The 57,671-nt window shown below is 46.4% G+C and carries 60 protein-coding genes and 2 riboswitches (2 of these 62 cut by a window edge); of the genes, 25 read left to right on the top strand and 35 right to left on the bottom strand.

Annotated features, from left to right (window positions below):
• The 3 genes from parE to AF331_RS04940 all read left to right on the top strand — a co-directional run.
• On the top strand, positions 1-1,577 hold the 3' portion of the coding sequence (gene parE / locus AF331_RS04950) for a DNA topoisomerase IV subunit B (protein WP_053427033.1). The gene continues 397 nt to the left of window position 1, outside the view; only the last 1,577 of its 1,974 coding nucleotides appear in the window; the start codon falls outside the window, past its left edge; the stop codon is at positions 1,575-1,577.
• Positions 1,577-4,009, top strand: coding sequence for a DNA topoisomerase IV subunit A (gene parC, locus AF331_RS04945; RefSeq protein WP_053427032.1), 2,433 nt, complete (start codon positions 1,577-1,579; stop codon positions 4,007-4,009). The genes parE and parC overlap by 1 nt, the downstream gene beginning before the upstream one ends.
• Before the next feature lie 266 nt (positions 4,010-4,275).
• A complete protein-coding gene (locus tag AF331_RS04940; protein WP_053427031.1) occupies positions 4,276-5,703 on the top strand; it encodes an alanine/glycine:cation symporter family protein in 1,428 nt (475 codons plus the stop codon).
• A 68-nt stretch (positions 5,704-5,771) separates the two neighbouring features.
• Here the strand turns inward: AF331_RS04940 and AF331_RS04935 are convergent, their stop codons facing one another.
• On the bottom strand, positions 5,772-7,148 hold the full coding sequence (locus AF331_RS04935) for an aminotransferase-like domain-containing protein (RefSeq protein ID WP_053427030.1): 1,377 nt from the start codon (positions 7,146-7,148) through the stop codon (positions 5,772-5,774).
• Positions 7,149-7,279: 131 nt separating this feature from the next.
• Between AF331_RS04935 and AF331_RS04930 the strand changes: the two genes are divergently transcribed.
• The 3 genes from AF331_RS04930 to AF331_RS04920 all read left to right on the top strand — a co-directional run bounded on the left by AF331_RS04930 (position 7,280) and on the right by AF331_RS04920 (position 9,582).
• Entirely contained in the window at positions 7,280-8,170 is an 891-nt protein-coding gene (locus AF331_RS04930; RefSeq protein WP_053427029.1) for a DMT family transporter, read from the top strand.
• A gap of 106 nt (positions 8,171-8,276) precedes the next feature.
• On the top strand, positions 8,277-9,035 hold the full coding sequence (locus AF331_RS04925; protein WP_152915538.1) for a hypothetical protein: 759 nt from the start codon (positions 8,277-8,279) through the stop codon (positions 9,033-9,035).
• Positions 9,036-9,111: 76 nt separating this feature from the next.
• Complete coding sequence (locus AF331_RS04920) at positions 9,112-9,582, top strand: staygreen family protein (RefSeq protein WP_268786499.1); 471 nt, start codon at positions 9,112-9,114, stop codon at positions 9,580-9,582.
• Positions 9,583-10,628: 1,046 nt separating this feature from the next.
• On the opposite strand, the gene AF331_RS04910 is transcribed toward AF331_RS04920, so the two are convergent.
• The 3 genes from AF331_RS04910 to AF331_RS04900 form a co-directional block, all read right to left on the bottom strand.
• Positions 10,629-11,903: a hemolysin family protein gene (locus AF331_RS04910; RefSeq protein WP_053427025.1), complete on the bottom strand. Its 1,275-nt coding sequence runs from the start codon at positions 11,901-11,903 to the stop codon at positions 10,629-10,631.
• Between the two features lie 117 nt (positions 11,904-12,020).
• Positions 12,021-12,593 (bottom strand): DUF4256 domain-containing protein, encoded by a 573-nt coding sequence (locus tag AF331_RS04905; RefSeq protein ID WP_053427790.1) that lies wholly within the window; start codon positions 12,591-12,593, stop codon positions 12,021-12,023.
• A gap of 3 nt (positions 12,594-12,596) precedes the next feature.
• The gene (locus tag AF331_RS04900) at positions 12,597-13,073 is read right to left on the bottom strand and encodes an NUDIX hydrolase (RefSeq protein ID WP_053427024.1); all 477 of its coding nucleotides are present in this window, start codon (positions 13,071-13,073) and stop codon (positions 12,597-12,599) included.
• A 110-nt stretch (positions 13,074-13,183) separates the two neighbouring features.
• Between AF331_RS04900 and AF331_RS04895 the strand changes: the two genes are divergently transcribed.
• The 4 genes from AF331_RS04895 (at position 13,184) to AF331_RS04890 (ending at position 14,624) form a co-directional block, all read left to right on the top strand.
• On the top strand, positions 13,184-13,567 hold the full coding sequence (locus AF331_RS04895) for a VOC family protein (RefSeq protein WP_053427023.1): 384 nt from the start codon (positions 13,184-13,186) through the stop codon (positions 13,565-13,567).
• Between the two features lie 222 nt (positions 13,568-13,789).
• Entirely contained in the window at positions 13,790-13,936 is a 147-nt protein-coding gene (locus AF331_RS22325; RefSeq protein WP_160316488.1) for a hypothetical protein, read from the top strand.
• Between the two features lie 120 nt (positions 13,937-14,056).
• Complete coding sequence (locus AF331_RS22320) at positions 14,057-14,254, top strand: hypothetical protein (RefSeq protein WP_160316487.1); 198 nt, start codon at positions 14,057-14,059, stop codon at positions 14,252-14,254.
• A 199-nt stretch (positions 14,255-14,453) separates the two neighbouring features.
• Entirely contained in the window at positions 14,454-14,624 is a 171-nt protein-coding gene (locus AF331_RS04890) for a CsbD family protein (protein ID WP_053427022.1), read from the top strand.
• Between the two features lie 136 nt (positions 14,625-14,760).
• On the opposite strand, the gene AF331_RS04885 is transcribed toward AF331_RS04890, so the two are convergent.
• Positions 14,761-16,299, bottom strand: coding sequence for a DHA2 family efflux MFS transporter permease subunit (locus tag AF331_RS04885; RefSeq protein ID WP_053427021.1), 1,539 nt, complete (start codon positions 16,297-16,299; stop codon positions 14,761-14,763).
• 208 nt (positions 16,300-16,507) lie between these two features.
• Between AF331_RS04885 and AF331_RS04880 the strand changes: the two genes are divergently transcribed.
• A complete protein-coding gene (locus AF331_RS04880; RefSeq protein ID WP_235576352.1) occupies positions 16,508-17,353 on the top strand; it encodes a TetR/AcrR family transcriptional regulator in 846 nt (281 codons plus the stop codon).
• Positions 17,354-17,393: 40 nt separating this feature from the next.
• On the opposite strand, the gene AF331_RS04875 is transcribed toward AF331_RS04880, so the two are convergent.
• The 4 genes from AF331_RS04875 to AF331_RS04860 form a co-directional block, all read right to left on the bottom strand.
• Positions 17,394-17,624 (bottom strand): hypothetical protein, encoded by a 231-nt coding sequence (locus tag AF331_RS04875; protein WP_053427019.1) that lies wholly within the window; start codon positions 17,622-17,624, stop codon positions 17,394-17,396.
• Between the two features lie 107 nt (positions 17,625-17,731).
• On the bottom strand, positions 17,732-18,145 hold the full coding sequence (locus AF331_RS04870; RefSeq protein ID WP_053427018.1) for a hypothetical protein: 414 nt from the start codon (positions 18,143-18,145) through the stop codon (positions 17,732-17,734).
• Positions 18,146-18,304: 159 nt separating this feature from the next.
• Positions 18,305-20,434: a peptidoglycan D,D-transpeptidase FtsI family protein gene (locus AF331_RS04865; protein WP_235576314.1), complete on the bottom strand. Its 2,130-nt coding sequence runs from the start codon at positions 20,432-20,434 to the stop codon at positions 18,305-18,307.
• Between the two features lie 216 nt (positions 20,435-20,650).
• A complete protein-coding gene (locus AF331_RS04860; RefSeq protein ID WP_053427016.1) occupies positions 20,651-21,583 on the bottom strand; it encodes an aldo/keto reductase in 933 nt (310 codons plus the stop codon).
• A 164-nt stretch (positions 21,584-21,747) separates the two neighbouring features.
• On the opposite strand from AF331_RS04860, the gene AF331_RS04855 reads away from it, so the two are divergent.
• Together AF331_RS04855 and AF331_RS04850 are read left to right on the top strand one after the other, a co-directional pair.
• Positions 21,748-22,344: a TetR/AcrR family transcriptional regulator gene (locus tag AF331_RS04855; protein WP_053427015.1), complete on the top strand. Its 597-nt coding sequence runs from the start codon at positions 21,748-21,750 to the stop codon at positions 22,342-22,344.
• Positions 22,341-23,801: a DHA2 family efflux MFS transporter permease subunit gene (locus AF331_RS04850; RefSeq protein ID WP_053427014.1), complete on the top strand. Its 1,461-nt coding sequence runs from the start codon at positions 22,341-22,343 to the stop codon at positions 23,799-23,801. Before AF331_RS04855 ends, AF331_RS04850 begins: the two co-directional genes overlap by 4 nt.
• 201 nt (positions 23,802-24,002) lie before the next feature.
• Here AF331_RS04850 and AF331_RS22315 read toward each other — a convergent pair whose 3' ends face one another.
• Complete coding sequence (locus tag AF331_RS22315) at positions 24,003-24,158, bottom strand: hypothetical protein (RefSeq protein WP_160316486.1); 156 nt, start codon at positions 24,156-24,158, stop codon at positions 24,003-24,005.
• Positions 24,159-24,254: 96 nt separating this feature from the next.
• Here AF331_RS22315 and AF331_RS04845 point away from each other — a divergent pair, with 96 nt between their 5' ends.
• Positions 24,255-24,740 (top strand): hypothetical protein, encoded by a 486-nt coding sequence (locus AF331_RS04845; protein WP_053427013.1) that lies wholly within the window; start codon positions 24,255-24,257, stop codon positions 24,738-24,740.
• On the opposite strand, the gene AF331_RS04840 is transcribed toward AF331_RS04845, so the two are convergent.
• Genes AF331_RS04840 through AF331_RS22705 form a run of 3 tightly spaced genes read right to left on the bottom strand, consistent with a single transcriptional unit; the run spans position 24,737 to position 26,733 of the window.
• Positions 24,737-25,795, bottom strand: coding sequence for a DmpA family aminopeptidase (locus AF331_RS04840; protein WP_053427012.1), 1,059 nt, complete (start codon positions 25,793-25,795; stop codon positions 24,737-24,739). The genes AF331_RS04845 and AF331_RS04840 overlap by 4 nt on opposite strands.
• Positions 25,796-25,816: 21 nt before the next feature.
• The gene (locus AF331_RS04835) at positions 25,817-26,572 is read right to left on the bottom strand and encodes a YdcF family protein (RefSeq protein ID WP_053427011.1); all 756 of its coding nucleotides are present in this window, start codon (positions 26,570-26,572) and stop codon (positions 25,817-25,819) included.
• A gap of 2 nt (positions 26,573-26,574) precedes the next feature.
• A complete protein-coding gene (locus AF331_RS22705) occupies positions 26,575-26,733 on the bottom strand; it encodes a hypothetical protein (protein WP_162838947.1) in 159 nt (52 codons plus the stop codon).
• Positions 26,734-27,009: 276 nt separating this feature from the next.
• Between AF331_RS22705 and AF331_RS04830 the strand changes: the two genes are divergently transcribed.
• Together AF331_RS04830 and AF331_RS04825 are read left to right on the top strand one after the other, a co-directional pair.
• On the top strand, positions 27,010-28,134 hold the full coding sequence (locus tag AF331_RS04830) for a YibE/F family protein (RefSeq protein ID WP_053427010.1): 1,125 nt from the start codon (positions 27,010-27,012) through the stop codon (positions 28,132-28,134).
• Positions 28,131-28,907, top strand: coding sequence for a YibE/F family protein (locus AF331_RS04825; RefSeq protein ID WP_053427009.1), 777 nt, complete (start codon positions 28,131-28,133; stop codon positions 28,905-28,907). Before AF331_RS04830 ends, AF331_RS04825 begins: the two co-directional genes overlap by 4 nt.
• Positions 28,908-29,050: 143 nt before the next feature.
• Here AF331_RS04825 and AF331_RS04820 read toward each other — a convergent pair whose 3' ends face one another.
• Positions 29,051-29,821: a PAS domain S-box protein gene (locus AF331_RS04820; protein WP_053427008.1), complete on the bottom strand. Its 771-nt coding sequence runs from the start codon at positions 29,819-29,821 to the stop codon at positions 29,051-29,053.
• Positions 29,822-30,112: 291 nt separating this feature from the next.
• On the opposite strand from AF331_RS04820, the gene AF331_RS04815 reads away from it, so the two are divergent.
• Positions 30,113-30,328: an IDEAL domain-containing protein gene (locus AF331_RS04815; protein WP_053427007.1), complete on the top strand. Its 216-nt coding sequence runs from the start codon at positions 30,113-30,115 to the stop codon at positions 30,326-30,328.
• Positions 30,329-30,490: 162 nt separating this feature from the next.
• On the opposite strand, the gene AF331_RS04810 is transcribed toward AF331_RS04815, so the two are convergent.
• Genes AF331_RS04810 through AF331_RS04800 form a run of 3 tightly spaced genes read right to left on the bottom strand, consistent with a single transcriptional unit; the run spans position 30,491 to position 32,777 of the window.
• Positions 30,491-31,276 carry an SDR family oxidoreductase gene (locus tag AF331_RS04810; protein ID WP_053427006.1) on the bottom strand — a complete coding sequence of 262 codons (786 nt, stop codon included), beginning with the start codon at positions 31,274-31,276 and terminating at the stop codon, positions 30,491-30,493.
• Positions 31,277-31,313: 37 nt separating this feature from the next.
• Positions 31,314-32,132, bottom strand: coding sequence for an SDR family oxidoreductase (locus AF331_RS04805; protein WP_053427005.1), 819 nt, complete (start codon positions 32,130-32,132; stop codon positions 31,314-31,316).
• Positions 32,133-32,150: 18 nt separating this feature from the next.
• On the bottom strand, positions 32,151-32,777 hold the full coding sequence (locus AF331_RS04800) for a nitroreductase family protein (RefSeq protein WP_053427004.1): 627 nt from the start codon (positions 32,775-32,777) through the stop codon (positions 32,151-32,153).
• Positions 32,778-33,118: 341 nt separating this feature from the next.
• Here AF331_RS04800 and AF331_RS04795 point away from each other — a divergent pair, with 341 nt between their 5' ends.
• The 5 genes from AF331_RS04795 (at position 33,119) to AF331_RS04775 (ending at position 39,085) form a co-directional block, all read left to right on the top strand.
• Positions 33,119-34,033: a WD40/YVTN/BNR-like repeat-containing protein gene (locus AF331_RS04795; protein WP_053427003.1), complete on the top strand. Its 915-nt coding sequence runs from the start codon at positions 33,119-33,121 to the stop codon at positions 34,031-34,033.
• Positions 34,026-34,874, top strand: coding sequence for a hypothetical protein (locus AF331_RS04790; RefSeq protein ID WP_053427002.1), 849 nt, complete (start codon positions 34,026-34,028; stop codon positions 34,872-34,874). Before AF331_RS04795 ends, AF331_RS04790 begins: the two co-directional genes overlap by 8 nt.
• A 267-nt stretch (positions 34,875-35,141) precedes the next feature.
• On the top strand, positions 35,142-37,355 hold the full coding sequence (katG, locus tag AF331_RS04785; RefSeq protein ID WP_053427001.1) for a catalase/peroxidase HPI: 2,214 nt from the start codon (positions 35,142-35,144) through the stop codon (positions 37,353-37,355).
• 109 nt (positions 37,356-37,464) lie between these two features.
• Entirely contained in the window at positions 37,465-38,265 is an 801-nt protein-coding gene (locus AF331_RS04780) for an alpha/beta fold hydrolase (protein WP_053427000.1), read from the top strand.
• A gap of 91 nt (positions 38,266-38,356) precedes the next feature.
• Positions 38,357-39,085, top strand: coding sequence for a polysaccharide deacetylase family protein (locus AF331_RS04775; RefSeq protein WP_053427789.1), 729 nt, complete (start codon positions 38,357-38,359; stop codon positions 39,083-39,085).
• Positions 39,086-39,314: 229 nt separating this feature from the next.
• Here the strand turns inward: AF331_RS04775 and AF331_RS04770 are convergent, their stop codons facing one another.
• The 4 genes from AF331_RS04770 to AF331_RS04755 all read right to left on the bottom strand — a co-directional run bounded on the left by AF331_RS04770 (position 39,315) and on the right by AF331_RS04755 (position 42,671).
• Entirely contained in the window at positions 39,315-39,944 is a 630-nt protein-coding gene (locus tag AF331_RS04770; protein WP_053426999.1) for a type 1 glutamine amidotransferase family protein, read from the bottom strand.
• A gap of 75 nt (positions 39,945-40,019) precedes the next feature.
• Positions 40,020-40,982, bottom strand: coding sequence for a helix-turn-helix transcriptional regulator (locus AF331_RS04765; RefSeq protein ID WP_053426998.1), 963 nt, complete (start codon positions 40,980-40,982; stop codon positions 40,020-40,022).
• A gap of 115 nt (positions 40,983-41,097) precedes the next feature.
• Positions 41,098-42,048: a Gfo/Idh/MocA family protein gene (locus AF331_RS04760; protein ID WP_053426997.1), complete on the bottom strand. Its 951-nt coding sequence runs from the start codon at positions 42,046-42,048 to the stop codon at positions 41,098-41,100.
• Complete coding sequence (locus AF331_RS04755) at positions 42,036-42,671, bottom strand: nucleoside/nucleotide kinase family protein (protein WP_053426996.1); 636 nt, start codon at positions 42,669-42,671, stop codon at positions 42,036-42,038. The genes AF331_RS04760 and AF331_RS04755 overlap by 13 nt, the downstream gene beginning before the upstream one ends.
• 195 nt (positions 42,672-42,866) lie before the next feature.
• Here AF331_RS04755 and AF331_RS04750 point away from each other — a divergent pair, with 195 nt between their 5' ends.
• The gene (locus AF331_RS04750) at positions 42,867-43,736 is read left to right on the top strand and encodes a Cof-type HAD-IIB family hydrolase (protein WP_053426995.1); all 870 of its coding nucleotides are present in this window, start codon (positions 42,867-42,869) and stop codon (positions 43,734-43,736) included.
• Between the two features lie 36 nt (positions 43,737-43,772).
• Here the strand turns inward: AF331_RS04750 and AF331_RS04745 are convergent, their stop codons facing one another.
• The 5 genes from AF331_RS04745 to AF331_RS04725 all read right to left on the bottom strand — a co-directional run bounded on the left by AF331_RS04745 (position 43,773) and on the right by AF331_RS04725 (position 47,911).
• Complete coding sequence (locus tag AF331_RS04745) at positions 43,773-44,306, bottom strand: hypothetical protein (protein ID WP_053426994.1); 534 nt, start codon at positions 44,304-44,306, stop codon at positions 43,773-43,775.
• 119 nt (positions 44,307-44,425) lie between these two features.
• Entirely contained in the window at positions 44,426-44,986 is a 561-nt protein-coding gene (locus AF331_RS04740; RefSeq protein WP_053426993.1) for an AAA family ATPase, read from the bottom strand.
• A 67-nt stretch (positions 44,987-45,053) separates the two neighbouring features.
• Positions 45,054-45,590: an AAA family ATPase gene (locus AF331_RS04735; protein ID WP_053426992.1), complete on the bottom strand. Its 537-nt coding sequence runs from the start codon at positions 45,588-45,590 to the stop codon at positions 45,054-45,056.
• The gene (locus tag AF331_RS04730; RefSeq protein WP_053426991.1) at positions 45,587-46,630 is read right to left on the bottom strand and encodes a nitronate monooxygenase; all 1,044 of its coding nucleotides are present in this window, start codon (positions 46,628-46,630) and stop codon (positions 45,587-45,589) included. Before AF331_RS04730 ends, AF331_RS04735 begins: the two co-directional genes overlap by 4 nt.
• Before the next feature lie 108 nt (positions 46,631-46,738).
• The gene (locus AF331_RS04725) at positions 46,739-47,911 is read right to left on the bottom strand and encodes an MFS transporter (RefSeq protein ID WP_053426990.1); all 1,173 of its coding nucleotides are present in this window, start codon (positions 47,909-47,911) and stop codon (positions 46,739-46,741) included.
• 70 nt (positions 47,912-47,981) lie between these two features.
• Positions 47,982-48,081, bottom strand: a riboswitch (purine riboswitch).
• A gap of 124 nt (positions 48,082-48,205) precedes the next feature.
• Here AF331_RS04725 and AF331_RS04720 point away from each other — a divergent pair.
• Positions 48,206-48,691, top strand: coding sequence for a YusW family protein (locus AF331_RS04720; RefSeq protein WP_053426989.1), 486 nt, complete (start codon positions 48,206-48,208; stop codon positions 48,689-48,691).
• Positions 48,692-48,802: 111 nt separating this feature from the next.
• Positions 48,803-49,345, top strand: coding sequence for a CBO0543 family protein (locus tag AF331_RS04715; protein ID WP_053426988.1), 543 nt, complete (start codon positions 48,803-48,805; stop codon positions 49,343-49,345).
• A gap of 34 nt (positions 49,346-49,379) precedes the next feature.
• Here the strand turns inward: AF331_RS04715 and AF331_RS04710 are convergent, their stop codons facing one another.
• The 9 genes from AF331_RS04710 to AF331_RS04670 form a co-directional block, all read right to left on the bottom strand.
• Positions 49,380-50,267, bottom strand: a complete 888-nt coding sequence (locus AF331_RS04710) for an ABC transporter substrate-binding protein (protein WP_235576313.1) — start codon at positions 50,265-50,267, stop codon at positions 49,380-49,382.
• A gap of 41 nt (positions 50,268-50,308) precedes the next feature.
• On the bottom strand, positions 50,309-51,046 hold the full coding sequence (locus tag AF331_RS04705) for an ABC transporter permease (protein WP_053426987.1): 738 nt from the start codon (positions 51,044-51,046) through the stop codon (positions 50,309-50,311).
• Positions 51,047-51,050: 4 nt separating this feature from the next.
• Positions 51,051-52,043: an ABC transporter ATP-binding protein gene (locus AF331_RS04700; protein ID WP_053426986.1), complete on the bottom strand. Its 993-nt coding sequence runs from the start codon at positions 52,041-52,043 to the stop codon at positions 51,051-51,053.
• 16 nt (positions 52,044-52,059) lie between these two features.
• Positions 52,060-52,713, bottom strand: coding sequence for an ABC transporter permease (locus AF331_RS04695; RefSeq protein ID WP_053426985.1), 654 nt, complete (start codon positions 52,711-52,713; stop codon positions 52,060-52,062).
• A 277-nt stretch (positions 52,714-52,990) separates the two neighbouring features.
• Complete coding sequence (locus tag AF331_RS04690) at positions 52,991-53,380, bottom strand: VOC family protein (RefSeq protein WP_053426984.1); 390 nt, start codon at positions 53,378-53,380, stop codon at positions 52,991-52,993.
• A gap of 97 nt (positions 53,381-53,477) precedes the next feature.
• The gene (locus AF331_RS04685) at positions 53,478-55,034 is read right to left on the bottom strand and encodes a long-chain-fatty-acid--CoA ligase (protein WP_053426983.1); all 1,557 of its coding nucleotides are present in this window, start codon (positions 55,032-55,034) and stop codon (positions 53,478-53,480) included.
• Positions 55,035-55,212: 178 nt separating this feature from the next.
• Positions 55,213-56,520: a nucleobase:cation symporter-2 family protein gene (locus tag AF331_RS04680; protein ID WP_053426982.1), complete on the bottom strand. Its 1,308-nt coding sequence runs from the start codon at positions 56,518-56,520 to the stop codon at positions 55,213-55,215.
• Positions 56,517-57,104: a xanthine phosphoribosyltransferase gene (locus AF331_RS04675; protein WP_053426981.1), complete on the bottom strand. Its 588-nt coding sequence runs from the start codon at positions 57,102-57,104 to the stop codon at positions 56,517-56,519. Before AF331_RS04675 ends, AF331_RS04680 begins: the two co-directional genes overlap by 4 nt.
• Before the next feature lie 93 nt (positions 57,105-57,197).
• Positions 57,198-57,299, bottom strand: a riboswitch (purine riboswitch).
• A gap of 163 nt (positions 57,300-57,462) precedes the next feature.
• A protein-coding gene (locus AF331_RS04670; RefSeq protein WP_053426980.1) for an alpha/beta fold hydrolase crosses the window boundary here: on the bottom strand, positions 57,463-57,671 show its 3' portion. 646 nt of this gene lie beyond the right edge of the window; 209 of the gene's 855 nt are visible here — the last part of the coding sequence; its start codon lies beyond the right edge, outside the window; the stop codon is at positions 57,463-57,465.

Genomic DNA, 57,671 nt, shown 5'->3' with positions numbered 1-57,671 from the left:
TGACCGTCACGATTGAAAGAGATGGAACGAAATATCAACAGACGTTCATCAACGGCGGGAAGCCTGAGACAACGCTCGAGAAGATCGGGACGACCAAAAAGACGGGTACTAAGATCCACTTCAAGCCCGATCCGACCATCTTCAGCACAACATCCTATAATTACGACACCCTTTGTGAGCGTCTTAGGGAATCAGCTTTCCTTCTTAAAGGATTTAAAATCGAGATTATTGATGAGCGACATGATCAAAGAGATGTATTCCTTTACGAAAGCGGGATACAGGCGTTCGTGGAGTACTTGAATGAAGAGAAGGACAACCTTCATAAAGTCGCCTTCTTCGAGGGAGAGAATCACACCATCGAAGTTGAATTTGCCTTCCAATTCAACGATGGATTCTCAGAAAACATCCTTTCATTTGTCAACAATGTCCGCACCAAGGACGGCGGAACACATGAAGCGGGAGCCAAGACGGCCATGACGAGGGTGTTCAATGAATACGCACGGAAAGCAGGCATCCTGAAAGAGCGCGATAAAAACCTTGAAGGAACCGATATCAGGGAAGGACTTTCAAGCATCGTCTCGGTCCGTATACCGGAAGAACTCCTTCAGTTCGAAGGCCAGACAAAAGGGAAGTTAGGGACAAGTGAAGCACGCTCCGCAGTGGATGCTGTTGTTTCCGAGCACCTGCTCTATTTCCTTGAAGAAAATCCCGACACAAGCTCATTGCTGATCAAGAAAGCCATCAAAGCAGCACAGGCGCGTGAAGCAGCCCGTAAGGCAAGGGAAGAAGCAAGGAATGGCAAAAAGCGTAAGCGTTCCGAAACCGTACTATCCGGTAAATTGACACCGGCACAATCCAGGAATCCGGAGCGGAATGAACTTTATCTTGTGGAGGGTGATTCCGCAGGCGGATCAGCGAAACAAGGTCGGGACCGGAAATTCCAGGCAATCCTTCCCCTAAGAGGAAAAGTAATCAATACGGAAAAAGCCAAGCTTGCGGATATTTTCAAGAACGAAGAAATCAATACGATCATCCATGCAATCGGTGGAGGAGTGGGTCCTGAGTTCAATGTCGATGATATCAACTACGATAAGATCGTGATCATGACGGATGCGGATACAGACGGGGCCCATATACAGGTTCTCTTATTGACGTTCTTCTATCGCTATATGAAGCCTCTTGTAGAAGCAGGAAAGGTGTATATAGCCCTTCCACCCCTCTATAAAGTGAGCAAAGGCGTCGGAAAAAAGGAAAAGATCGAATATGCATGGACAGACGAAGAGCTGAAGGGTGCAGTCGCCAAAATCGGAAAAGGGTATATGATCCAACGATATAAAGGACTGGGTGAGATGAATGCCGATCAGCTTTGGGAAACGACGATGGATCCAGAAACAAGGGCTCTCATCCGCGTGAAGATCGATGATGCAGCCAGAGCGGAACGCCGTGTCACCACTCTGATGGGTGATAAAGTCGAGCCACGGAGGAAGTGGATCGAAAGCAATGTTGCCTTCGGTCTTGAAGAAGAAGGAAGCATCCTTGAAAATGAGAACATCATGGTCGCAGAGGAGGGGCAATAATGACATCAGTGGAACGCTATCAAGATCTGCCTCTTGAAGAGGTCATCGGAGACCGCTTCGGTCGTTACAGTAAATACATCATTCAGGAACGTGCCCTTCCCGATGCACGGGACGGTTTGAAACCTGTACAGCGCAGGATTCTTTATGCCATGTATGTGGATGGCAACACACAGGAGAAAGGGTTCAGAAAATCGGCCAAAACGGTCGGTAATGTCATCGGTAACTACCATCCCCACGGAGATACATCAGTCTATGATGCCATGGTGAGGATGAGTCAGGAATGGAAAGTCAGGAAGTATCTTGTTGAAATGCACGGGAATAACGGGAGCATCGATGGCGATCCTCCCGCTGCCATGCGTTACACAGAAGCCAGGCTTTCCGCCATTTCCATGGAACTTTTAAGGGACATCGACAAAAAGACCGTCGATTTCATTCCGAACTTCGATGACACGTCCGAAGAGCCCACCGTCCTTCCTTCACGATTCCCGAATCTTTTGGTGAATGGTTCAACAGGAATCTCGGCCGGGTATGCGACGGATATCCCTCCTCATCATCTCGGAGAAGTGATTGATGCGGCCATCATGAGGATGGATCGCCCTGACAGTACGGTGGAAGAATTGATGACCGTCCTGAAAGGGCCTGATTTCCCAACCGGAGGAATCATCCAAGGCATCGACGGGATCAGGAAAGCCTATGAAACAGGGAAAGGGAAAATTGTCGTTCGCGGAAAAGCGGAGATTGAAAGCATCCGCGGGAGCAAACAGCAGATCGTTATTACGGAAATCCCATACGAAATCAACAAAGCCAACCTCGTCAAGAAAATGGACGAGTTCAGGGTCGACCGTAAAGTGGAAGGTATTGCTGAAGTGCGAGATGAAACGGACCGTCAGGGGCTACGCGTCGTGGTTGAACTGAAGAAAGATGCGGACGCGACGGGTGTACTGAATTACCTTTACAAAAACAGCGATCTGCAAATCACCTATAATTTCAATATGGTGGCGATCTCGAATCGACGCCCTAAACTGATGGGACTCCGACAGCTTCTTGATTCCTATATCGCTCACCAGAAAGAAGTGGTGACGAATCGGACAAAGTATGACTTGAATAAGGCAAAGGACCGCCAGCATATCGTAGAAGGATTGATGAAGGCACTGTCGATCCTGGATCAAGTGATTGCAACCATCCGGGCATCCAAAGATAAACGGGACGCAAAAAACAATCTGATCAGTGAATTCGATTTTACAGAGGCCCAATCAGAAGCCATCGTAAGCCTCCAGCTATACCGACTCACCAACACGGATATAACGGCTCTTCAAAAAGAAGCGGAGGAGCTTGATAAGCTGATCACAGAACTGAGCGCGATCCTTGCCAGTGAATCCAAACTCGCAAGTGTCATCAAGAAAGAGCTCAAAGGAATCAAAAAGACGTTTGCCGATGACCGCCGTACGATCATCGAAGATCAGATCGAGGAGCTTAAGATCAATCTCGAGGTACTGATTGCAAGCGAAGATGTCATGGTGACCGTCACGAGCGACGGGTACATCAAGCGTACGAGTCTCCGCTCCTACTCGGCATCCAACGGACAGGACCTTGCCATGAAGGAAACCGACAGGCTCCTTGGGCAATATGAGATGAATACGACGGATGTGCTACTTGTATTCACGAACAAAGGGAATTACGTTTACTGCCCGGTTCATGAACTGCCGGATATCCGCTGGAAGGACCTTGGGCAGCATATCGGCAATATCGTACCGATCGATAAGGATGAACAGGTCCTAAAAGCGGTACCGGTTAAAGAATTCGATCCGTCCCTGTACCTCATGTTCATCACGAAAAACGGAATGGTGAAGAAAACGGAGATGCTGCAGTATAAGGCACAGCGTTACTCCCGTCCACTTGTCGCCATCAATCTAAAGGGTGACGATGAACTTGTGGATGTGCATGTAACGGATGGGACACATGATCTCTTCCTTGCCACCAACAGCAGCTATGGACTCTGGTTTGCCGAAGAAGAAGTCAACACGGTCGGACCGCGTGCAGCGGGCGTGAAGGGAATCAACCTGAAAGAAGACGATTTCGTCGTTTCAGGCAAGATCATCACGACTCCGGACAAACAAGCGGTGGTACTCGCGACTCATCGCGGGGCCATCAAGAAGATGAAGCTCTCAGAGTTCGAAAAAACCGGCAGGGCCAAGCGCGGCGTCATCATGCTCAGGGAACTCAAATCGAATCCCCACCGCGTATCAGGCGCTGAAATTGTTTCAGACAAGCAAAGCGTCACTCTGCTCACCAGCAAAGGCAAGCTTGAAACGGTACAGGTATCATCGATCCGGTTCAATGACCGATACTCCAACGGCTCATTTGTCATTGATGAAGGAGACAGCGGAGCAGTTACCAAGCTTTGGGCAGAGCCAGTACCTGACCAAGAATAAGGAAAGGTTCCACCCGGAAGAAGGCATGTCCCTCGTCCGGGTGTCTGTTTATATAGCCATCAAGGCCATAAGTCACCCGACCAGCACATATTCTGGACCTAATTACCATGGACTAATATAGTTGGATAAGGTAAATTATAAAAAAACCTAGGGTATCTCACCCGCTTTTAGGTTTTTTCTGATTTTTTGGAAAAAATGTGAAGAAAGGGATTAGACAAAAAGAATGAGGGTAAATCAACACTGAGATTACATATGGGAGGTATTTGATGGAATTATTCAACAAAATCATGTCCGGTACGAGCGACATCATCTGGACGTACATACTTATTGCAGGCTTGATCGGACTAGGAATCTATTTCTCCATACGGACTAAATTCGTACAATTCCGATATATCAAAGAAATGGGGAGGCTGTTGACGGACAAGAATACCGTTTCAGCCGAAGGAAAGCGGGGCATCTCTTCTTTCCAGGCCTTTACGATCAGTACAGCATCCAGGGTCGGTACAGGCAACCTTGCAGGGGTCGCCACGGCCATTGCAGGAGGAGGCCCCGGGGCCGTGTTCTGGATGTGGCTTATCGCCCTTTTGGGGGGAGCAACCAGCTTCATTGAAAGTACACTCGCCCAGATCTACAAGGTAAAAGACGGGAAGGATGGCTTCCGCGGAGGACCTGCCTATTATATGGAGAAGGGACTCAACGCAAGGTGGATGGGGATCCTATTTGCCATCATCATTACCTTCTGTTTCGGGCTCGTGTTCAACTCGGTTCAATCCAATACGATCTCACTGGCCATGAATGAGGCCTATTCGTTCGACCGCTTGACGATAGGGATCATCCTCGCTGTCCTTACGGCTGTGATCATCTTCGGTGGAGTCAAGAGGATTGCCAGTGTGACACAGATTGTCGTTCCTGTCATGGCCATCTTGTATATTTTACTCGCATTGTTCATCTTGATCCTTAATGTGACGGAAATCCCGGGTATGATCGCCCTTATTTTCGAAAATGCATTCGGTATCAGGGAAGTCGCAAGCGGCTCGGTTGGAGCAGCCATCATGCTGGGGATCAAACGGGGGCTTTTCTCGAATGAAGCTGGTATGGGGAGTGCCCCGAATGCAGCAGCAAGCGCAGGGGTCACCCATCCAGCAAAACAGGGACTCATCCAGACGTTAGGGGTATTCACAGACACTTTGATCATCTGTACATCAACAGCATTCATCATCATCCTTTCAAATGAGTACATGGGTGGGACGGATGGCATTCAGCTGACACAGGCAGCCCTCACCACGCATGTAGGGGCATGGGCCAATACGTTCGTTGCTATTGCCATCTTCCTGTTCGCCTTTAGCTCCATCATCGGAAACTACTACTATGGCGAGACGAACATCGAATTCATCAAATACAGTCCCGTCGCACTCTTCATCTACCGATTAGCGGTTCTAGGGATGGTCATATTCGGTGCCATGGTCGACCTGCAAGTCGTTTGGGACCTCGCCGATCTCTTCATGGGTGTGATGGCGATCATCAACCTCATCGCCATTACGCTGCTCGGTAGGATTGCTGTCGCGGCCCTAAAGGATTACCGACAGCAGAAGAAAGAAGGGAAAGACCCGGTCTTCTACTCAGATTCCATTGAAGGACTGAAAGGAATCGAAAGCTGGGATCCTAAACCTAAACAAGAAAAAAAGATTAACTGACATCATTCTAGTGCGTGACTCATCTCAAAAAGGTCGATCCCATTCCGGGATCGACCTTTTTGTATGGATTATCGATTGGAGGTCAGTGATAAAGGATTGAATGTAGCTTTCTGTTGGAATGCCTTTATGCACACGGCAATATGGAAGATCCCTTCACTGATAGATTGTTGATCCACCTGAGAGATGCTGATCCTTATGGCTTTGTTTCCATCGGCTTTCAAGAACATCCCGGAAGTATCACCAACCTGCACATTCCTATCAGCAAGCATCCTGATCAGGCGATTAACATTGATTCGTTCAGGTAGAAAGATGGTCAGATAAAAGCCGTTTACCGGCTTAGTATAGAGTATGTCTAGAGGCAGATGCGTTTTACAGGCATCGAGGGCAAGGGCAAGTTTCGTTGCATATACCTCTTTGGCCCGTTGGATATGATAGTGGAACATCCCGCTTCGCAAATAGATTTCCAAGGCTCCTTGAGTCAGAGGGGAAGTATTGAAATCCGCACTAAATTTGTATTGTGAGAAGGAGGGGATGAGTCCCTCCGGGAGAACGACAGCAGCCAACCTCAATCCTGGAAGGAACACTTTAGAAAAACTCTTTACATAAATGACGCAATCATTCTGATCATGGGCATAGAGCGGATCGGCTTTTGGATCGGAATCGAGTTCCCCTAAGTAATCATCTTCGACAATATACACATCGTATTTTTTGGCGAGGGCCACAATTTTTTTCTTTTCAGCATTCGTATACTGATGACCCAGGGGATTATGGCAGCGAGGGACGATATAAAAGAATTTGATATCTCCTGTTTTAAACGTTCTTTCAAGCTCTTCGAAATCGATTCCATCATTCGACAGACGGATTCCCATGGTCGGGATATGGTGGAGCGTCAGGACATCGATCATCCCAAAATAGGTAGGCTCTTCAATGAGGATCGTCTTCTTCCCGTTCGGAAATGGCATCAACGACAGTATATGCAAAGCTTGTTGAGAACCACTGGTGACCACAATATGATCGGTCTTGGTGAATATTTGCATATTTTGCAGATAGCGTACAAGCTCATTCCTCAATGAAGTGAGCCCTTCGACATCATTATAGGTGAACAACTGCTCTTTATAACGGTCAATGGCTTGGTTCATGCAGTGCTGGAAATCTTCATAAGGCAGTACGTCGGGATCGGGGCCAGCCGATAAAAAATCAATCTGGCCATTTGACGTAAGCGGCTTCTTGTAGTCATCGACAACAAAATAACCACTTTTCTCTTTGGGATACAGGATATGACTTTGTTTCAACACTTCTAATGCTTTGACGACCGTATTCTTGCTGCATTGAAATTGAGTGGCAAGAGACCGTACCGATGGTAGTTTCATACCAGAATGCAACCGGTTTTGATCCAATTCATGCATGATCCAATCTACGATGTGTATGTATTTTGTCGCTGACATGCTGCGGCTCCTCCCATCTGTCCCAGGACAGTTGACTAATTCCATCATATGAAAAATAAGCAAAGCGGATTACAATTCATCTGTACTTAGCATTATGAAGGACTACAAAGGACTTGGGAAGGAGATATAAGATGAATTATCCATTCAATAAGGGAATGCTTCTTGGCTTGATAGGGGTCGTTGCCTTCAGTTTGACGCTGCCTGCTACCCGATTCGCGGTTCCGTACTTTGGTCAAACCATTGTGGGACTGGGGAGGACGATCATAGCGGCGGTCATGGTCTGCCTTCTTTTTACATTCAAGAAGCAGGCGTTGCCTGGAAAAGAGCATATAATCAGTTTAGTGATCGTAGCGGGAGGTGCTGTCCTGGCATTCCCCCTATTGACGACATTCGCAATGAAATCGTTACCTGTATCCCACGGAGCTGTCGAGCTCGCTCTTTTACCGCTTGCTACTGCAGGATTCGCCATTTGGCGAGGAGGAGAGAAGCCTTCAAGACGCTACTGGACGGCTAGCTTAATTGCTGCCGCCACTGTCATACTCTATGCAGTCCATCTGGGTTTTGGACACGTACAGATGGGGGATATGGCACTATTGTCTGCAGTCGTGATACTGGGGTTGAGTTATGCGGAGGGAGGAAAACTAGCAAAGGAACTGGGCAGCTGGCAGGTGATTGCATGGGCCATTCTGATCGGTGCACCATTCTTTCTCATACCAGTAGTCCTGAATGTACATGTTGATATGCTGAAGGCACCACTTTTGGCGTGGTTGAGCTTGTTCTACCTTGGGGTGATCAGCCAATTCCTTGCGTATGTCGCATGGTATGGAGGCATGTCATTGGGGGGCATTGCGAAAGTAGGGCAAATTCAATATGCACAGCCCTTCTTCATGATTGGGTTTTCATTTCTATTTCTAGGAGAACCCGTCTCCTGGTTGACCATCGCCTTTGCCGTCATCGTGGTCTTATGCGTCACAATTGGGAAAGATGCGCCGGTGAAGGGTATAAAGCCGCGCTCTTCATAGAACGGTTCTTTAACTAACCGACGAAAGAGCCTCTGTATAGTTCGCATAGTTTCCCTGCATTGAGAGAAAATACTAAGGAATATAAATAGCGGGGAGCGAATGAATGATGAAAAAAGAATTGCTTTTTGCATTCGGGGCCTTTTTCCTGATGTCTCTGCATGCGATTGCAGGGAACAGCCTGACTGACCCTCCTCTAACGGAGACCATGACAATCAAGACCTACAAAAAAGATGTAACGGGAGATGGTAGACGGGATATCATCAAACTGAACGCCATCCCATTTGAGCCGGATGCGCTGTTCTTAAAACAAATATGGGCCACGATCACAACATCTGAAGGCAGTAAACTCAGAATCGACTATGAGGGAGGCTACGAACCGGAAATAACGTTTGCTGATCTCAATCATGACGGAGTCAAAGATCTTTTATACCGTGCGGCGACTGGAGGAAGTGGAGGGTTGTATGAGAATGCCCTTCATACGGCGAAAGGAGGAAAGGTTCAGGAATTGGATCTTCCCTCCGGAATTACGATTGATGCACATTTTGAAGATCAGTATAAAGGGGTCATTTCCTTCCAAGACACACAGCAGTCGTATACGGTAGACCTTTCGGATCGGAAAGATGATTACGAGCGGCTTGGCATCTTTACAAAAGGCATCCTGAATGAACCGACGGAACTCATGGTTGCACCGATTGCCTTTTTTGAACCAACCAAGATACGGGGTAAGAAGGGAAAAGGGCTGAAAGGATATCAGCAGATCAGCGGAGCCTACCGTGCAGATGGTGTCGGTACGGCAATCTCCTATTGGTATTACGAAGATGGGAAGTGGACCCTCATGAAGATTGTATGGAAAACGGATCGCTAGGCACCCTACAAGCCCATTCGTCATATTCTGAAGGTAAGTGAGCCCAACAATCCATAAGGAGGCTTATGCTGTGAATATGATCGATCCAGGACGTCTGCATGTCACATACAACCCGCCTGCATCCATTTTTGCACCCATTGACCACAGGCGATATACAATGACTCATTCCGATTCAACGGGAGAGCTGTTTGTGACGATCGGCTGTGAATACGATATGTCTGCCATCAATCCCTATATGAGGGATGAAGTATTGACGGAGTGGGTGAGGGAGGAGGGCCAATACCGGCTCAATGGACGCGTTTACATCACCGGCGGGGAATTCGACCGGCAGATGGCGCAGGTTCGCTATATGATCTTCAAAAGGGAGATGGGGACCGCATTAGCAGCCATCGTGAATGGTGATGCTGGATTTTTCACATACCATCCATGGCTATTGGATGCACCGATCACGATCCATTTTGAATCGATTTTCCCGGAGTATGATCAAGTGGTTTATTTTGGAACACCCAGACAATATAGGTGGGAGACTGAGCATAAGGATTCCTGATCTTTATGCTTTTTTACATTTTAGAAGGAAGTGGAAATTATTCGTTTGTGTAGTTAATTTAAACTTTAAGGTCAACAGTGATGCAACCAACGGTTAGGAGAAATTATGCCAGCAAGTGTCATTGTTTGAAGAAATTTTGATGAAATGAGTCAGAAACTCTATGAAACGTTATGAATAATGGTTACGTAATAAACATTGAGTAAGGCTATAAAAAACGCTAAAAATGGTTCAATAGCAGAAATTCAAAATTTTTTATTCTGTCTCACTGAAATAAGTATACTTATGATACGAGACTGAAATAATGAAATTCACTCAGCTTCCTATAATAAATATTATGTAAACTAGAAAAAGCAAGACTGTCTCTTACCTAACCACTCCCCACTTATACTGATCATATGCTGCAGATGCCTGATACCCGTTCAGATCGATTTCATCTCATAAATAAAGTCCTTATAAGACTGTGATTGAATGTAATACTGTGTCCACCATGAACCTTTACCGTACAAACGCGTCATTCAGTTAACCAGTATTTGAACACAAGATAAATCACAATATAGATCATATAATGCGGAAAAAATCGGTACTTTCGGTTAAAACCATGTTTAATCTCATAGTTGGTCAAAACCTTGACTACTCGAAGCAAAATGACTACATAAAGAAGTCCTATTATAACCCGGATCCATACGATTTCCACAGTCGAATTAATCCAAGGAATGAACGCTACAGCGATTGTAAAGACAATAAAGTATAATAAATCTTCAAGTGACTGTCCTTCTTTTTCTGATCGTTGAGATGAATCAGCCATATTGCTTTCCTCCTATATCGCATCGTTCAAAGAGTCCGGTAAGACTCCTTCATTTAATGCCTTATTATGCACTATTCGCTTCTCAACTCCATTTTCCTTTATTTACACTTAATTACATATATCACATGAACAAAAAGTGGAACATTCCTTTCCCCCTCCACGTAAAAAAACACCCTTCGACCACTACTGGCTAAGCAGTAATGGCCGAAGGGTGCTATGAGATGGGACCCGAGATCATCAATCAATCTATAGGTGTTTCTTCTTCGGGAATCTTGTTTACTTCCACCTTGACTTTTTTTATTCTACGATTTTCTACGTCTTCTACAATGACGGTAAGCTTTTCATATGAGAATTGGTTCCCTACTGCCGGTATTTCTCCAAACCTTTCAGCTACCCAACCTCCAAGCGTATGATAGGTGGTCTCTGGTTCGGCGAGTTCGAAAAGGGTGGAGAATTGATCGATCGGGAACTGTGGATCAAAGCTGTATGCGTGCTCAGATATTTTAGTCACAAGCTGGATTTCTTCATCTTGTTCATCATAGATTTCACCGACGATTTCCTCAAGGATGTCTTCTAGCGTAATGATACCTGTCGTCCCGCCGAATTCATCTACGACAATTGCTAAATGGACCTTCTCCTTCTGAAGCTTTGGAAGCAGCGAAGAAATTTTGGTTGTTTCAAAAACGAACTTGGGATCCCGGATCAACTCTTTTACACTGACATCACCGTATTTAAGCAAATGGGTGAAAAACTCCTTCTCCGAAAGAATACCGACGATTGTGTCGATATCTCCGTCATACACGGGAATTCGTGAAAAGCGTTCTTCAAAGAAAAGTTCTTTGATTTCCTCAATCGGCTGATTGATGTCCACTGCTTTCACCTTCACACGAGGCGTGAGGACTTCGGTGACAGCAATATCATCGAACTCCATCGATCGATTGATCAATTCCCGCTCTTCAGAATCGATCACGCCTTCTTCCTGACCAATATCAAGCATCACTTTTAACTCATCTTCAGTGACCGAAGGCAGCCCTTCTCCCTTTGAAAACATCTTCGAAACAGCATCCTTCAGTTTGATGAAAACAAAGTTGACAGGCGTCAATAGTACAATCAGCAGAAATAGAATCCCTGAGATTGACAGAGAATACCGCTCTGCATGCTCTTTTGCCAGCGATTTCGGAAGGATTTCTCCAAATATCAAGATCAAAACAGTCATACCGAAAGTACTGATGAAAATACCTGAATTCCCTCCGATAAAGTCGGTAGCAAGTTTTGCCGATATACTTGCGGCTGCGATATTTACGATATTGTTTCCAACGAGGATGGTGGAAAGGGCCCGGTCGAAGTCTTCTGCGATCTTATAGGCTTTTCTACTCCCCTTGACTCCTTCGTCAGCAAAGTTTTTCAATCGTATTTTGTTGACACTTGAGAAAGCCGTTTCTGCTGATGAAAAAAAGGCAGAAAGCAGGATCAACACAATGAGTATAACAATCGATAAAACAGGTAATTCGTCCAAAAAACGTTCACTCTCCTAGTGGTTCAGTCGTTTCCATCCTCTTGGGATGAACTTCAGGGCATATTATACGTATCGGTTTCCTTCATGTACAGTAATTTGACTAGTGAAGCCGCTCCCTCATATATAGAGTACACCACGGAAGCCCCTGGCAGCATAATAGGATTCTGCTCCGTTATGATAAACGAATACCTTTCCGTAACGACGATCGCAGAATAAAGCTCCTCCAAGGTTCCTTATATCCTGAGGAGTCTGAATCCAACTCGACGTCTTCAGGTCGAATTCATCTAGTTTTTGAATGGAGCGATATTGATCCTCGGTCAGTAGGTCGATTCCCATGAAAGCCGCCAAATCCATGGCATTGTGCTCAGGCTTGTGCTTCTTCCTCGACTCAAGCGCCTTTAAGTCATAACAGGTACTTCTCCGACCTTTGGGGCTTTCCTTCGAACAATCGCAAAACACGTAGCTGCCCCCCTCTTCTATTCCAATCACATCTGGTTCTCCAAACGTTTCCTCCATCTGATTCAATGACCATAGTTTTTCTGGCTTTTGCCTCAGGGCTTGCTCGACCTTTTCCCATTCGATTCCTTCGTGTCGGTGCATATGGGCATGGAAGCGATCCTTCAACGTACTTATCAGTTTATCAATCTCCTCATGAGAAAGGTGCTTGTGTTCATTTGTGGATGCTGTCATCATTCATTCCTCCATGTTCCTATTTTTATCCGCAAGCAGACGGTCAAGATAGGGTGTTATGTAGCTGAGATATTCATCGGTAAGTCCTATCGGGAGATTTTGGAGTGAAAAATACCTGAGATCGATGGATTCACTTCCGTCCTTCTCCATTTTTCCCCTCACGTCACCCGCTTCGTACACGGCAGTTACAGAATACAGCTCGTCCTGATTTGCCAGTTTGAAATAGTAGTCTTCTCCAGAGTGGATTCCAAGTAGCTGGAGCTGCCCGACCTCCAATCCGGTTTCTTCCTTTACTTCCCTGATCGCCGCTGCCTCCAAGCTTTCACCCAGTTCCAGCAGTCCACCCGGAAGCCCCCAGTCATCGTCCGTTCTTTGCTGAAGGAGGATTTCCTTGTGTTGATTCAGAATGATCACCACCGCCCCTGCCAGGATAAGAGGTCTGTGTCCAACTCGTTTTCGAAGTTCTTTAATATGGTCCATTCAATGCCCCCTTCATATTGCTCGTATTTATATATTATACTGGATAATGAAGCGTTTTGGTGTAGGCCATGTCAAAGTGCCTTCATCTACTAGAGAAAGGATGATCGACTATGATTAAGCGATTGGATCACGTAGTTCTGACAGTCAAAAGTTTGGAAGATTCCCTTCGGTTCTATACCGAGGTATTGGGGATGGAGGAAATGACGTTTGGAAATGGCCGGAAAGCCTTGGCGTTTGGTGACCAGAAAATCAACTTGCACGAATACAAGCGTGAATTCGTGCCCAAAGCAGCCCATCCGACACCCGGTAGTGCTGATTGGTGCTTCATCACCAGTCTGGATTCAGACTCCCTCCTGAGACATCTCACCGCTCTTGGAATAGCCATCGAAGAAGGTCCCGTGACAAGAACCGGCTCTCTTGGCCCCATTAGTTCCATCTACATACGTGACCCGGACAACAACCTGATTGAACTCTCTACCTACATAAACGAATAACCTACATAGGGTATACGGACAGTCAGCAAGCTATCCTTTCCTATCAAAGCAAAAGCAGCATGCCACCCTTCTGAATTGTTCTTACTGATACAGAACAAATGTTCCCTCCCTCGTAAAAACGGCACTTTTCCCGGTTTTAGGCCATTAATAATCATTAATTATGACATTTTTTACAGTAATTCCAAAATAAATACGCAGCATGTTTTCTCTAAAGGCCTTCACATGCAAAAAAAGGCCGTTTACATCCATTTCAAAACGCTTGCCCATGCGGTCCCGCTCCTGAAGAGGAACCGTTCAGGTCTGATGGTGGAAATCACGGACGGAACGGACTACGGCTACAGAGGAAACCTTTATTACAGCCTCGCCTAGGTTTCCACGATTCACCTTGCCGTAGCACTCGCCACAGACCTGGCTGGTTATACCATCACCGCCCTCTCCCTCACTCCAGGCTTCCTTCGCTCAAGCCAAGCTTGAATTGTCCGAACAAAAATGGCGGGAATGTGCCTCGACCGTCCCCACTTCCTTGCATCGGAATCCCCGGCATTTACCGGAGAAGCGGTGAAACATCTTGCACTGGATCCGGAGGTATACGTCTTCAATGGTAAATCCCTTAGCATATGGGCGCTTTCGGACATATGTGGATATACAGTCGCCGATGGCACTCGTCCACACTGGGTGAACCATTAGTAAGGAGCATATGGAAGGTGGAAACGAATAGCAGTGATGTACTGTTTACGGCGCTTTATGTGTACCACAACTCCTTTACATCTCCTATATTCATTTCAAGATGACCGCTGCCATGATTGCCGGATGAAATTTGAATCAATAGGGTTTAGATCTAAAAAAAGGGGTAAATAAGATGTATCTTATTAAGGAGGTAATCGACATGAATAAAGATCAAGTAAAAGGAAACGTAGAACAGGACAAAGGTGAAGCTAAAAAGCAAATGGGAAAAGCAACGGATGATAAATCCCTTGAAACAAAAGGACGCATGGAAAAAGGGAAAGGGAAAGCGAAGGAAGCGTATGGTGATATGAAGGAATCCTTCAAAAAATAAGCAGACATACATAAAGGGAACTTCCAAATGGAAGTTCCCTTTAGTCTTTATTACGCATAAGCCCCGCTCCTCTCCTTCCCTCGTTCCAACATCCAACAAAAAACCGATGGACCTGGAAAGTCCATCGGTAATCACATCAATTTTCAGCCAGCTTGGTTGTTGCTTTCGGTTCGTTCGTCTGAGGTGCCCCCTCCGGATCCGGAGAAGGCGTGGCACGTTTGATGAAGAACGAAAGGATCAATGCTACACCGGCTATGAAGGTTGCTACGAGGAATGCATCATTGATTCCTTCGAGCATCGCCTGCATACCGATCTGGGCTTTCATCTCGGCCATGGCTGCAGCCGTCGGTTGACCACTTGTTGCCTTCTGAAGGGCTTCAGCAGCGAGCTCTTCCCCGTGCGTCGTGGTACGCGTTGACATGACCGTTACCAATAATGCCGTACCGATGGCACCTGCCACCTGGTTCAGCGTATTATTCATCGCTGTACCATGGGGATAATAACGTGCAGGAAGCTGATTCAATCCATTTGTGGATACAGGCATCATGACCATGGACATTCCAAGCATGCGTACGGAATAAAGGATGATCAAATGGGTGTACGTAGTATCAAGTGTCAATTTGCTGAATGCATAGGTCGTGACCACTGTAATCGTCAAACCTGTCATGGCAAGGATGCGTCCACCGAATTTATCGAAGAGACGACCGGTGATCGGTGACATGATCGCCATGATGATCGCACCCGGCAACAGAAGCAGTCCGGCATCCATCGGTGAAATACCCCGAAGTGTCTGTACATAGATCGGCAACAAGATCATTCCTGAGAACAACGCCATATTGACGACCATGGCAATCGCTGAAGAAAGGGCGAACATCGGGTAGCGATACACTTTAAAGTTCAACATCGGACGTTCTTGACGTGACTGCTTGATGATGAAGATGACAAGGGAAATCACACCAATGGCAATCGATCCATATACATATGGGCTATCCCAGCCTTTGTCCCCTGCAGAACTGAAGCCGTATAGGATTCCACCGAATCCGATGCTTGATAGGAGCAATGAGAAAAGATCCAATCTCATGGCAAGCTTCTCTTTTTTATCCTTGAGTCTGAAGAAACCGATCAGTAGCACGACAATCGCAATCGGCGTGATGAAATGGAAGAGCATCCTCCAGTCATAATGTTCGATGATCCACCCGGATAGAGTCGGACCGATTGCCGGAGCGAACATGAGGATCAATCCGAACACTCCCATAGCCGCTCCCCTCTTCTCAACCGGGAAGCTTACGAGCATGACGTTCATGAGTAGCGGCATCATGATGGCAGAACCTGATGCTTGAAGCATCCTTCCGCCGAGCAGTACCGGGAAGATCTCAGCAGTACCTGCGAGTACCGTACCTGCTGTGAAGAGCAGCATGGCTGCGAGGAACAGGCGTCGGACGGAATATTTCTGGATCAGGAATGCTGTTGCCGGAATCAAGATCCCGTTCACAAGCATGAAGCCTGTTGCCAGCCATTGGACGGTGGACGGTTCTACCTCCATGTCCTTCATGATAGATGGCAGTGCAATGTTCAATAGTGTATTGTTTAGAAACGTGATAAAAGCTCCAATCATTAAAATGGCAATGATTCCATAAGGGGGGCGTTTACCTGTTGCATTAATTTTCTGTTCCATTTTCTCCTCCTGTACTACGGGTCTAATTTATTAGACTTCTGTTTCACAAAGTACATCATATACCACTGGTTTATAATTTGCAATCATAAAATTCCGGGTTGCGTAATGGTTTGTAGAACCCGTGTATTTGCGGTACTATTACAACTAGACAGGTAGTTTATGTATAAAGGATGATTGTATGAAAGACCGTAAGTTGCACGTGATAAAAATGTCTCATCAGCTCTTTATCGAAAAAGGTTTCCTGGCCACGAGCATACAGGATATCCTGAATTACAGCGGTATTTCCAAAGGTACATTCTATAACTATTTTTCATCCAAGAATGAATTATTGATGGAACTGTTCAAATCCATATATATCAAGCTGGAAAAGGAGAGGAACGATCTCCTCATCGGACAGAGTGCCGATGATCTCGATATCTTCATCCAACAGATCGAACTACAGGTGGCAACGAACCGCTCGAACAAGCTATTGACGTTATTCGATGAAGTGGTCGTTCTCCATGATGAGGATTTGAAGGAGTTCTTCCATCGCGGCCAACTGCGCATGCTCCGTTGGTACTATCAGCGGTTCATTGATTTGTTCGGCGAGGAGAATAAGACGTATCTGCTCGATTGCACGATTATGTTCATCGGTATTCTTCACCAGAACCTCAAGTATCATTCCTTCGCGTTCGAAGGATCAGATGCCAATCTTCATTCCGTCGTCCAGTATAGCGTCAACCGCATTGTCCGGGTAGTAGAGGAAGCCGCCGAGTCCAGAGAGCAGCTCTTCGATTATGAGTTGATCGATCAATGGATGCCAGACTTCCGGGATCAGGATCCTGATTTCCAGAAAGAACTCCATCATGCCATCCTCTCCATGAAGCAGCAGCCGCTATGTGATACGCCTAGATATACAGAGCTCCTTGAATTCATTCGTGATGAAATGCTTCATCATCCGAAGCCCCGCCGCTTCCTTGTCGAGAGTGCGATGGACACACTGCGCCAAAACGACCGATTCCCCCAGGAAGCCCTGGACAAATTGAATCTTCTTATCCATTCGTTTTTTGATTAGATGCAAAAAGCCATGCAGGTTTGATCCTGCATGGCTTTCTTTATGCCAGGCTGACGTAAAAAAACGGGGTTCCCTGACCTAATACCGTTCCATATCGACCTGGTCCCGTGTAGCAACCATAGCCCACTCCCTTTGGCGTCAGAACGGGGGCACCGGGCCTTCTTGGAACAGGTGGATAGAACGATGCAAGGGAAAACGGTCCATAGGCGTAGGAGGCATCGGGAGCCGTTGCCTGCCCGTAATAAGGACCTTTGGATTCCATGTTGGGCATGAGTTCCCTCCTCTCTCCCCCATCCTATTCAAAACAGTTTCACAGTGTTTTTGCGCGCCCGGGACGCAGGCATTAAAAAAGCCCGGGGCATCGTGGCTCCAAGGCTTCTACAGTTGATGATCAAGTTGGAAATCCGTGAGAACTTCGATATGACTGAATCCTGTGCATGCATCTTCATAAAAACCTTCATTCACCAGCTCTGTAAATGACACTACGGTTTTGGTGTTCGTATCGAGATTGATGCGTTTTACGTTCAAATCCATAACGTGGTATACGTACAGGTCATTTTTTTGTTCATCATATCCAAGGATCGGTCCGAAATAGGCTTCTGCTTCAATGGAAGGGTGCTTGAACGGGTAATCGTGTTGGAAATACCACTCACATGCAGGATAATATTTGAGAGATAAAAATTCCAACTGTTCGACTTGATGATCGATGACATCCCTGGATTTTTTCCAATCCTTATAAAGCACTTCCGCTGTAACGATGTGGTGGTTGATCAATTCGGTCAGATGGGTCATGATGAATCCCTCCAATTGATAATGTCCTTATCTTTCATACCTTTACTATAACGGATGCCAAGCTCCTTGTGTGTAAGGATTCCATGAAGAGTTTGTAAAGATTATAAAGATGACTGCATGAATGAAAAAGACCCCTTTCAAATGAAAGGGGTCCAACAATCAGTTGCTTTCTTTTCTCTCCTGCTTCGTCTGCTTTTCAGCATCGTCTGCATTCTCGATTTTCTTATTCACATCATTCGTATGTTCAGAGGATTTTGCACGTTCTTTCTTAAGTTCGAAATATTTATCCATCACGCGCTTGCCGATCTTTTTGTCCAAGTATGGATCGGATACCCCGCTCGCCTGGATGTGTGAGTATGGGATGACAACGGCATACGACACTTCAGGGTTATCAGAAGGTGCATATCCGATGATCGTTGTATTGTAGTTCAATTGACCGTTCACATACGTTTCAGCGGTCCCTGATTTTCCTGACGCATCATATGGGGCGCTTTTGAACTCGGTATACGCAGTCCCTCTCGGAAGATGATAGACATCGTGGAATCCAAGCTGTACATGGTTGATCTGAGCTGACGTGGCATCTATCCGATTTAACACTTTCGGCTCATCTTCATATACGATGGATCCCAGCCGCTTCTTATCTTCAGAGGGTTCCCTGATCTCTTTCATCACATGAGGTTCAATCCGGTATCCACCGTTTGCGATTGTGGATACATATTGAGCAAGCTGCATCGTGGTATACGTATCAAACTGCCCGATCGCATAATCCAGCAGGAATCCTGGATCTGTTGCTGTCCCTTTCAGTCCGGATGATTCACCTGGAAGGTCCAACCCGGTCTGCACACCCAATCCGAACTGGGCAAAGTGGTTACGGAATACAGAGAATGCCTGAGGGTTATTGACAATCGGTTCATTCGGGACATATTCTGCGCCGGCAACTCTGAGAGCCACTTTCCACATATAGGAGTTGGAAGAGATCCTGAGAGCGAATCGGTCATCAATCGGCATTTGGCCGTATTTGTTGAACCATGATGACTTGACGGGTGTCCCTTTGATATGAAGAGGTTCATCGATCAGTGTCTCTCCAGGGGTCAGATTCCCCGTCATATACCCCGTCAGGACGGTTGCACCCTTAACGGCTGAGCCTACTTCATATGAAGAGGTGAACGTCCCGAGAGCGGCATCTTGAAGCTCGTATTTCCCCGTCTTGCTATTCTTTACATACTGTTTTCCTGCCATGGAAAGGACTTCACCAGTATTTGGATTCATCATTACCACGAATGCCCGGTCAAGATTCGGTGACACGTCCCTGTGGGCGACCTGCTTGGACAACTCATCCTCAATGATCTTTTCCACTTCCCGCTGTAGGTCCATGTCGATCGTCAGGACAACATCCTTCCCGCTGTGGCCAGACTGCACGAGTTTGGAATCAATGACGCTTCCATTCTTCGTGATGTCCTGGATCTGCTCTTTCTGACCTTGCAGTACATCTTCATACTGCAGTTCAACATAGCTTTTTCCGACGCGGTCATTGCGGTTGTATCCTTCAGCAAGATACGCATCGATCAGATTCTTCGGGAGTCCTTCTTTCGATGAAGATACATTCCCGAGGATGGTCCTGAGCGTATCGTCGAATACATAGGCTCGCTTCCAGTCCGTTGTTGTATTCACTCCCGGAAGTTCACTCAAGTGTTCGCTGACTTTGGAGAATTCTTCGGTCGTGACGTTTTCGTTTTTGACGATTTGCGGGTTCAGGGCATATCCTCCAGCAAACTGACGATAGATCGAGATGATCTGAAGGTCTTTCTTTGTCAAAGAATCAAGTTCCTTATCCGTGATACGGTCCAACTTCATCTTGTAGACCTTATCATTTACGTCATCAGAGGATAATTCCTCATCCGCTTGAAGCTTCTGGACTTCATTCTTTGCGACGAGGGCTTCCGCCTTTTTCGGATGCTTGGTGATCCAGTAGTCCTTTTTGTCGCGAACGGTCACGCCTTTCGTATCCATTGTGATGTACTTGGATAAGTTCGTTGCCACTTCGATCATTTCATCGATGGAAGTCGTACTTGTCCTTGTATATGTAATGGCGTTGAGAGGGACGTTATCTACGATGACATTCCCGTACCGGTCATAAATCTTACCGCGTGGAACACTCGTCTTGACGACAACATCCTCCGTTCGTTCCACTTCGTTTTTATAGTTTTCACCGTGGACGATCTGCACGAAACCCAGTCTCATCTCGAGCAGGGAAAACAATAAGAACACTGAAAGGAACAACAGGTTCATCCTCATGGGGACGATCCTTTTTTTCTTGGATTTCTTGCTGTTTTTTCTCACTTTCTACGACACTTCCTTTATGTGAAAAACGTAACATTATCTAGTGTATAGAAAATTTCTCTATTTTTCTACCATTAACTTCGGATCATACGGGGGATGTAAGAGATCGTCAGCTCTAAAACATGATAAACCCGGCAGCTATTGAGCTGCCGGGTCATGAATAAATCAGGAAAATACCCGATCGATGAACGCTATTTCGCTATCTGAAAGGGTCACATCCCCTGTTTTGAGATTCCGTACGACTTGATCACTTCTCTTCGCGCCTGGAATCAACACATCAAGGGATGGCCGGGAGATATACCAGGCCAGGACGACCTGGCTGATTTCCACGCCTTTTTCATCTGCAAGCTTCCTTAGTTCCTCTACCTTTTGAAGGTTGGACGTAAATGTGCTGCCCTGAAAATTTGGCATATCTTTACGAAGGTCTTCAAACGTGTCGGATTCCTTGTATTTGCCCGTTAGAAGTCCCGCTTCGAGGGGGAAGTACGGGATGAATGTGATCCCATGCTGATCTGTATAGGGAAGCAGCTCTTTCTCAGCTGATCGTTTAAAAAGATTGTATTCAGCTTGCAGTACGTCCACATGGCCGTCCTTGTTCGCTTCTTTCAGCTGACCAAGGTCGAAATTTGAAACACCGATCGCCCGGATCTTCCCTTGATCCTTCATTTCTTTCAATGCACCGACTGCTTCATCCTTTGGCGTATCTTCGTCAGGAAAATGGATATAGAAAAGGTCGATATAATCCGTCTTCAGTCGTGTCAAAGCAGCATCGACTGATTGTTTAAGAAATGCCGGAGAGTTTGTGATGGTGACATTTCCTTCTCCATCCAGCTGATGGGCGGCTTTTGTCGCGATGGCCAAGTCCTCTCTCTTATAGTCTTTGATGACTTCTCCGACCAACTCCTCCGACCGCTCCGGACCATAGATAAATGCGGTGTCGAGCAGGTTCACTCCATGATCGAGAGCTGTCCTGACAATTTTTTTCCCTTCTTCCTCATCAAGATTCGGGAACAAATTATGCCCTCCCACTGCGTTGGTTCCAAGTCCAATGGGAAAGACTTTCACATCTGAATGTCCCAGGTTCACCTTATTCTTCATCTTGCTTCACTCCTTTAGTTCAATCACTTGATGATACACTCCTCCATTTTCCCTTTTGAAGGACGAAATTAAACATATGGATTTTTTTGTTTGACTACCGAAGGAAAGATTGAGTATATTTATGTAGACCAATCTCTATAATTTCTTGTAAAGGTGAGCGTTCAATGAAGAATAATCCTACAAAGCGGCTGATTCTTGAAACGGCAGCACAGCTATTTCAAAAACAAGGCTATCACGGCACCGGAATCAATCAGATCATCGAAGTGAGCGGGACACCGAAAGGTTCTCTTTATTACCATTTCCCGAACGGGAAAGAGCAGATTGCCCAAGAAGCGATCAAGCTTGTAAAAGAACATATTGTCGAACAGACAAAATTGGATCTTCAACAGGATAAAGATGCATCCGAAGCCTTTCGACGACATATCCTTAATATCGCTGACTTTTACGATTCTGATAACGACACGGAATGGCTGAAGATCGGGACCCTTGCGTCCGAAACAGCGGCTACCCATGAAGAGTTGCGATCTACATGTGAACTGGCTTTTAAAGAATGGCAGGGGCTTTATGCCGATGCATTGATTTCAAGGGGGTATCCGGAAAAAGCAGCCGGGACACTTGCCATTACAATCAATGTCCTACTAGAAGGTGCCACCACCATTTCGTTGATTGCCGGAAACGGAGATACTCTTCGCATCATTGCTGAGCAAATACCTATCCTACTTCATAGAGAGAATTCAGTACAGGAGGACATTCAAATATGAGTCATAGTCAATCGAACACATCTACACAGAGCGAGGGAATCTTTAAGGTTTTCCCGATCCTCACATCCTTTCTTATCGCCGGATTCATCGGCCTGTTCAGTGAAACGGCGCTGAACATGGCATTGAGCAATCTAATCCAGGACTTCGGCATTCATGAAACAACCGCTCAATGGCTGACAACGGGTTACCTTCTTACCCTTGGTATTTTGGTACCTGTCTCCGGACTGATCCTGCAATGGTTCACGACGAGACAACTCTTCGTCGTATCATTGGTCTTCTCGATCATCGGAACCTTCATAGCAGCCATCGCACCGAGTTTCGGCTTCCTGATGGTGGCACGTGTCGTGCAGGCAATGGGTACCGCACTGATGCTTCCATTGATGTTTAACACCATTCTCTTAATCGTTCCGCCTCATAAGCGCGGTAAGATCATGGGGCTCATGGGACTCGTCATCATGTTTGCACCGGCGGTAGGTCCTACGCTGTCCGGCTTGATCCTTGAATCCCTGACATGGCACTGGATCTTCTGGATATCGCTTCCATTTCTTTTGGTTGCACTGGTTTTCGGTATTTTCTTCATGCAAAATGTATCGACACCGACCAGGCCAAAAATCGATATTGTATCCATCATCCTTTCCACGATCGGATTCGGAGGTGTTGTGTATGGCTTCAGTTCAGCTGGTGAAGGCGGAGGTTGGAGTGAACCTGTCGTCATCATTTCCATTGCAGCCGGAGTCATCGGGCTTATCGTCTTCTGTCTTAGACAGCGAACCATGGTTCAGCCGATGCTGAACCTAAAGACGTTCAAATACCCAATGTTCGTTGTCGGATTGCTGCTTGTTTTGATCTGCATGATGGTCATTCTGTCGTCCATGATCCTGCTTCCACTATACTTGCAAACGTCACTTGCCATGACGACATTTGCCGCCGGTCTTCTCTTATTGCCGGGTGGGATCATCAATGGATTGCTATCCCCGATCATGGGAAGCCTGTTCGACCGCTTCGGTCCTAAATGGCTGGTCATACCTGGCCTTGCCATCGTCATCGCATCACTTGCCGGTTTCTATACAGTGGACCTTGATACGTCTTCCTACTTCATTGTCGGGATGCACATCCTGCTCATGATCGGTGTATCCATGATCATGATGCCGGCCCAGACAAATGGGTTGAATCAACTGCCACCTGAGCTTTATCCTGATGGAACGGCCATCATGAACACCCTTCAACAAGTTGCAGGTGCCATCGGAACGGCTGTTGCAATCTCGATTCTTTCTTCTGGTGTGAAATCTTATATGGAAGGCGGTGCGGATCTCTCGAATCCGTTGACCCCGCTTCTTGCATTCACATCAGGTGTACAAAATGCATTCCTATTCGCCATTATCGCCGCAGTTGTCGGATTCATCGTCGGACTGTTCGTCAAACGGGTGAAAGTCGATCACCCGATGAGCTCTTCCTAATCAAAAAGGTGCACAGACTTCAGAAGAAGCCGTGCACCTTTTTCATTTCATTTTTTCTTTCAATCTCTTCAGGTCCCCCTGTACCTTTGACAATCGTATGGATAAAACGATCATGTTGGTAAAGGCAACGAGCCCCGCTATGCTCATACATAATGTTAGGATGCCCAATGTCCCCACTCTTCCACCCCCCCTTGAGTATGTTTACATGCCGTTAAGAAAAACAGAATAAATGCCCCATAATCCTACAAAAAATGGAATCATTGACAGAACGATGATCCCTATGCTGTGACGCCAAGCCCCCAATGCCATCAAAATGAGACCGATCACGAGCAGAATGAAAATGGTGCTGAATGTCATCTTCCTTCCTCCTTTCAGACGGATAAGATGAAGGGCATTTCATCATACTATACGATAGTACCCTAACTCACTAGGATTCAAGGAGCTGCTATCATTATGGAAAAAATCATCCACAGACTGGATTTTGGTGCCGAAGGGCTGTGGTTTCCCCTCACGGTCAGCCTGATATTGGCTCTATGCATGCTGATTCAGCCGAAACGTTTGATATCTTGGGTGGAACTATATATTACATTCGGCGTCGTTGGCTTAGCCGCATGGCTTTCAGATGTGCTGGTCATGAGGGTCCTTGACTGGGTCGACCTGGGAGATGCCAAGATAACAGGCATCGGTGAGGTGCTTAGCTATACACTCGTTCCTACTTCTCTCGCCATTCTATACCTGAACCTGACACCATATGAAAAGCGTTGGAGACATTCGATTTTGTTCACTTTGTTATCTTTCCTCATACAGGCAGGCATGGAGTATGTCGGATATATGAAGGTGGTTTCTCCCCTCATTCTTTACATATCCCCGATCTTCTACCTGATCGTATTCAGATTCATCCTTCCCATTCACCTCAGGATCATCCGGAAGCAAGACTAAACCAACGGAATGTCGTATTTTTCAATCAGATCCTTGAATGCAGGTCTTTCGTTCCCATCACGACCGACGACATGGGTAGCCGTAACAAGGGAGTTAAGGACCGCCTCTTCGGTTGCCTCCCCGACAGCCCTGAATGCAACGTCCATATCCTCTTCATGGATGACCGGAATGGATAAAAGCTTTCCGCTTGGATGATGTGGAGTGGTGGTGTGGGTGGAGAAGCCGATGACCACCTCGCCACTTCCCGTAGTGATGATGGATCCCGTGCGTGATAAACCGGTAACGGATCGTTTGATGATCCGATGCAGCTGCCTTTCAGAGACGGGCAGATCCGTTGCTACCACAATGATGATGGATCCTTTATCCCTTTCCTCACGTTCCTGAAGGATGGCCAGTTTCAGCTTTTCCCCTACAGGATTCCCTCCCACCATAAGATCGCTTAATATCCCAAAGTTTGAGAGTACGAGTACGCCAAGGGTGTAGGTACCATGATCGAGGAAAATCATGCGAGAGGAAGTACCAATTCCTCCTTTCAACGAATAGCACAGCATTCCCCTCCCTGCTCCAACACTGCCTTCCTCTACATGTTTTTCAGCACTATGTATGGCATTGAGAACATGCTCCTTCCGAACCACCTTGCCCCTGATATCATTCAGCAGCATATCATTGCATTCACAGACGACCGGATTCACCGTCCCTGTCGTTCTGCCAATCTCCGGATTATGTTCAAGCATATGATCAATCAGGGCATCAGCCGCTACTCCGATACTCAGTGTATTCGTCAGGATGATCGGCGTTTCCAGTGTGCCCAGTTCATTGATCTGGATCAACCCCATGCTTTTACCAAAGCCATTGATCACATGGGAAGAGGCTATGAGCTTATCTTTGAAAAGTGAGCCCTGATGGGGCAGGATGGCTGTGACACCGGTTTGATGAGGTCCATCATCGATTGTCGTATGGCCGACCGTCACTCCCTTTACATCGGTGATAGAATTCTCTTCACCGGTTTGCATCCTCCCGATTTTGACTCCGTAGTCCCGGATTCGTCTCGTCATGTCAGTCTTCCTCCTTATGATTTATCCATCCAACGTACCTCTTCCGAGCAGGAATGTTTTGACCATGGCGAAATATTCACGGATGTAATAGTTGGCCCTCACAAACCATGGCGTCGGAGCTGCATACCCTGAGGCATCAAGTCCAACGTCCCGGGCAAGCATTTTGGACCTGGCCAGGTGAAAGTCATTGGTCACGATCAGGACCTTCCCCTCCTTCAATCCGCTATCTTCCAGGACGCGCCGGGAATACAGCATATTCTCATATGTGTTGGTGGATGCATCTTCATATATGATCCGGCTCTCATCGATTCTGTGGGCAATCAGATGCCGACCCATGGCCTTTGCCTCACTGATGGACTCTCCCGGACCTTGTCCTCCTGATACCACTACAGGAAGATCTTCCCGGATCTTCAGGACCTCTACCCCTGTAGCAAGGCGGGACAGGAGCGTTTTGGAAGGTTCTTCTCCTTTTAATCCGGCACCGAGGATCAGCACCGCACCGTAGTCCTCTGAAAGATTCCCTGTTTCGTCATAGGCTTCTTTCAAGATGTAGCCCTCAACCCCTGCAAACGTTACGGCAAAAATAAGATAGGCGCCTCCTATCAATCGATAGGGCCACAATCGTTTTCGCAAACGAAGTACAGCCAAAATATAGATGATCAGCCCATTCACTAATATGAATAACAGGCCGAACGTCACCTGAAAAAACAGGATGGCCATGACAACACCAAGAAGAGCCAAGCTCAACAGGGCCCACTTATTTCTGAGTCTCCTCATCTTCATCCTTCCCGGCCGCTTTGCCGCTTTTTCAACGTGTGATTGATATTATTTAAACTGATCAGAATCAGGGACAGCATAATAAATGTCACCAGTTCCCCTGAAAAATAAGAATAGACTCCAATAATTAGCAGGATGAAGCCATACCATCTGTTACTCACGATTCATCACTCCCGAACTCTCATTCAACCCTATCCATTATTTCAAATTACTTACAATGTGACAATGATTATTTACACGTTGGCCAAGCAGATAACTCGGACACAAGTGGGCTAATCTTCATCTGCCGTCCGCAGGCAGACTATAGACGTGAACTCCGTTTGGTAAGATCCAATCTTTATTCCCTTTCCTACAAGCGCTGAGTGTTTCTTTGCTTGAAAAAAGAAGTTGTGGAATAATAATAGACGTCTTTTCAACTCAGGAGTGATAAAGGAAATATGAATCGTAAAAAACAAATCAACCTAAAAAAGTGGCTACTCTACATTGCTTTAATTGTACTATGCATTACGTCCATCTACTTTGTACACCATAATGAAAACTATTATAATCGACCGATTGCGGAAGTGACCGATGTGAAAGTGACCGGTACACGGGATATCACCGACCCTAACGGGAACAAAGATAGGCTGCATGAACAGGAAGTCCATGCAACGGTGAAGAACGGTCCAGAGAAAGGAAAAGAGATTCTCCTAAGCAATACGTTCTCGACCTCCAAGGCGTACGATCAAGAATACAAGCCGGGGAATGACTTGTTTGTCTCTATCAACGAACCAGATGGACAGGGTCAATTGAAAGGGTCCATAGATGACGTGAAGCGTGACACATCCCTCATCATCATCGCATGGGTCTTCATTTTCCTAATGGTCCTGGTCGGAAAGCGCCAAGGATTCTATTCTCTCGGAACCCTTTGCATCAATGCCGTCATCCTTTCATTCGCTCTTGATGCCTATTTGAGCAACGACCGGATCGGATTGCTTGCAGCTTGCGGTTTGGCTGTCGTCCTGTTCAGTTCCATCTCGCTCCTTTTGGTAAACGGCTTTAACCGGAAAACCTATGCGGCGGTCATTTCCACTTTGGTCGCCACGTTTGTGACATTGGTCATCAGTTTCATTGTCATCAAATCTACAGCAGCAAACGGGCTCCGTTATGAGGAGATGCAGTTTCTGACCAGGCCGACCGAGACCGTATTTATGGCTGGGATCCTTGTGGGCTGTCTGGGTGCCATCATGGATGTGGCCATTACCCTTTCTTCATCCATTTTCACCCTCTATGAAAAGGATCCTTCAATCAGTACAAAGGTATTAAAAGAAGCTGGCTTGGAAATCGGACGGGACATCATGGGGACGATGACGAATATCATGTTTTTCGTCTATATCAGCGGTGCTATGCCCATGCTGATCCTCTATTTCAAGAATGCCTCACCGCTTGGTTTCACTTTATCGATGAATCTATCTTTGGAGCTTGCCCGTGCCCTGACGGGTGGGATCGGCATCGTACTTGCGATTCCCATCGGGATAGCCGTCTCCATCTATTTTGTCAATAAGAGGAGGGCCGTATCATGACTGTTCAATTCATCCTTGCTGTCATTCTCTTTATACTCATGACGGCTGTGGGAGGAAAAAAAGGGGCGCGATCCTTTGTTGCCCTCTTTCTCAATTTCACCGTGCTGATCCTTTCAATCATCATCATGAACAACCCGGGAGCCAATCCTGTCATCGTCACATTATTTGCTTCCGCACTGATCAGTTCCATCACATTATTCTACATCAGCCGGTGGGGAACCAAGACGATCACTGCTTTCCTTGCTACCATTGTGACCACTTGCATCCTTCTCGTCTTTATCCTTTTGTTTACAGATCAAGCGATGATTCAGGGGTTCGGGGAAGAAGAAATCGAAGAACTTGCACCATACTCTCTTTATGTAGGGGTGGACTTCGTCAAGATCGGTGCAGCCATGATCCTCATGAGCACCATTGGAGCCATCATCGATCTGACCATTGCGATATCCTCTCCCATGCAGGAAATCAAATATCACAATCCGGATATCGATCGCCTTTCCCTTTTTGCATCGGGGATGAGTATCGGTCGTGATATTCTGGGAACAAGTGCGAATACGCTATTCTTTGCCTTCTTCGGAGGATATATGGGCCTCTTACTCTGGTTCAAGGATCTGAAGTACTCGCTGGGGGAGATCGTCAATTCGAAAGTGTTCAGCTCTGAAATGATTTTCATTGGTTCCTCTGCGATGGGCATGGCCCTTGCCATTCCCATCACTGCTGCCTTAACGGCTTATTTCCTGGATAAAAAGAAGGAAGGTAGGGATAGATCCTTTTGATTGAAGGAGTGTTCCCAACACATCGTCTCCATAAAAAAAGCCCCGTATATGCACGGGGCTTTGCTATGTGTTTGAGCAGGATGTACCATCAGTATTCCCTATATAATTTGATTTAATCATATTATAGTTTGATTATTGCAGATTTACGACGTGTGGACCTCATGCTTGACCTCCAGGATATCCAAGGCTTCTTTCACGCTCCCTGTGACAGGAAGGCTTGAAAGATCGATATCCAGGTTCAATGCTTCAAGTACGAGCTCGGGGCGCAGTCCCGTTATGAATGTGCCTACCCCAAGAAGTCCCAATACATAATGAACTTTAAACAGCGTGTCGATCACAAGATTATCCACAGAATACATTCCGGAGAAATCGATGATCAGGTGTGTAATCTGTTGCTCCCTGACTTTTACCGGAATGAGATCCAACAGGGCAACTGCTTTATCATGATCAACCTTTCCTGTTATCGGAAGGATGGCGATATCATCAAGCAAGGGGACGACAGTCGCAGATAGTTCATTGATTTCCCTGATCAACTCATCCTGCCTTTGATTGGCTTCGCGTTTCCAACCTATATCGCGTATGTAGGACTGGATTGCCTGTTTGCCTGCCACAGTGACAGGGTGGCAATACAGTTCGGCTTCGACCGTGGTACCGTCCATACGATAAAGAAGCTCTTCAATGACCTCAGCCGGCTTGCTATAGGCAGACTGTATCCGTTCTTTTATTGCCTCCCTCGATGAATCCTGGAATATATCAAGGGGACTCAGACCGATAACCCCTTCCTTCGTCGTCCTGAAGAACGATTCTGCTGCACGGTTGATATACAGGATCTGATAATCTGTATGGATGATGACAGGCTCGAGTGAATATTCGATGACCTCTCGATAGTCTATAGTGGATATGGCTTCACTCACGTTCCTCACTCCTTTCCCTCAACGATACAGGTTATCGTAAGACCACGCAAGGAAGTTCCCTCGGTTTCTCATTTTCTTATGAAGGGGCTTGCTATGAAACGCGTTTCATATCGTAGTATAAATGATGGGAGGTGTTGACATGCCTCCCGGGCTCATATTAAAAGCGTGACCCTGAACAGGGGCGTGATTGATGATATGGGCTTTTTAAGCTTATAGAGAATATGAATCGATTTGTTTGAATATTATGTAAAATTATTGTATAATAGAAAAAAGGTCAAGGAGCTGATAGTCATGAAGAGGCATTTGTTGAACTCACCGCAGTCTGATGAAAGCAGTATCCACTCTTTACTAGCTGAAATGATCCTGGACGAGGCTCTGCTGAATTTCCGTAAAGAGAAGATTGAACAGGAAATTGACCGTGCGCTATGCGAGAAAAACAAAGACGATTTTCTACGTTTGTGTAAAGAACTAAATGAACTCCATCGACAATACGGTTATACAATGTAGTATATACATCCCGAGTTATTAATAAGGGGCATTCTCATATGAGAATGCCCCTTTGCTGCTTTTTTCCCATATTCACGTAGAGTCCTTTTTTCGATACCCTTGCTATTATGGGTGTAAACAAAAACCTCCCTATATAATAGGGAGGTTTCGGATTTTTACTATTTAGCCTCTTCCGGCTTGGAAAGAAGGGTATTTAGTCATTCCACCGTCGACGAACAGGGTTACACCGGTCACATAGCTTGCTTGCTCAGAAGCGAGGAAGGCCGCTACGGATGATACTTCTTCCGGTTTACCGATGTAGCCCATCGGGATCATGCTTTCAACGTCTGCTCGTTGTTCTGGATCATTGAATTTCTCTGCATTGATCGGCGTATCCATGGCACCTGGTCCAATATTGTTCACGCGGATACCCTTTGGAGCATATTCAAGAGCGAGTGTTTCGGTCATCAGTTTCATGCCGCCTTTACTTGCTGCATAGTGGACGAATAACGGCCAAGGAATCATCTCATGTACGGAAGACATGTTGATGACGTTCCCTTTGATGTCATTTTCAACCCAATACTTGATGGCTTCACGGCTTCCGAGGAATGCTCCTGTCAGGTTCGTATCAATGACTGCCTGCCAGTTATCCAATGATAGCTCATGTGATGCCACAGGATTTTCAAAGCCTGCGTTGTTGATCATGATATCCAACGTACCGAATTCTTTAACAGCCGTTTGGACAAGATTGATCACATCGGCCTCTTTTGACACATCACCATGTACGATGATGGCTTGGCCACCCGCTTCTTCTACTTCCTTTTTAACTTCAAGAGCTTCTTCTTCCTTACTGCGGTAGTTGATGACAACTTTTGATTGCTCTTGTCCGAAACGTACGGCCATGGCGCGGCCCAATCCTTTGGACGCACCTGTAATAACGACTACTTTATCTTTTAGATCTTGATACATAATGATTCCCTCCTGTTGTTGATTTCCTCTTTGATTGTTATTTACCAAAAGAACGTTCTTTAGTCACCTTAATGAACGCCTCGTCCCCTGATTGTTCGCGTGCCTTAAGGGCCTGAATGGCATCTTGACCTGCAGCATAGCGTATGCGGTCTGTGCCATCGGTAGCTGCTTCAAAAACGACCTTCGCGATGGTGATGGGTTCACTTGATTCGATATTGGAGACGAACCGCTCCTGGAAAGCGGCCATTCCAGCATCATAATCCTTTATGGTTTCAGATGACGTTTTCTCCAATGAGCGACCATCAAAATCAGTGGCCACTCCCCCTGGTTCAATAAGCTTAGCCTTGATACCGAGCTGGCTCAATTCAAAGCCAAGGGATTCAGTAAAACCTTCTACCGCCCACTTGGTGGAATGATACAGACTCAAATACGGGAAGGCAACTCGTCCGCCCAGGGAAGATACGTTGATGAACATTCCATCTTTATTCTTCCTGAAATGAGGAAGAAACGCTTTTGTGACTTCAAAGAGCCCGAATACATTGACCTCGAACTGCTTTCTAATCTGATCATCCTCTGCAAGTTCAAACGGACCCATCAGCCCGAAGCCTGCGTTATTGAGTACGGCATCCACTTTAGGAAAGTCGGATAGGATTTGATCTCTGGCAGCTTCAATGCTGCCGTGATCCGTTACATCCAGCCGGTATAACTGTATATTCCCGTTTTTCTTAAGTTCAATCTCTTTTTCCGGAGATCGCATGGTGGCCGCCACATTCCAGCCATTTTCAGCAAAGTAGAGGGCGGTGGCCTTCCCGATTCCCGATGATGCTCCGGTAATCACAATGGTTTTGGCTGTCATAAGGTCATTCCCCCTTTTTTATTTCCAGAACGTTATATCATTAACAGGCAAGCGGTAAGAAGGATATCCTTCATCAGCTGCTTTACCCATGGATATGAGCATGATCGGAACGTAGCGGTCTTTGTCGAGTCCGAATTCTTCTGCGATGATGTCTTTCTCATAGCCGCCGATCGGATTCGTGTCGTAGCCGTGGGCACGTGCCACGAGCATCAGCTGCATCGAAACAAGTCCTGCATCAATCAGTACTACATCTCGTAGATCATTTTCAAGTTGGTTATCATAATGTGCTTTGATTTTCCCGAGCTGCATGTCTTTGATGTCCTGAGGCATGTAGCCGAGCTCAACCGCTTTGTCATAAATCACATCAGCATTCTCGATACTTTTCATATCTCCGAAGACAGCCACGACGGCTGCTGATGTGTTTACTTGTTCTTTATTGAATCGTGCCATTTGAGCAAGCTTTTCTTTCCCTTCCGGTGTATCGACGACCATGAATCTCCAGGGCTGCATATTGACAGAAGAAGGAGCGCGGCTAGCCTCGGTAAGGATCTGCTCCATTTCGTCACGGCTGATCTTTACTTCCGGATCATACCTCTTGATGGAGCGTCGATTTAAAACAATATCGTTGAAATCATTAGGTTTCATGTGTGATGTTCCTTTCTTGGTTGAGAGTAAATTCCGCAATTAATTGATGGGTCAATAATTGATACATCAAACACTATAAAACATTTAAGCGTTCAATGCAAGAGAAGAGCTCATAAGAAAATATTCCCCTGATTTCAAGGATATTTCATCTCATTTCCCTTCAATCGTTGACACGTCAATTAATATAAACCATCATGGATTGCATTTCAAGTGATGTGTTTCACAAACATTTTGCAAGGTACTTATAGCCTTCCCTTGTCACTGTTTCATATCAATGCACACACGGGTTTTCCTAAATGGTAAAATAGGGATCTGAACACTAGGAAAAGGAGCCCTGAATCATGAAAAAGATTATTATTGGAGGATGTGCCTGTTTAGCGGGCATTGGTATCGCAGTCGGTACCTACCTCTTTGAAACAGCTCCCTCTACCCACTTGCCATCAAAAACAGAAACACCTCAGCAGCAAGAATCGCCTCCGGGTAACGGCGATACCCTTCAAACGGTCGAATCAAATGGTCCTGTCGGATACGCACTGACCGATGAACTCCACATCACCTATGATGAAGGCAGGCACTGGTCCCGCGTACCAATCGGAATCGAAGCCCTTTTTGCCGGGGAATACAATGGACAGGAGAACGAGCTGATCGAACAAAGCTTTTTCCTATCAGAAGACCTCACTGCCTTTCTATATGTAGAAGGAGCGGACGATCAACGTGTAAAGCTCCTCTATTCCCTAGACCAGGGACATACATGGAACGATACAGATATAGGTGGAATGATAGCTCCCCGATTCAGAAAAGTGGATTTCCTTAACGAGGATGACGGCTATGTCGTGTACACCGGCGAGAGGACCATGTCCTCGGAAGCAACGAAGGTATATATGACGCACGACAGTGGAGAAACGTGGACGGAGGTGTCCCATCCAGATCACTATCGCCTGCTGTACGACGGGAATTTCATTGACGAGAAAACCGGTTTTTTATCTTATGGGATCCTGAATCCAGAAGAACCAGACCTTTATGTCACCCAAGATGGCGGACAATCCTGGGTACCGGCAAGGATCGAGATTCCTGATGAGTACCACCTCATCTTTACCACCGCTGAAACTCCCTATGTAGAAGGGAATGACTTGGTTTTGTTGGTAAACCAGGGATCTAGCGGGGATTACAAAGGAGGGAAAGTGAAAGGGAAATTCATATCAAAAGATAATGGCCTCTCTTGGTCATTCCAAAAGGAAGTGGATGCAGATGAATAAAGGGAAGCAGGTCATGGGATGGTGTTGTTTTGCCTTTTCGGTTATTCTCTTCCTCCACCAAGGACTCTATTTGATCCTCCACTTAAAATGGAGGGTTGAATATGCAGATGATCGACTCTTCTATCTCCTCACCATTTTTATCGTGGTCTTTGCAACGGTGGCACTGATTTTACTGATGGAGTTGAAAAGAAATGGGAAGGCGTTCGTTTTAGGGATTGCGACCATATTCATCCTTTTACACGGGGTCCTTTTATTCCGTCACATGAAGGATATTAATGAATTGGTTTCCCTCTCACCGGACCGGAAGACGTATTTTGTGTTGAAACAAGATCGGCAAACGGGTGAAACCGTCTATTACAGACCCTATTTTGGACCATTTGTCAAACCAAAAGAAACGCTCCCTTTTCCAATGAAAGGAGATGCGAAGGTGAAATGGATTGAACATGATATTGTCGCCGCCACTTACCATGCAGAAGATGACTCCATTCATCAATTCATCGGCACATATGGAGATCGCGGTGAAGGGTCCTCCTACACGAATGTGGCACTTTCCTTTCCGGGAACATGGAAAGGGGGAGATCTTACCCTTACAAGTACTACAGAGGGTCTCATCCTCCAGCGTGATCATGAAGTGGAACGTTATACGTGGGAGAATGTCGTGCAATTCGGTACCCTGGCTGTCGTGTTGACCGAGAATGACGAAGCACAGTGGACGATCGCCCTCGGTGAAGATTTCATCAGCCATGAGAATGATCCTGAGCCCCCTGCCGGTTCCATTATCTTGTATGAGGCAACGGATCAAGATCATGAACCTGTTCCCCTCACTTTATCTTCCCCTTGATTTAGCGCCTATGAATGAATGATTTCTACCTGTAAAACCTTATAGCTTGTACACTAACCCCATAAAGGTGATGCTCCCCTACTTTTACCTTTTATGGGGTATTTCCCTCTTCAATACAAGAAATGTTCACCCATTCATAGTTACCGCTTTCTTTCGGGAACAGCCTGGCTTATAATAGTAATTAAGAATGATTCTAATTTTCATATTTTTCACAAAGTATGAGTTCCACCCCTATTTCAACCCCTTATTTTGAAAGGAGAATGGTCGATGGATCACAATCAAAAACCTGATCAAAAGGAACATAGCGCAGCGGGGCAATGTCCCGTCACCCACCACAAGGATAGTGCCATAACGACGTCAAGGTCACCACGAGGAACGACGAATAAGGAATGGTGGCCCAATCAGCTTAATCTGAATGTCCTTCGTCAGCACGATCGGAAGTCGAACCCTTATGGAGAAGATTTTGATTATCGGCAGGAATTTGCCAAGCTCGACTACGCAGCATTGAAGAAGGACCTCCACTCCCTCATGACTGACAGCCAGGACTGGTGGCCTGCCGACTACGGACACTATGGTCCCTTCTTCATCCGCATGTCCTGGCACGCGGCAGGTACATACCGGACATCGGATGGACGAGGCGGCGGTGCATCGGGTTCCCAGCGATTTGCCCCGCTGAACAGCTGGCCGGATAATGTGAACCTCGACAAGGCACGCAGGTTACTCTGGCCGATCAAGCGCAAATACGGGAACAAAATCTCTTGGGCGGATCTTCTCGTCCTGACGGGTAATGTGGCATTAGAATCCATGGGGTTGAAGACGTTCGGTTTTGCAGGTGGCCGGGAAGACATTTGGCATGCAGAGGAAGATGTATATTGGGGCACGGAGAAAGAGTGGCTCGCAGACAACCGCTACTCAGGAGATCGTGAACTGGAAGATCCCCTTGCAGCCGTTCAGATGGGACTCATCTATGTTAATCCTGAAGGACCCAACGGCAAACCTGATCCAAAAGGCAGCGCCAGGGACATCAGGGATACGTTCGGCAGGATGGCTATGAATGATGAAGAGACGGTGGCGCTTGTTGCCGGAGGGCATACATTTGGTAAAGCCCACGGTGCAGGAGACCCTTCACACGTCGGGGATGATCCTGAGGCAGCTACCCTTGAGAACCAAGGACTCGGTTGGCTCAGCAGCTACGGGAGCGGCAAGGGCCGTGATACGATTTCAAGCGGAGTCGACGGTGCCTGGACGACCCATCCGACAACATGGGATAACGGGTATTTCGACCTTTTATTCGGCTATGAGTGGGAGCTTACCAAAAGTGCTGCAGGCGCATATCAATGGACGGCGGTGGATATGGGCGAAGAGCATATGGCACCCGATGCCGAAGACCCATCGATCAAAGTGAAGACCATGATGACGACTGCGGACATGGCACTCAGGGAAGATCCAGCCTATGAAAAGATCTCCCGAAGGTTCCATTCCAATCCAGACGAGTTTGCTGATGCTTTTGCACGTGCCTGGTTCAAACTCCTTCACAGGGATATGGGGCCAAAAGTCAGATATCTTGGTCCTGAAGTTCCAAGTGAGGAGTTGATCTGGCAGGATCCGGTACCGGCAGTGGATTATGAACTCTCCGATTCAGAGATTGAAGAGCTGAAATCAAAGATCCTGGATTCAGGATTGGGCATAAGTGAACTGGTCAAGACCGCCTGGGCTTCTGCATCCACCTTCAGGGGATCGGATATGCGCGGCGGGGCCAACGGTGCACGTATTCGCCTCGCCCCCCAAAAAGATTGGGAAGTGAATGAACCTGCCCTTCTTCAAAATGTGTTGAACGTGTATGAAGACATCCAAAGCACGTTCCATAAAAAGGTGAGCATCGCCGACCTGATCGTCCTCGGTGGTACAGCTGCAGTAGAAAAAGCAGCCAAAGACGGCGGCTTCGACGTACAGATCCCGTTCTCTCCTGGACGCGGTGATGCAACCCCAGAACAAACCGATGAAGAGAGCTTCGACGTCCTGGAGCCGGTTTCGGACGGTTTCCGTAACTATCAAAAGCAGGAATACTCCATTTCTCCAGAAGAAATGCTCGTCGACAAAGCGCAGCTGCTTGGATTGAGTGCCCCTGAAATGACGGTGCTGATCGGTGGAATGCGCTCGCTCGGTACAAACTATGGGTCAAGCAAGAGTGGCCTCTTCACTGAGCATGTAGGACGCCTGTCTCCTGATTTCTTCGTCAACCTCCTTGATATGGGTGTCGAATGGAAACGTGTTGCTTTCAATGAATATGAAGGGCGAGATCGTCATACAAGCGAGGTCATATGGACTGCTTCTCGATTCGATCTCGTATTTGGATCCAACTCTGAACTGCGTGCCATCGCCGAAGTGTATGCGCAAGACGATACGAAAGAAAAATTCGTTCGTGATTTTGTCTCGGCTTGGGTCAAAGTCATGAATGCAGACCGGTTTGATCTAAAATGATCGAAATCCTGCCTCTCGGGGCGGGATTTTTCTTTGATCACATTCAAAAAGGAGATGAACAACCATTAAAATAGAATATGAATGGATCGGCACTGGAAAAGATCACCTCGTGATCGAGACGGGAATCGGATGTCCGTACTATGAGAGGCGTTCCTTGTGTAACTATCTTGCCGGCGACTACCACATTTTGTTGTATCACCGCCAAGGGTATGGTAAAAGCACTGAATCGACACGGCCCAGGGATACCAGCTCCATTGCAATAGAGCTGCATGAGCTTCTTCTATCATTGGAGGTACAGGCCCCATTTACCCTTCTGGGCCACTCCTACGGTGGTTTGTGTGCCCAGCACTTCACTCGTTTGTTCCCGCAGCTCGTAAAACGTCTCATATTGGTGGATTCCACCTCCATCGACTTCATGACACTTTACGAATTGGGAACGCCAGTGTTGAATTCGTATATTTCACTTGACCAAATGATTGCAGCCAACGAAGTCCGGGGTACCAAATCACAGGCTGAACTCACCAAGGAGGTCCCATCTCATCCTGATGGGGAGATGAAGGATTTCTTGACTTCCCCACTCCTGTATCGGACCGTGGGGGAGGAATTTTCCCTTTGGGAGCAAAGTAGTGAGATGATGAAGGAGTCAGAATGTTTTCCGGATCTGCCCCTCACCGTTATCGCCCGCGACCCCGAAGTATCGGCCCTTCCTTTTATCAAGCATGGCATCCCTGCGGATGAAGCATACCGGTATGAGCAACGATGGCATGAGCTGCAGCAGGAATTATCTCGATTATCCCAACATGGTGAGATGGTGATCGCAGAAGGCAGTGATCATGGAATCCACCTCGACAAGCCCGATCAAGTGATTGAATGCCTTCTTAAAAACAAAGAAAGTGGTGCATGGACATGATGTCCTGCACCACTTTTCATTCTTGTTATCTGGTGAATACCCTGGCCTCACTCAGCCATACTAAGAAAAACGATTGAAAGCAGATGATTTCATGAGAAAGCTGGTAGTGATGATGTCAGTGATCGCCCTTTTCGTGCTTCCGACTCCGGCAGATGCCCAGCAGGTAGAGAGAAGCATGGTGGAACCGAAGGGAGAGGTCATCTGGGAAGTTCCCATGGCATTCAAAAAAGTAGCCATCACATTCGATGATGGGCCACATCCTCTTTATACCCCTCAGATCCTCCAGATTTTGAAATCCTATAATGCAAAAGCGACATTTTTCCTCACTGGCGAGCGGATCGAACGCTTCCCTGACCTCGTGAAAAGAGAAGTGAAAGAAGGACACGAAATCGGAAATCATTCTTTTTCCCACCCGAACTTCGGCTCGCTTTCCCTGAGGGATATCGAAAAAGAGATATCCACTACGGAAGAACTTCTGCTCCAATTCCAGCCAAGCACCCAGCCAAAGTTGTTCAGGCCGCCAGGAGGCGACCTTTCCATACCTGTGCTAGGTTTGATGAAAGAAATGGATTTAATGCCGATCCTCTGGTCGTGGCATCAGGATCCGAGAGATTGGGCAGGACGTTCAAGCGAAGCCATTTCAGCCCATGTTCTTGATAATATCCACAATGGAGACATCATCCTCCTACATGACTCCGGTGGAAATCGGGAGGAAACCGTAAAAGCTCTAAAAACGATCTTATCTGCGTTGACTGAAAGAGGATATCAGTTTGTCACTGTACAGGAGCTGATGGAAACGGATCCGATTTTTGGCTTTTGATGTTGATTGGACACCTTCTCAACTGCGTGCCGTTATGTAGTGGTGGTTTACCCCTTAAATAGATGCGGAAGAGCCCACCTCCCCCCAAAAGGGTAAAGAATGAAAAGTGGACCGCCGGTAAATGGGGATCATACGCTTTCTTTCAACAATGCATGCAACAACCATGCTTTGACACTGTCAGAGCATGGTTATAATCATTGATCGATATCCGATAAGTTGATTGCTCAGCTCATCGATTGATTGAATCCATTAGCTCGAAGAAGTGTTCGGGCTTGTGCGTCTTATTCAGGTTATACCATGCCTGTAATGTATCTGGTGCAAATACGTCTATTTTTTTGAGAACCTCCCTCGCAAATTCCAAAGGAGCTACCCCGGATGCTGTTATCAGATTCTCATCTGTTACGGCAGGCCCCATCTCATAGTGCATTTCTCCCTGATAGTTTGGACACATCATCTTCATATACTCTCCGTTATTACCTGTATGCTTTCTGGAATCCAGATATCCCCAATTCGCAAGGGCATCCGTGGCACCACAAATGGCCGCCACAATCGTACCGATCTCTAAAGCTTCACCGATTTTATTCAAGATTGGCTGATGGATGGCCTCTCCCCAAGTAGTCCCTCCGGGTAGAATGAAAAGATCATTTCTCTCAACCATGCAAGCATCTATAGAAAGTTCGGGTTTTACGCACAGCCCCCCCATCGTCGTGACCATTTCTTCAGTTGCTCCTACTGTCACTATTTTTAGGGGTTCATGATCTTTTTTGAAGTACCGTCCCGTGTTCAGTTCAGCAATCAAATAGCCATATTCCCAGTCCGACATCGTGTTGAATACATAAAGATAAACGTTTGTTTTCATTCATTAACACTCCAATCACCATTGATATAGCCCATTATAAAGATACATCCCTGACAGCTGCTGTCAGGGATGTGATCATTCTTGATGAAATGTTATTAATTCCGACAAAACGTCAACCAGTCTTTTTTTTAGACTTACCGGCTCAACAATTTGAATCGATTTTCCATACGGTACTAGTAAATGAGGGATATAGGTATGGGCAATTTCTTCTTCAAGGAGGAATACCGCTTGATTTGACTCCTTTTCCTGTACATAATGTCCCAGAAACCAATGCTCGCACACATCATTCAGCGAATGTTCATCCCCTTTGATCACCATACGAATGATCCCTTCTTTATCTTCTATTGCCGGAAGGAGATTTTTCATGAAAAAGTCACGTGCAGAAAAGTTCTCTGGTCTGGAAAAAGTCTTTTCGGTTCGCAAGACCTCTTGGATCCGATCGACTCGAAAACTGCGAAGGTCACTCCTAAGATGACAAAATCCAATCATATACCATTTATTGTTCCAATAAAGCATTTTGTGTGGGTCGACCATTCTTTCATGTTTTTTATTCTCACCTTTTTTGTTGTAAATCATTTTCACTGAGTACCCCTCAGCTATGGCATGCTCCAACTCTTTCAATAAAGGTTCCAGCGAATGTGGACGTAATTGACGTATGACTTCAAGACTGCTCAAATGGTGGTTTACCACTCTCTCCTGCTCTTGATTTGAGTAGTTACTTAGTTTTGAAATGGCTCTTTTTAGCGGTTCCCCACCATAATACCCAGCTTCTTCTGCAAATACCGCAGCATGAAACAATGACGTTTGCTCTCCGACATCAAAAAAAAGAGGCACCTCGATAAATTGGTTCAGTAACGTATATCCACCGTTATGGCCTGGTTCTGAAATAATAGGTACCCCACTTGTTGAAATGGTATCAATATATCGATATACGGTCCTTATATTCATCTCCAACTTCTCTGAAATTTGTTTCGCTGTTATTTTCTTTCCTGATTGGAGCATCCATAGAATCGCCAACATGCTGTCCGTTTTCGGCACTTCATCACCTCTAAAAATGAATCTGCTCTTTCTTTCCCACTCTTTTTAGGCTGTTCAGGCTGTTCACGTTTCGTATATGTAAAGGTTCATATGCCCTTCATCAAAAGGATATTTTCTAACAAGATCGTGAGTCGAATCGTTCCAGTTCATGACGCTTGAGTAGCTCTTCCAGTAAATATTGGCTTTCAAGCGCCTGTTCTCCTCCGATACAAGGAGGCGTGTCGCCCGTCACGCTCTCGATAAAATGCATGACTGCATCTTCGAATCCCCGCTGTTTAAGGATCGTATCCCAAGAAGATGGCCTGGTGACCAGCCTCCTCCCTCCTTCCTCCACCTCAAGGATATTCATATCCGATACGGTCAAAACGCGTCCATTTGTTACGATCTCCAACGTTTCACGCTGCGTTCCCGCCCTCCGATGCATCCCGGTAGAACACTGCATACCACGTGAAGATTCAAAGGTGTGCTGAGCATGAATCAGTTCATTGGCGTCATTGATCGCCATTGCTCCACCGCTGACTTTCATGTAGTCATCGTCATTCAGCCAGCGAACCGTATCGACGAGATGAAGATAGTCATCCAGCATGGTGATTTGGTATGATGCTGGACCGATATCATCCAGGCGATGTTTATCGAATCTCACCCAAGCGGGAGTTCCCGCCATGGCCTTGGCCTGGACGTACAGGGGCGCAAATCGTCTGTTGAATCCGACCATCAGCTTCCTTCCTGACTGCACGCTCTGCTCTACCAACTTCTCCGATTCTTCGACCGTGGCCGCCAATGGCTTGTCCACATAGACGTCGAGACCCTTTTGCATAAGTGTCGATACCACCTCGTAATGTGAATCAGTCGAACTATGTACGAACGCCGCATCGCATTCCTCTGCTAGATGGTCTAGATGATTGAATGCTCTGAGTCGATACTCGTTGCTGATGCGGTTTCGCTTCCTTTGATCCGGTGTATAAATCCCTGCCAATTCCCATCCGGTTTCTCTTGATAGAAGGGGCAGATACGCCTTCTGGGCAATTCCTCCGAGACCGACCATTCCGATTTTCAGTTGTCGCATGGATACTCCCTCCATTCATTTTGTCTATAGCAGATCGTTGCTTGTTCTTTCGGCCTAATCGTGTCCATATAGTAGTCTTCAGCCGGCCAATAGCGGGTCTCATATATCTTCAATATTGTTGCTTCATCTCCCAGGTACCCGTCACGACTGATCACCCTGCCCTTTCTGGTATGAAAAGGACAGTCCACAAAGATGACGGCATCAAAATACTCGATCCATTCTGGTCTTTGAAGGAAAACGCCTTCTACGAGCACCACTGCATCTTCCTCAACATCCAGCTGTTTTTGGATGATCCTATCAGAATGTTTATCGTAAAACGGAACGTGGAAAAGAAGAGATGGTGATGTGAGTAAATCAAATAAGGTGTGCTTCAGACCCACAACATCCCATTGAAGCTCATAATACTCCTGCCACTGGGGCCTGCCGGTGCCGTACCGGTAGCATGATGGGACAATATGATCATCAAGGTGGATGAGGACCGTCTGCCGGGGTCCTGTCAGCAGATCCCCATGAATGCGGTGGACCAGGCTAGTTTTTCCAGACCCGCCCAATCCATCGATGCCGATCATCGTCCGCCCATGGGAATGTCGCTTCACTAACGATTGGATCATTTCATCGAGCATGGCGCTGTCCCCTTTCAATCTCTTTCATTTTATACCAGAAGACAATCAAACTGGAAAAAATCTTCTCATTCAATGCAAATATCCATGAATTCAGTTACAATGTTAAAGAGCATTCATTATCTTTGAATAGTATTTACGTTTCCTATATATTGATTAGAACCACAGTTAATTTACAAAATTGCAGGAGGAGTTAGTATGTCGATCAAACCGAAAACCATCTTTTTGGATATGGATGGGACCATATTGAGTTCCCAAAATAAAGTAAGTGTGCAGACGAAGGAAACCATCGATGCATTAAGAGCTCAAGGAATCAAGGTGTTCATCGCTACTGGAAGAGCCTATGATGAGATCGAAGCCATGCTGCCGGAAGGATTCAAAGTGGATGGATTCATTACATCCAACGGGATGGCAGGCTATGTGGACGATACACCGGTTTTTGAGCATTCCCTGTCACTAGGACTTGTGGAAGACGTCATTGCACAAGCAAGAAACCATGAGATCTATTACGAGGTGTTCCCATATGGCGCCCCACGTATTACATTGAAGCAGGATCAGGAGTATGTACTCAAGGAAGTGTCGGAACCGAAACCAGATGGAGTAGAAGAAAATGAATGGTTATCACGCAAGAAAGCCGTCAATGAAGAGATCGCCTTCAGGGAAGGCCTGGAAGGAAAAGGATTCTCTAAATTTTATTTCTTTGCACGTACGCAGGAAAAGATTCAAAAATGGGGAGATGTCCTTCAAGAAATGAAAAAGGACACCGACTTCACCCTTTCGAAGTCATCCAATCACAACCTTGAACTGATGGTGGCGGATGTTAATAAGGCGTCTGGAATCAGAGAAATGCTTGAACATTTCGGTCTGAAAAACGAAGACACACTGGCCATTGGTGACAGCGATAATGATCTTCAAATGTTTGACTTTGTGACACACTCCGTGGCCATGCATAATGCCAAAGATCATATCAAGGATGTGGTGGATGAAGTCACCACTTTATCATGTGACGAAAATGGTGTCAGCGACTTTCTTGCAAGATTCATAGAAAAGACCGTCTCACATTCATAATGCATAAAAAAGATCAGAGCCACGCTCTGATCTTTTTCATTCCCCTAAAATCTTCATCATTTCTCCCCTCGAAACTCCGAGGCTATTTCCTGCTTTGATCAGGGACTCCCTTGAAGCTTTTCTTTCCCTATCCGCCACATATCCAAAATACTCGACTTGTGTTTCAAGAAAGGGAACGTCAGGATGGGTTACCTGATGATGCACAGTGTCCATTTCGAATTTGATTGAATGATAGGAATCCTTTATGGAGCTCAGCGCTTGTTGCACTTGATCTTTCACATCAGATGGGAGATTTTCAGGTGGATCAAGTTCCCACATAGCTGAAATGCCTTCGCTTGCCGCAGCACCTGCACCGGATGCGGCATCGTCTGCATCATCAGTCCCCTGCACCGTCTGATACTCTTCAACCGCTTTGACAACCTCACGATCCAGAGATGCATAGGATCGTGCGAATTCCAGAAAGGCATCCTTCTTCTCTCCGTTTTGATGGATGGTCATCAGCGTTAACGGGAGGATGGTGAGAAGCAATAGACTCACTACAAAAAGAAGCCTGAATCGTTGGCCATTCATCTGATCACCCTTTCGCGATCATCCTCATCACCCACAATCCTTTTATCCTGAACGGGTCATGAATGATGGATCGTACCTCGCTTGATAGAGAGATACTCACATCTTATCATCATATGAAACTAAAGATCAAAACGATGCTTTATTATTACAGCTGTCTCTGTTGCACTCAACGCAGCGTTATCAATGCGTACATAATTGTCACCGCTCAGTTCTCCTTCAATGGAGTTCAATCGGTAGGTAGTCATGGAATCCAACAGGTCAGTTTCTGACCAATCAACATTCCTCTTCGATGGTTTGTGAATGAGCCTGTTTTCACTTTTATTCCGTTTCAATCGTTCTTGGACCCCTGCTTCCAGCTCCACATAGAATACGGAGCCTCCCCGAGATTGGAACATTGTGGAGATGCTCTCTATGTAGTCCCAATCTTCCTTCATATCAAATGCCCATACGAATGTAAAAATCAATCCATCCAAATCACTTTTGGAGATGGCGTCAAAAAGCTCATGCCGGAATAATTTGACAAGCCGCTTTCCTTCCGAACTTCCATAATCAAAGAAATTTCCTATAAGATCAATGGTCATATGATTATGGAACAACTTCAAATCAGTGATCTTTGCTAGTTCCTGCCCGACTGTCATCTTACCGACTGCCTGGGGGCCAATAATGATTACAAGTTTCATTCTTTTCCTCTCCCATTATTTTTTCATCTTTCATACAAGTACCTGGACACCCATACATCCTCATCCTTTAAAGGGTTTGCTTCTGCACAGTTCCCACGATGGCTGATGTCAATTCTTCAATCGTTTTACCCTCTGTCTCCAAATATGTACCGAATTCACCCGTTTCATAGGCAAGAAGGCAGGCATCCGTTTGCATGAAACACCAGTTTCCCTCTTCCTCACCCCTACTCCGCAGACGTTCATGGATGGTCTCTTTAGACGCCATGAGACAGAAATGCATGACTTCCTGTCCCTTTTGCTTGAAGCCTTCGGTTATGGCCGTCAGATATTCCTGCTTGCGGATGGTCATGGGTACGATCAGGTCGGTCCCATACCTCTCGAACAGGCGGCCTCCTACTTCAACAGTCAGTTCTCTCCACAAGTCCAGATCCTGAAAATCCCCCTCAGGAGCTTCGATCCTTTTCCTTTCCTCCGGGATCACATTCCTGAGCATATACCCCACTTCCTCCGGATCAAAGATCATACTGCCGGGGAGCTCTTTGCAAAGGGCGTTGGCGAGCGTGGTTTTCCCTGCACCGAAGGCTCCGTTGATCATGATGATCATACAAACCCCTCCTTTCCATCAAATTTGGCAATCACTTCTTTTACGGTCGTCTCTTCGCCCAATGAACCGATTCCCTGGCCAGCCCACAGGGACATGCGGGCAGGAGCAGCTGCCTGAGCTGCTTCTTGTCTCATGGGTTTAGTCAAGACGTGTTGATGAGGATAAGGAAGAACCGATCGCTCATACCCTTCGTTCTCCATCATCCATTTATTTACGATCCCTCTTGCCTTCTTTCCAGTGAACAAAGAAGTCACTCTTGTTTCTGCACTATTGGCCTCTATGATCCGTTGCTTATGCACAGGGTGGGCTCCGCTCTCCTTACAGAGAAGGAAAGGAGTCCCGACCTGAACGCCTTCGGCGCCCAATGCCAAAGCGGCATTCAATCCCCTGGTATCGGTGATGCCCCCTGCAGCAATGACAGGGATGTCGATAGCATCTACCGTCTGTGGGATCAATGCAATCAGCCCGATGGAGGAGTCTCCATTCTCCTCAAGGAAGCCTCCCCGATGGCCACCGGCTTCGCTCCCCTGCATGCACACCATGTCCATGCCCCTTTCTTCCATCAGCACAGCTTCATTCACGGTGGAAGCTGTCCCCATCAGGATGCATCCTTCATTCTTCAATTGTTGTACAACCTTGACAGGAGGCAGTTGGAACGTGAATGAACACATCTTTACTTTATACTGAAGAATCAGATCGATCTTCTTGTAAAAATCCGCCCACTGTTCCTCAATGGTCATGAAATTCCCCCTTTTTTGTGATGCAGGGACTCTTGCCACCCAGGGATTCACTTCTGAATCTTCGGGGATTTTCCCATTGCCGGGTACGAATACATTTACTTGATAGGGACGATCCGAATGGTCAGAAACGATCCGGATCTGTTCTTCAAGTGTCTGGGGGGCCAAATATCCTGAAGCCAAACTTCCGAGGATGCCCCCGTCCATGGCCGCTTTCACCATTTCCGTCGTGGTGATCCCTCCAGCCATCGGGGCCTGGATGATGGGTTTTTCCAACGATAATCGTTTCAGAAACCGATTCATGTTTCACCATTCCTTCCTATAACCTTCCTTGTATCACTTCGACCCGGATTCGACTGCTTCCTCTATTTTTCAACAAAAAATAACCCGCATCCACGATGCGGGTCATAATCAGCCAACTTGCTTTAACGAATCGTTTTGTTTCAAAGGGGCATGCCTCAACGAGAAAATGGCGCTGAAGATGGCGAACACCACTAAAATGGATCCGAAGCTTGCGAGGCGCGATACATCATGGGATAAGCTGACGACAGTACCTCCTAGAGCCGATCCTACGGATATACCAACCTGCAGGGCAGACGTATTGATGCTTTGCTGAATATCTGACGTTTCAGGCGCGGTTTGGATCAGATAATTTTGAAGTGCCGGAGTAAGGGCCCAGCTGAGGCCACCCCATAGGATTGTCATGACGACGAAGAGCGGCATGAACCCTGTAGTGAACGGAATCGCAAAGAGCACGAGGGCAAACAGGACCGTTACAAGGACGATGGACTTTGACCCGATGCGGTCGCTCAGCCAGCCCCCCACCCAGTTCCCGCATACGGATGCAAGTCCGATCAGCAGATAAAATATCGAGATTGCCTTTGGTGAACTATCAAATGTCTCGATCAGATAGGGTGTAAAATAGGCATAAAACATATAATGCCCAGCCAGCATGAATAAGCTGATAAGATGTCCCGAGAATACCTTAGGATGCAGGATCGCTTTGAATTGTTCTTTCAAAGGCGTCACCTTTTCGACCGGCATCTTCTCCAGAAGAAACGCGTTTAGTACGATAGAGATGGCTGATAGCATTGCGATGCCGAGGAATGTCGATCGCCAACCCAATGTCTCCGTCATGAAAATCCCGATCGGCACACCGAGGACCAGGGAAGAGCTGATTCCGACAAAAACAAGGCCCAATGCCTTTGCTCGGTGACTAGGTTTCACGAGTTTTGCCGCAATGGTCAAGGACAGGACCACCACGAGAGCCGTACTCATGGCTGTAATGATCCGGGCGATGATGACCAAAGTAAAATCTGTGCTGAAAAACGTAATGATATTTCCCACGGTAAAGACTGAAAGTGCCATAAGGTATAGCTTCTTTCTCTCCACCTTGGCCGTCAAGGACAGCAATAACGGGGCTGAAATGGCGTAGGCCAGTGCAAATACCGTAATGAGCTGACCTGCTTTTCCTAAAGATATATCGAGTCCCTCCGCTATATTCGGAAGAATTCCCCCAACAATCAATTCGACCAATCCGACTGCAAATGTGGATGCAGCCAATACATAAACTCTCCAGTTCATATTCCTTCACCTTTCTGTACGCCTTCCATTTTGCACAGAAAATGACAGCACAAAAAATCCTGATTACAAAATGAAAGGCAAAGAATTTTGTAATCAGGATTTATCGGTTCCTGGTAGAGACCCTCAAACCATATTATTGAGGTTATACAACGTATTTATTTTCCTAGGATATAGTAGCATACTCCCTTCACTCTTTCAACCCATGGTACAAAAGCACGAAAGCTTACGATCGGGGATTCACGATTCCACATCAGGGTATACTAAGAGAAACTCATCGAATGGAGGAAGAAGATCATGAAATTAAAAACTGCTGTCATACCAGCATTCGCTGCCTCACTTCTACTGTTTGGTTGCAGTAATGATGAAGTCAAGGATCCGCCGAAAGATGCGCCCAAGGAAAATGAGAGCGCCAATAAAGATACCTCAAATGATTCTATGACTGATACGTCACAGGATAACAAATTCGCCTTCACAAGCTTCGATCTTGATGTGGACTATGCCGATCATCAGGATTATGAAGTGGATTACGATAACGATGAAGATGGAATGGAAGCGAGCTTCCAGGACGACATGAATGACGAAAAGCTTTCAGGCGATAAAGCCATGGATAAGATTACGCCTATGCTTGAGAAGCTTGACTTTGACAAAGATACTTCTGATGAAGACGTCATGAAGCAAGTGAAGGATACCTTCTCTCTGAAGGATGATTACGAAAAGTTCGAACTTGAAGTGACATTCCCTGACGGCACTGAAAAAGAATACAAAGACATGAAGCAATAATCGGAAAGCGGGAAACCTCTCACAGGGACCCGCTTTTCAGATTGATTACGCTTGATTTCGTATAATTGCTAGCGTTAAGGTGCATGATACTCCTAAAAAGGAGTAATCAGGATGACCTTGCATACAGTCAATGAAGCACGGCACCACCTTATGCAGACCGAAATGGCCTACTGGAGGGAAGACAACCTGTTCAGCGGACACTGGTGGTTTATTGTCATCATAAACCTCTTGTTCTTTCTGGTGTTCATCGTGTTAATCGACCGATCCCGTTTTATCATGAGTGCGTTTTGCCTGCTATTTTCTTTCTTCCTGGTTGCCCTTGTGAACGAAATTGGCAACTACTTCGGCTATTGGAGCTATCCCTATCAGTTCATCGGATTCCTTGAAAGTTTCAATGCCGTAGATTTTATAACGATTCCAGTGGTATATGCTTTGATCTATCAGTACTTTACCAAGTGGAAAGCTTATCTGATCACTTTATTACTGGTCAGTGCGTTGATCGGACTCATAGGCATGCCGATTTTCGTCCATTTTCAGTTTTATGAGCTCCATCACTGGAATCCTTTCTCATCCTTCGTTCTATTGTTCATTGTCGGACTGGTGATTAAATGGGTGTGTGATTTCATTGCCGCGCGTGACACCATCGTTCGTTAAAAACAGCTCCTGTGCCAAGGCACAGGAGCTGTTTTCATTCTTCAATCATGCCATTGTCCACGAGCCATTCATACGCAACGACTGATACACTGTTCCCTTCAATGTCCACTTTATAATTGAGCTCACGCATGATCTCACTATCTAGCTTTTCAGCAAGTCGTCCGGTTATCTCTTCGACCTCGGGGTACTTTTTCAATACTTCTTTATTCACACTTACCGCTGCACGGTAAGGAGGGAAGAATTGTTTATCATCTTCAAGTGTCACGAGACCATATGCACGGATCGTCGCATCCGTTTCAAATGCAACGGAAACGTCGACCTGGCCTTTATCAAGTGCCCTTTGGGTCAGTCCGATATCCATCTGTTTGATGTTTTGTGCGCCGAAATCAAATCCATATTTTTCTTCCACACCAGGAAGACCATCCTTCCGATTGGCGAATTCTGCATCCGATGCAATCGTGAGCTCATCCGGGTGAGCGCTGATATAATCTCCAAGATCACTGATCGAATGGATGTCGAGTTCATCCGCCTTTTCTTTTGTCATGGCCAGCGCATACGTATTATTGACTTTTGACATATTCATCCAATGGATGTTATTTTTTGCATCAAGATCTTTGACTTTCTCAAAGGTTTTGTCGGGATCTGCTATAGGATTTTGCCCCATATAGGTGATCAAGGCGGTACCGGTGTATTCCCACATGAGGTCAACCTGATTATTTTCCAACGCTTTCCTTACAACTGTACTACCAAGATTATTCATCTGTTTTACCTTAAAGCCTTCATCTTCTAATAGAAATGCCGTCATTTCCGAAAGGATATATTGTTCAGTGAAGTTTTTCCCTCCGACAGAAATTCTCTTTTCCCCGACACCGATAGAAGAACAAGACGAGAGGATCAAGGTAAGTGACATCATGACTACCATGCCTAACCATTTTTTCTTCACCATCATCTTCCCTCCGATCATTACGATTCTACTGTTGCCTTTATCCCTTTTGATATCATTTTGCTTTCAAGGACCCTCAACCCAAAGTCGACTCCGACAGCCAGTAGCGTAACCGGTATGGCACCAGAGATAAGGTAGCCATTATCAAAGAGCTGTATGCCTGTGAAAATCCAGACACCCAGTCCGCCTCCCCCGACTACATAAGCAAGGGCTGCCGTTCCGATGTTCAGAACAATGGCCGTCCGGACTCCTGCAAGGATCGAATAGGCAGCATTGGGCAATTCGATTTTAAGTAAAATTTGTACGCGGGTCATTCCCATACCTTTGGCAGCATCTAGAAGATTTTCATCGATTGAATCGATTCCTGCGACCGTATTCCGGTATATCGGTAACAAAGAATAAATGAAAAGAGCAAATACGGCTGTTTTGAAACCGATCCCCAATATGCTGATCATTAATGCCAGGACGGCTAGGCTAGGTATCGTCTGACCGAAATTGACCGTATTGGACACGACCCATTCCGCCCTCCTAAATGACTTCCTCGTAATGAGGATCCCCATCGGGACAGCGATGACGATTGCCAAAAGAGAAGAAACAAGCACGAGTGAGATATGCTGTCTAACAAGAAGTAAAAACGTACTGCTGTTTGTAAAGATGTAATCATAATAATGATTTCTGATGGACCAGAAAAGAAACAGGGCCACCAGAGCATACAGGATGCAGCGTACGATGAGGCTCGTCAGTTTTTTTCTTTTCATCGTATCACCTTTCCTCCATAGGAATCGATTTACCTTTTATCTCATAATGCAAATATTGTTGGACCCGATCAATTGTAATTGCCCCTAAGCGATTTCCATTATCATCAAGGACAATCACTTGATCCGCTTCCTGATTCAAGAGCATGGACAGGGTATTGCGGAGATCGTTCCCGACGTGAATCGTTTTCGTATCCTGAATGCTATCATCTATATCCACGAGTCCGATGATTTTTTTCAAGTCTTTGATCGTGTGGAGACTGAGACTTTTGATGGCCCTGTCTTTCCCAAAGAATTCATACACAAATTCATTTTTGGGGCGTACGAGCATTTCTGAAGGAGAATCATATTGCATGATTTCCCCGCCTTTTAATAGAACGATTCGATCAGCCATTTTAATAGCTTCATCAATATCATGACTGACAAAGAGAATCGTCTTCTTTACCTTCCGCTGAATTTGTAGGAATTCATCCTGAATCTTCTCACGTATGATCGGATCAAGTGCCCCGAAAGGTTCATCCATGAGCATGACGGGTGGATCTGCAGCGAGTGCCCGAATAACACCGATTCTTTGTTGCTGTCCTCCCGAGAGTTCATGAGGATACCGCTTCCTGTATTTGTCGGGGTCCAGTCCGATCATATCCATGAGCTCATTGAACCGCTCACGTTTTTGTGCTTTACTCCAGCCCAGCATATCAGGAACGATCATGACGTTCTCTTCGATTGTAAGATTAGGGAAAAGTCCATTGCTTTGAATCACGTACCCGATTTTCCTTCTTAGTTCAATAGGATTCAGTTCACTGGAATCTTGACCGTTGATGTAGATCTTTCCTTCTGAAATCGACTCAAGGCGATTGACCATTCGGAGGAGCGTGGTCTTTCCGCATCCGGATGGGCCCAGCAACACAACGATATGGCCTTCATCTACATTGAAATCGACCTTATTGATAGCTGTCACACTACCTTCATACGTTTTCGTAATTTGGTCAAATTTGATCATTCGGTCCACTTTCCCTTCAATTAGATATGCTTTTAGGTGTAAATCGTTTTTGGATGTACATCAGGATCCCATCGGCAATCATGGCAAGGATGGCAACAGCAATCGATCCACTGATGATCAGGTAGTTGTCACCGCGGGAGATCCCCTGAGTAATAAGCACCCCTAATCCACCTGCACCAATATAAGCCGCTATCACTCCGATTCCGATATTCATGACAACTGCCGTCCTGATTCCAGCCATGATAAGAGGGAAAGCATTGGGGATTTCCACTTTGAATAGTCGTTGATGCGTTTTCATGCCCAGCCCTTTGGCGGCGTCACGCATCTGGGGACTTACATTTTTAATCGCCGTATATGTATTACGGATGATGGGCAATTGGGAATATAATACGAGGGCAACAAATGCGGGGACAAATCCGATCCCCTGATTAATAATCGAAAAAATGGGAATCATGACTCCAAATAATGCAATACTCGGGATGGTCAGCATGACCGATGCGACCTGAAGAATCGTTTCTGCTAAATAATCATTGGTCGTCAAATAGATGCCTAAAGGGATGCCGATAAGTAGAGCAACGAGGATCGCCAATCCAACAAGAAGCGCATGTTCGATTGTCAAATCTACGATTCGTGCACCGTTGACATCAAGAAACGTTATCCATCTTTCCATATCTCATCCTCCTTTATTATTTTGAAAGCAACCGAAAATCAACGCTGTATTTGTCGAATTTCGGAACTCCACTTAAATACCGTAACATTAATTGGATAGATGTGTCTAATTATTCGGAAATAAGCACACAGTTTATGTTAGAATTTATTACATGTTTTATAAAAGCCCATTAGACCGGATTCGATCTAAATATGGATTTTCACGAGTTGTACCAAGAACCGAAGAATTGCTGAACCAAAAAAAAGAACCCCATCATGAGAGGGTTCTCAGGCTTTGTCTATAAATCGTTTTGATCTACATTCAATTCAATCAGATTACCATCGGGATCTTGACAAAAGATCTGGGCAAATCCGCTTTTTGATTGAGGTTTTTCCAGGATTTCAACTCCGTGTTCCTTGAGCCATGTCGAGGTTCTGTCGTAATCGTCCACCCTCAGGGCAAAATGGCCTTCCCTACTCGATAGCACTTTCTCTTCCCTTATCGTTTGAGAGGTCGGATGGACAATCAAATGGAGCTGCTGGTTCCCTATGGCGTACCAAGCACCTGGAAAGCCAAACTCCGGACGTTCGGTCTCTTCCAGGCACAGGACATCCTTGTAGAACTTCTTGGACCTTTCGAGATCGGTCACGGCCAAACTGACATGGTGAAGACTCTGGTAGGTGATCATATTTATTCACTTCTTTCAATACATGATACATTTCATTGTATCATGTATTGAAAGGATGATGGAATTCGATATTGGTTAACATAATATTATTATAGTTTTAATTAGTGTGTATCTCATTTGACAGGGTCTCTTTCAACAAGAATTTTTGGATCTTCCCACTGGCGTTCCGTGGAAGTGACGGGGTGAAGCGATAGTTCCGTGGGCGTTTATAGCCAGCAAGAACCTTCCCATTCTTCAAATAGTCATCCAATTCTTGAGCCGTCAACGTGTTCGACTTAGGGACAATGACAGCCGTGACCACTTCCCCCCATTTTTCATCCGGTGTTCCAAGGACCGCGACATCCCCTACTCCCTCATGGGCATGCAAGGCATCCTCGACTTCCCTTGGATAGATATTTTCCCCTCCGGAAATGATCATATCGTCGATTCGGTCGGCGATATAAAGGTATCCTTCACCGTCAACATACCCAAGGTCTCCGGTGTGATACCATCCTTTATATAAAGCGTGTTCTGTTGCTTCCGATCGACCATGGTACCCGATCATCGTGCACGACCCCTTCACGATGATTTCACCAATTTCACCCACCGCACAGACATCCTCCGGTTCTGCCGGGCCCGTCGTCTCTGGTTTAACGACCCGTATCTCATGATGATAAGCCGCTTTTCCTGCCGCTCCTGCCTTGATAAGCTGTTCATGGGGGAGAAGGAACGCAATGGCCGGGCCCATCTCCGTTTGTCCGTAGGCCTGTATCAGCTCGATCTTTAGTTCATCGTGAAGTTTCCTTACAAGACTAGGTGCCATGGGGGCCGCTCCATAGAGCCCATTACGGAGACTCGAGGTGTTATAGTGGGAGGTCCCCTCTTCGAGCATCATACTCCACATGGTCGGAGCTGCAAAAAGAGTCGTAATTCCCTCCCGTTCAATTGTTTCTAGAACGCCCTTTGGATTGAATTGGTGAAGGATGACGTTCTTTGCGCCTGCGAGTACCCTCGGTACGAAGGCACAGTGGAGTTCAGCACAATGAAACATCGGAGCCGTGACCAATCCCGCATCAGCCGACCGGTATCCCATGACACCCGTCAGGATCAATGCCTGTTCCATCACATCACGGTGGCGATGAAGAACTCCCTTCGGCCTTCCCGTAGTCCCACTCGTATACATCATCGCATACGGATCATTTTCATCCACTTCCACCTTTTCAAATTGAGTCGAAAAGGCCATGTCGCTCACACGCTTTGAAAAAGCAGGCGGATTCCCCCCTTCATACCAGAAGACGGTTTGACCGAAATCCGGTGCTATCCCTTCCACGACGTTTTGAAGTGCTTCTTCAAATAGGAACACCTTTGGTTCGGCGTCATGCATGATGAAGGCCAGTTCATCTGAATTCAGTCGAAAGTTGATCGGGTTGATGATGGCCCCGATCTTCCCGCAGGCAAAATAAACGGTCGCGAGCAGCTCGGTATTATACAGAAAGGTCGAAACCCTGTCCCCCTTCCTCACTCCTTCTGCCTGAAGTGCATTGCACATCTGGTGGACTCTTTCCTGCCATTGTCCGTATGTCATCCGCCGTCCACTTTTCACCTCTACGATCGCTTCCTGGTTCCTGTAATTCTCCACACTTTGATCAAACATCGTTCCGGTCGTTGCGTACATCGTCTTCCCCCTCGATCGCCCTCTTTCCAGGGCTTGAATGATGCGATGCGCAGATGGATATCTATCCTATAGATTCTACGCTTGTAAGCGTTATCCTTTTTACTGAACAAGTTTATGTCGTGTGAATGCATACAAAAACACCCCTACTTATGTAGAGGTGCTGGTAATGGATAAAGGATCACGACGCCTTTTGCTCCTGCAACACAACCCTCTTCTCACGCTGAAGGGAGAAGACATTGAAGAACAGATTCAAGAAGATGGCCATGAGGCTTCCTGCCACGATTCCATTATCGGTGAGGATGCGGACCGCTTCGGGCATCTTTGAGAAAAGTTCCGGCACAGCGGTGACCCCGAGACCCATCCCGACGGAGCATGCAATGATGAGGAGATTCTCTTGTGATGAAAAGTCCACCCTGCTGAGCATCTTGATGCCGTATGCGACGACCATGCCGAACATGGCCACCATGGCACCGCCGAGCACGGCAGATGGGATGACGGTCGTGAGGGCTCCGATCTTCGGTACAAGGCCCAGGATGATCAGGAAGGTTGCCGCGGCATAGATCACATTTGATTTTTTTACGCCTGAAAGCTGGATAAGCCCGACGTTTTGGGAGTACGCGGTATATGGGAAGACGTTGAAGATCCCACCGAGGAAGATGGCAAGCCCTTCTGCCCGGTACCCTTTGGATAGATCTTCCTCACTAAGCTTCCGGTCCGTGATATCCCCGAGGGCGAAATAGACACCCGTCGATTCTACCAGGCTGACCATGGCCACAAGGATCATGGTCAGGATGGCGGCGATGTCAAAGGTCGGCATGCCGAAGTAGAACGGCTGTGCCATATGGAACCATGATGCTTCCCCTACTTCTGAAAAATTGACTTTTCCCATGAACATGGCAGCGATGGTTCCTGCCACGAGCCCCAGCAGGATGGATACAGATCGAATGAAGCCGGTGAACATCTTGTAAAGGACAAGGATGAAGATCAGTGTCCCGAATGCCAAGAGAAGATTATCCATGGAACCATAATCCGCGCTCCCCTCTCCACCAGCCATATTATTCATGGCAACGGGAATCAGGGTGATTCCGATGATGGTGACGACAGAACCTGTCACGACCGGTGGGAAGAACCGTACAAGCTTTCCGAAAAACGTGCTGATGATGATGACGAACAAACCTGAAGCAAGGATGGATCCGTAAATGCTTGTGATTCCGTATTTCGCTCCGATGGAGATCATGGGACCGACGGCTGTGAAGGTACATCCAAGGACGACCGGAAGTCCGATGCCGAAGAATTTATTCTTCCATACCTGAAGCAGGGTGGCAATCCCGCACATGAAGATGTCAATCGACACGAGATAAGTGAGTTGCTCGCCCGTCAAACCGAGGGCACCCCCAACAATTAGAGGGACAATAACGGCTCCCGCGTACATGGCGAGTACGTGCTGAATCCCTAGGGAAGCGGTCTTGAGAGATGATTGATTCATGACACTTCAGCTCCTTTTTTGAAGGTGACTTGCCCGTCGTTGAGTGACTCGATTTCAGCCAGCGACTCGACCCGGTAACCTGTTTCCCTTACGAGTTTCCCGCCTTCTTGGAAGGATTTTTCAATGACGATTCCGATTCCTGCCACGTGTGCACCGGCCTGTTTCACGAGCTCGATCAGTCCAAGGGCAGCCTGTCCGTTCGCCAGAAAATCATCAATCAGCAAGACCCTGTCCCCTTCTTTGAGGTATTGGGTGGATACGGAAATGGTATTGGTCTCCTGCTTCGTGAAGGAATAGACCTCGGCTGTGAGGAGACCTTCCGATAGAGTAAGAGACTTCTTTTTGCGGGCAAAGATCAACGGCGTCCCGAGTTCCATGGCAGCCATCACACCCGGTGCAATCCCTGATGATTCGATCGTGAGGACCTTGGTGATACCCTCTTGTCTGAAGCGAGCTGCGAATTCCTCCCCTATTGCCTTCATCAGCTGCGGATCCACTTGATGATTCAAGAACGAATCCACCTTCAATACTGTATCTGATAATACTTTGCCTTCTTGTTCAATCTTCTTGTGAAGTAGTTTCAATGTGACTTCGCTCCCTTTTTGAAAATGAAATAACCCGAAAGCATCTCTCAGAGTGAGACAATGCCTTCGGGTTATGAAAGGAAAGCGCAAAAATACGCCGCATTGCTCACCCATAGTCGATTCATTTACGGTGAATCGGTAGAAACTTGCAGGCCCTATCCCTGCCGTTATATGAGTGTGCTTTTTATGTAGTTGATAGTACGGATTATATCGGTAAAAAAACGATTTGTAAAGGTGTATTTCCTAACATTCGGGAGTATTTCCAAGTTATTGTTCGCAAACACTGTGGTTTGGCTCTATGAATAGATGCAGGATATCGAATCATCTATCTTACATAAATCAGAATCCATTCATGATTTCATCGTATTTCACTTTTCTGAACTTGTTCGCTAGTGAATAAAAAATCCCTTATGTACCCGATTGAACGATCGTCACTCATATGGGCATAGTGCCCACCAACGAGTGCTTTGAATGAAGGATGCTGGTTCTGATATTTTGAAACCTGGCGTAATATCCTTCGTTGGATCCTTGATTCTTTCCCTTCACGGTTTCCGTATAACACGAGGG

The sequence above is a fragment of the Rossellomorea marisflavi genome, from assembly GCF_001274775.1.
Lineage (GTDB): Bacteria > Bacillota > Bacilli > Bacillales > Bacillaceae_B > Rossellomorea > Rossellomorea marisflavi.
This window is presented reverse-complemented; position numbering and strand designations above follow the sequence as displayed.

Coding starts and splice junctions, on each gene's coding strand:
- parC (WP_053427032.1), top strand. CDS start 1,577: ATGACATCAGTGGAACGCTATCAAGATCTGCCTCTTGAAGAGGTCATC.
- AF331_RS04940 (WP_053427031.1), top strand. CDS start 4,276: ATGGAATTATTCAACAAAATCATGTCCGGTACGAGCGACATCATCTGG.
- AF331_RS04935 (WP_053427030.1), bottom strand. CDS start 7,148: ATGTCAGCGACAAAATACATACACATCGTAGATTGGATCATGCATGAA.
- AF331_RS04930 (WP_053427029.1), top strand. CDS start 7,280: ATGAATTATCCATTCAATAAGGGAATGCTTCTTGGCTTGATAGGGGTC.
- AF331_RS04925 (WP_152915538.1), top strand. CDS start 8,277: ATGAAAAAAGAATTGCTTTTTGCATTCGGGGCCTTTTTCCTGATGTCT.
- AF331_RS04920 (WP_268786499.1), top strand. CDS start 9,112: ATGATCGATCCAGGACGTCTGCATGTCACATACAACCCGCCTGCATCC.
- AF331_RS04905 (WP_053427790.1), bottom strand. CDS start 12,593: ATGACAGCATCCACAAATGAACACAAGCACCTTTCTCATGAGGAGATT.
- AF331_RS04900 (WP_053427024.1), bottom strand. CDS start 13,073: ATGGACCATATTAAAGAACTTCGAAAACGAGTTGGACACAGACCTCTT.
- AF331_RS04895 (WP_053427023.1), top strand. CDS start 13,184: ATGATTAAGCGATTGGATCACGTAGTTCTGACAGTCAAAAGTTTGGAA.
- AF331_RS22325 (WP_160316488.1), top strand. CDS start 13,790: ATGCAAAAAAAGGCCGTTTACATCCATTTCAAAACGCTTGCCCATGCG.
- AF331_RS22320 (WP_160316487.1), top strand. CDS start 14,057: ATGGCGGGAATGTGCCTCGACCGTCCCCACTTCCTTGCATCGGAATCC.
- AF331_RS04890 (WP_053427022.1), top strand. CDS start 14,454: ATGAATAAAGATCAAGTAAAAGGAAACGTAGAACAGGACAAAGGTGAA.
- AF331_RS04885 (WP_053427021.1), bottom strand. CDS start 16,299: ATGGAACAGAAAATTAATGCAACAGGTAAACGCCCCCCTTATGGAATC.
- AF331_RS04880 (WP_235576352.1), top strand. CDS start 16,508: ATGTCTCATCAGCTCTTTATCGAAAAAGGTTTCCTGGCCACGAGCATA.
- AF331_RS04875 (WP_053427019.1), bottom strand. CDS start 17,624: ATGCCCAACATGGAATCCAAAGGTCCTTATTACGGGCAGGCAACGGCT.
- AF331_RS04870 (WP_053427018.1), bottom strand. CDS start 18,145: ATGACCCATCTGACCGAATTGATCAACCACCACATCGTTACAGCGGAA.
- AF331_RS04865 (WP_235576314.1), bottom strand. CDS start 20,434: ATGAACCTGTTGTTCCTTTCAGTGTTCTTATTGTTTTCCCTGCTCGAG.
- AF331_RS04860 (WP_053427016.1), bottom strand. CDS start 21,583: ATGAAGAATAAGGTGAACCTGGGACATTCAGATGTGAAAGTCTTTCCC.
- AF331_RS04855 (WP_053427015.1), top strand. CDS start 21,748: ATGAAGAATAATCCTACAAAGCGGCTGATTCTTGAAACGGCAGCACAG.
- AF331_RS04850 (WP_053427014.1), top strand. CDS start 22,341: ATGAGTCATAGTCAATCGAACACATCTACACAGAGCGAGGGAATCTTT.
- AF331_RS22315 (WP_160316486.1), bottom strand. CDS start 24,158: ATGACATTCAGCACCATTTTCATTCTGCTCGTGATCGGTCTCATTTTG.
- AF331_RS04845 (WP_053427013.1), top strand. CDS start 24,255: ATGGAAAAAATCATCCACAGACTGGATTTTGGTGCCGAAGGGCTGTGG.
- AF331_RS04840 (WP_053427012.1), bottom strand. CDS start 25,795: ATGACGAGACGAATCCGGGACTACGGAGTCAAAATCGGGAGGATGCAA.
- AF331_RS04835 (WP_053427011.1), bottom strand. CDS start 26,572: ATGAGGAGACTCAGAAATAAGTGGGCCCTGTTGAGCTTGGCTCTTCTT.
- AF331_RS04830 (WP_053427010.1), top strand. CDS start 27,010: ATGAATCGTAAAAAACAAATCAACCTAAAAAAGTGGCTACTCTACATT.
- AF331_RS04825 (WP_053427009.1), top strand. CDS start 28,131: ATGACTGTTCAATTCATCCTTGCTGTCATTCTCTTTATACTCATGACG.
- AF331_RS04815 (WP_053427007.1), top strand. CDS start 30,113: ATGAAGAGGCATTTGTTGAACTCACCGCAGTCTGATGAAAGCAGTATC.
- AF331_RS04810 (WP_053427006.1), bottom strand. CDS start 31,276: ATGTATCAAGATCTAAAAGATAAAGTAGTCGTTATTACAGGTGCGTCC.
- AF331_RS04805 (WP_053427005.1), bottom strand. CDS start 32,132: ATGACAGCCAAAACCATTGTGATTACCGGAGCATCATCGGGAATCGGG.
- AF331_RS04800 (WP_053427004.1), bottom strand. CDS start 32,777: ATGAAACCTAATGATTTCAACGATATTGTTTTAAATCGACGCTCCATC.
- AF331_RS04795 (WP_053427003.1), top strand. CDS start 33,119: ATGAAAAAGATTATTATTGGAGGATGTGCCTGTTTAGCGGGCATTGGT.
- AF331_RS04790 (WP_053427002.1), top strand. CDS start 34,026: ATGAATAAAGGGAAGCAGGTCATGGGATGGTGTTGTTTTGCCTTTTCG.
- katG (WP_053427001.1), top strand. CDS start 35,142: ATGGATCACAATCAAAAACCTGATCAAAAGGAACATAGCGCAGCGGGG.
- AF331_RS04775 (WP_053427789.1), top strand. CDS start 38,357: ATGAGAAAGCTGGTAGTGATGATGTCAGTGATCGCCCTTTTCGTGCTT.
- AF331_RS04770 (WP_053426999.1), bottom strand. CDS start 39,944: ATGAAAACAAACGTTTATCTTTATGTATTCAACACGATGTCGGACTGG.
- AF331_RS04760 (WP_053426997.1), bottom strand. CDS start 42,048: ATGCGACAACTGAAAATCGGAATGGTCGGTCTCGGAGGAATTGCCCAG.
- AF331_RS04755 (WP_053426996.1), bottom strand. CDS start 42,671: ATGCTCGATGAAATGATCCAATCGTTAGTGAAGCGACATTCCCATGGG.
- AF331_RS04750 (WP_053426995.1), top strand. CDS start 42,867: ATGTCGATCAAACCGAAAACCATCTTTTTGGATATGGATGGGACCATA.
- AF331_RS04745 (WP_053426994.1), bottom strand. CDS start 44,306: ATGAATGGCCAACGATTCAGGCTTCTTTTTGTAGTGAGTCTATTGCTT.
- AF331_RS04740 (WP_053426993.1), bottom strand. CDS start 44,986: ATGAAACTTGTAATCATTATTGGCCCCCAGGCAGTCGGTAAGATGACA.
- AF331_RS04735 (WP_053426992.1), bottom strand. CDS start 45,590: ATGATCATCATGATCAACGGAGCCTTCGGTGCAGGGAAAACCACGCTC.
- AF331_RS04730 (WP_053426991.1), bottom strand. CDS start 46,630: ATGAATCGGTTTCTGAAACGATTATCGTTGGAAAAACCCATCATCCAG.
- AF331_RS04725 (WP_053426990.1), bottom strand. CDS start 47,911: ATGAACTGGAGAGTTTATGTATTGGCTGCATCCACATTTGCAGTCGGA.
- AF331_RS04720 (WP_053426989.1), top strand. CDS start 48,206: ATGAAATTAAAAACTGCTGTCATACCAGCATTCGCTGCCTCACTTCTA.
- AF331_RS04715 (WP_053426988.1), top strand. CDS start 48,803: ATGACCTTGCATACAGTCAATGAAGCACGGCACCACCTTATGCAGACC.
- AF331_RS04710 (WP_235576313.1), bottom strand. CDS start 50,267: ATGGTAGTCATGATGTCACTTACCTTGATCCTCTCGTCTTGTTCTTCT.
- AF331_RS04705 (WP_053426987.1), bottom strand. CDS start 51,046: ATGAAAAGAAAAAAACTGACGAGCCTCATCGTACGCTGCATCCTGTAT.
- AF331_RS04700 (WP_053426986.1), bottom strand. CDS start 52,043: ATGATCAAATTTGACCAAATTACGAAAACGTATGAAGGTAGTGTGACA.
- AF331_RS04695 (WP_053426985.1), bottom strand. CDS start 52,713: ATGGAAAGATGGATAACGTTTCTTGATGTCAACGGTGCACGAATCGTA.
- AF331_RS04690 (WP_053426984.1), bottom strand. CDS start 53,380: ATGATCACCTACCAGAGTCTTCACCATGTCAGTTTGGCCGTGACCGAT.
- AF331_RS04685 (WP_053426983.1), bottom strand. CDS start 55,034: ATGTACGCAACGACCGGAACGATGTTTGATCAAAGTGTGGAGAATTAC.
- AF331_RS04680 (WP_053426982.1), bottom strand. CDS start 56,520: ATGAATCAATCATCTCTCAAGACCGCTTCCCTAGGGATTCAGCACGTA.